General features: G+C 37.8%; 65 protein-coding genes (1 of these 65 cut by a window edge). 51 read left to right on the top strand and 14 right to left on the bottom strand.

All coding sequences use genetic code 11. The features are described 5' to 3' along the window. A protein-coding gene (gene uvrA / locus DWA31_RS05350) for an excinuclease ABC subunit UvrA (RefSeq protein WP_114325614.1) crosses the window boundary here: on the bottom strand, positions 1-889 show its beginning. The gene continues 1,943 nt to the left of window position 1, outside the view; 889 of the gene's 2,832 nt are visible here — the first part of the coding sequence; it begins with the start codon at positions 887-889; its stop codon lies beyond the left edge, outside the window. A gap of 155 nt (positions 890-1,044) precedes the next feature. Here uvrA and DWA31_RS05345 point away from each other — a divergent pair, with 155 nt between their 5' ends. Continuing rightward, positions 1,045-2,394, top strand: coding sequence for an SLC13 family permease (locus DWA31_RS05345; protein WP_210725552.1), 1,350 nt, complete (start codon positions 1,045-1,047; stop codon positions 2,392-2,394). A gap of 98 nt (positions 2,395-2,492) precedes the next feature. Further along, the gene (locus DWA31_RS05340) at positions 2,493-3,890 is read left to right on the top strand and encodes an MFS transporter (RefSeq protein ID WP_114325613.1); all 1,398 of its coding nucleotides are present in this window, start codon (positions 2,493-2,495) and stop codon (positions 3,888-3,890) included. A gap of 37 nt (positions 3,891-3,927) precedes the next feature. Here the strand turns inward: DWA31_RS05340 and DWA31_RS05335 are convergent, their stop codons facing one another. After that, complete coding sequence (locus tag DWA31_RS05335) at positions 3,928-4,425, bottom strand: hypothetical protein (RefSeq protein WP_114325631.1); 498 nt, start codon at positions 4,423-4,425, stop codon at positions 3,928-3,930. A 183-nt stretch (positions 4,426-4,608) separates the two neighbouring features. On the opposite strand from DWA31_RS05335, the gene DWA31_RS05330 reads away from it, so the two are divergent. Next, entirely contained in the window at positions 4,609-6,669 is a 2,061-nt protein-coding gene (locus DWA31_RS05330) for an oxidoreductase (protein WP_114325612.1), read from the top strand. Between the two features lie 142 nt (positions 6,670-6,811). Then, positions 6,812-8,152, top strand: a complete 1,341-nt coding sequence (pssA, locus tag DWA31_RS05325) for a CDP-diacylglycerol--serine O-phosphatidyltransferase (protein WP_114325611.1) — start codon at positions 6,812-6,814, stop codon at positions 8,150-8,152. A gap of 82 nt (positions 8,153-8,234) precedes the next feature. Here pssA and DWA31_RS05320 read toward each other — a convergent pair whose 3' ends face one another. Continuing rightward, positions 8,235-9,797 (bottom strand): BamA/TamA family outer membrane protein, encoded by a 1,563-nt coding sequence (locus tag DWA31_RS05320; RefSeq protein WP_114325610.1) that lies wholly within the window; start codon positions 9,795-9,797, stop codon positions 8,235-8,237. Positions 9,798-10,235: 438 nt separating this feature from the next. Here DWA31_RS05320 and ssb point away from each other — a divergent pair, with 438 nt between their 5' ends. Further along, complete coding sequence (gene ssb / locus DWA31_RS05315; protein ID WP_210725551.1) at positions 10,236-10,931, top strand: single-stranded DNA-binding protein; 696 nt, start codon at positions 10,236-10,238, stop codon at positions 10,929-10,931. Positions 10,932-11,211: 280 nt separating this feature from the next. Here ssb and DWA31_RS05310 read toward each other — a convergent pair whose 3' ends face one another. The 5 genes from DWA31_RS05310 to aroQ all read right to left on the bottom strand — a co-directional run bounded on the left by DWA31_RS05310 (position 11,212) and on the right by aroQ (position 14,797). Continuing rightward, positions 11,212-11,685: a hypothetical protein gene (locus DWA31_RS05310; protein ID WP_114325608.1), complete on the bottom strand. Its 474-nt coding sequence runs from the start codon at positions 11,683-11,685 to the stop codon at positions 11,212-11,214. 220 nt (positions 11,686-11,905) lie between these two features. Then, positions 11,906-12,070 carry an oxidoreductase-like domain-containing protein gene (locus DWA31_RS05305; RefSeq protein ID WP_114325607.1) on the bottom strand — a complete coding sequence of 55 codons (165 nt, stop codon included), beginning with the start codon at positions 12,068-12,070 and terminating at the stop codon, positions 11,906-11,908. A 372-nt stretch (positions 12,071-12,442) separates the two neighbouring features. Then, complete coding sequence (accC, locus tag DWA31_RS05295; protein WP_114325605.1) at positions 12,443-13,789, bottom strand: acetyl-CoA carboxylase biotin carboxylase subunit; 1,347 nt, start codon at positions 13,787-13,789, stop codon at positions 12,443-12,445. 23 nt (positions 13,790-13,812) lie between these two features. Further along, positions 13,813-14,259, bottom strand: a complete 447-nt coding sequence (gene accB / locus DWA31_RS05290; RefSeq protein WP_114325604.1) for an acetyl-CoA carboxylase biotin carboxyl carrier protein — start codon at positions 14,257-14,259, stop codon at positions 13,813-13,815. 85 nt (positions 14,260-14,344) lie between these two features. Beyond that, entirely contained in the window at positions 14,345-14,797 is a 453-nt protein-coding gene (gene aroQ / locus DWA31_RS05285) for a type II 3-dehydroquinate dehydratase (protein WP_114325603.1), read from the bottom strand. Between the two features lie 665 nt (positions 14,798-15,462). On the opposite strand from aroQ, the gene DWA31_RS05280 reads away from it, so the two are divergent. The 3 genes from DWA31_RS05280 to DWA31_RS05270 are packed head-to-tail and all read left to right on the top strand — an operon-like array spanning position 15,463 to position 19,423. Further along, the gene (locus DWA31_RS05280) at positions 15,463-15,747 is read left to right on the top strand and encodes a hypothetical protein (protein ID WP_245942496.1); all 285 of its coding nucleotides are present in this window, start codon (positions 15,463-15,465) and stop codon (positions 15,745-15,747) included. Between the two features lie 10 nt (positions 15,748-15,757). Beyond that, the gene (locus DWA31_RS05275) at positions 15,758-16,948 is read left to right on the top strand and encodes a hypothetical protein (protein WP_210725550.1); all 1,191 of its coding nucleotides are present in this window, start codon (positions 15,758-15,760) and stop codon (positions 16,946-16,948) included. Between the two features lie 15 nt (positions 16,949-16,963). Next, a complete protein-coding gene (locus DWA31_RS05270; protein ID WP_114325601.1) occupies positions 16,964-19,423 on the top strand; it encodes a putative bifunctional diguanylate cyclase/phosphodiesterase in 2,460 nt (819 codons plus the stop codon). A 59-nt stretch (positions 19,424-19,482) separates the two neighbouring features. Here DWA31_RS05270 and DWA31_RS05265 read toward each other — a convergent pair whose 3' ends face one another. Next, on the bottom strand, positions 19,483-21,327 hold the full coding sequence (locus DWA31_RS05265; RefSeq protein WP_425451861.1) for a protein-disulfide reductase DsbD: 1,845 nt from the start codon (positions 21,325-21,327) through the stop codon (positions 19,483-19,485). A gap of 26 nt (positions 21,328-21,353) precedes the next feature. Further along, entirely contained in the window at positions 21,354-21,665 is a 312-nt protein-coding gene (cutA, locus tag DWA31_RS05260) for a divalent-cation tolerance protein CutA (protein WP_114325599.1), read from the bottom strand. A gap of 468 nt (positions 21,666-22,133) precedes the next feature. On the opposite strand from cutA, the gene DWA31_RS05250 reads away from it, so the two are divergent. The 22 genes from DWA31_RS05250 (at position 22,134) to DWA31_RS05145 (ending at position 41,694) form a co-directional block, all read left to right on the top strand. Then, positions 22,134-22,643: an FxsA family protein gene (locus tag DWA31_RS05250; RefSeq protein WP_114325597.1), complete on the top strand. Its 510-nt coding sequence runs from the start codon at positions 22,134-22,136 to the stop codon at positions 22,641-22,643. Between the two features lie 107 nt (positions 22,644-22,750). Continuing rightward, a complete protein-coding gene (locus tag DWA31_RS05245) occupies positions 22,751-23,041 on the top strand; it encodes a co-chaperone GroES (protein WP_114325596.1) in 291 nt (96 codons plus the stop codon). A 182-nt stretch (positions 23,042-23,223) separates the two neighbouring features. Then, positions 23,224-24,873, top strand: a complete 1,650-nt coding sequence (gene groL / locus DWA31_RS05240) for a chaperonin GroEL (RefSeq protein WP_114325595.1) — start codon at positions 23,224-23,226, stop codon at positions 24,871-24,873. 401 nt (positions 24,874-25,274) lie between these two features. Further along, positions 25,275-26,018, top strand: coding sequence for a beta-ketoacyl synthase chain length factor (locus DWA31_RS05235; RefSeq protein WP_114325594.1), 744 nt, complete (start codon positions 25,275-25,277; stop codon positions 26,016-26,018). Beyond that, positions 26,011-26,784: a lysophospholipid acyltransferase family protein gene (locus tag DWA31_RS05230; RefSeq protein WP_114325593.1), complete on the top strand. Its 774-nt coding sequence runs from the start codon at positions 26,011-26,013 to the stop codon at positions 26,782-26,784. Before DWA31_RS05235 ends, DWA31_RS05230 begins: the two co-directional genes overlap by 8 nt. Next, on the top strand, positions 26,765-27,019 hold the full coding sequence (locus DWA31_RS05225) for a phosphopantetheine-binding protein (RefSeq protein ID WP_114325592.1): 255 nt from the start codon (positions 26,765-26,767) through the stop codon (positions 27,017-27,019). The genes DWA31_RS05230 and DWA31_RS05225 overlap by 20 nt, the downstream gene beginning before the upstream one ends. 14 nt (positions 27,020-27,033) lie before the next feature. Then, a complete protein-coding gene (locus tag DWA31_RS05220; RefSeq protein ID WP_114325630.1) occupies positions 27,034-27,282 on the top strand; it encodes an acyl carrier protein in 249 nt (82 codons plus the stop codon). Between the two features lie 40 nt (positions 27,283-27,322). Continuing rightward, entirely contained in the window at positions 27,323-27,886 is a 564-nt protein-coding gene (locus DWA31_RS05215; protein WP_114325591.1) for a COG4648 family protein, read from the top strand. After that, positions 27,879-29,267, top strand: a complete 1,389-nt coding sequence (locus DWA31_RS05210; protein ID WP_114325590.1) for an AMP-binding protein — start codon at positions 27,879-27,881, stop codon at positions 29,265-29,267. Before DWA31_RS05215 ends, DWA31_RS05210 begins: the two co-directional genes overlap by 8 nt. Continuing rightward, positions 29,260-29,652 (top strand): ApeI family dehydratase, encoded by a 393-nt coding sequence (locus DWA31_RS05205; RefSeq protein ID WP_114325589.1) that lies wholly within the window; start codon positions 29,260-29,262, stop codon positions 29,650-29,652. The genes DWA31_RS05210 and DWA31_RS05205 overlap by 8 nt, the downstream gene beginning before the upstream one ends. Beyond that, positions 29,652-30,380, top strand: a complete 729-nt coding sequence (locus DWA31_RS05200) for a glycosyltransferase family 2 protein (RefSeq protein WP_210725549.1) — start codon at positions 29,652-29,654, stop codon at positions 30,378-30,380. The genes DWA31_RS05205 and DWA31_RS05200 overlap by 1 nt, the downstream gene beginning before the upstream one ends. Further along, positions 30,380-31,372, top strand: coding sequence for a lysophospholipid acyltransferase family protein (locus tag DWA31_RS05195; RefSeq protein ID WP_114325587.1), 993 nt, complete (start codon positions 30,380-30,382; stop codon positions 31,370-31,372). Before DWA31_RS05200 ends, DWA31_RS05195 begins: the two co-directional genes overlap by 1 nt. Continuing rightward, a complete protein-coding gene (locus tag DWA31_RS05190) occupies positions 31,369-32,910 on the top strand; it encodes an HAL/PAL/TAL family ammonia-lyase (protein ID WP_114325586.1) in 1,542 nt (513 codons plus the stop codon). The genes DWA31_RS05195 and DWA31_RS05190 overlap by 4 nt, the downstream gene beginning before the upstream one ends. Further along, entirely contained in the window at positions 32,903-33,328 is a 426-nt protein-coding gene (locus tag DWA31_RS05185; RefSeq protein ID WP_114325585.1) for an acyl-CoA thioesterase, read from the top strand. Before DWA31_RS05190 ends, DWA31_RS05185 begins: the two co-directional genes overlap by 8 nt. Further along, complete coding sequence (locus DWA31_RS05180; protein WP_114325584.1) at positions 33,328-33,957, top strand: outer membrane lipoprotein carrier protein LolA; 630 nt, start codon at positions 33,328-33,330, stop codon at positions 33,955-33,957. The genes DWA31_RS05185 and DWA31_RS05180 overlap by 1 nt, the downstream gene beginning before the upstream one ends. Before the next feature lie 18 nt (positions 33,958-33,975). Beyond that, positions 33,976-36,267, top strand: a complete 2,292-nt coding sequence (locus DWA31_RS05175; protein WP_114325583.1) for an MMPL family transporter — start codon at positions 33,976-33,978, stop codon at positions 36,265-36,267. Continuing rightward, positions 36,264-37,499, top strand: a complete 1,236-nt coding sequence (locus tag DWA31_RS05170; protein WP_114325582.1) for an NAD(P)/FAD-dependent oxidoreductase — start codon at positions 36,264-36,266, stop codon at positions 37,497-37,499. Before DWA31_RS05175 ends, DWA31_RS05170 begins: the two co-directional genes overlap by 4 nt. After that, a complete protein-coding gene (locus DWA31_RS05165; protein ID WP_114325581.1) occupies positions 37,490-38,056 on the top strand; it encodes a DUF3261 domain-containing protein in 567 nt (188 codons plus the stop codon). The genes DWA31_RS05170 and DWA31_RS05165 overlap by 10 nt, the downstream gene beginning before the upstream one ends. 4 nt (positions 38,057-38,060) lie before the next feature. Beyond that, positions 38,061-39,251, top strand: a complete 1,191-nt coding sequence (locus DWA31_RS05160; RefSeq protein WP_114325580.1) for a beta-ketoacyl-ACP synthase — start codon at positions 38,061-38,063, stop codon at positions 39,249-39,251. Next, a complete protein-coding gene (locus DWA31_RS05155; RefSeq protein ID WP_114325579.1) occupies positions 39,244-39,705 on the top strand; it encodes a hotdog family protein in 462 nt (153 codons plus the stop codon). The genes DWA31_RS05160 and DWA31_RS05155 overlap by 8 nt, the downstream gene beginning before the upstream one ends. 34 nt (positions 39,706-39,739) lie before the next feature. Beyond that, the gene (gene fabG, locus DWA31_RS05150; RefSeq protein WP_114325629.1) at positions 39,740-40,465 is read left to right on the top strand and encodes a 3-oxoacyl-ACP reductase FabG; all 726 of its coding nucleotides are present in this window, start codon (positions 39,740-39,742) and stop codon (positions 40,463-40,465) included. Beyond that, a complete protein-coding gene (locus DWA31_RS05145) occupies positions 40,465-41,694 on the top strand; it encodes a beta-ketoacyl-ACP synthase (RefSeq protein ID WP_114325578.1) in 1,230 nt (409 codons plus the stop codon). Before fabG ends, DWA31_RS05145 begins: the two co-directional genes overlap by 1 nt. Positions 41,695-41,797: 103 nt before the next feature. Here DWA31_RS05145 and DWA31_RS05140 read toward each other — a convergent pair whose 3' ends face one another. Both DWA31_RS05140 and DWA31_RS05135 read right to left on the bottom strand, forming a co-directional pair. Next, positions 41,798-42,886, bottom strand: a complete 1,089-nt coding sequence (locus DWA31_RS05140) for a class I SAM-dependent methyltransferase (RefSeq protein WP_114325577.1) — start codon at positions 42,884-42,886, stop codon at positions 41,798-41,800. A 655-nt stretch (positions 42,887-43,541) separates the two neighbouring features. Then, on the bottom strand, positions 43,542-44,624 hold the full coding sequence (locus tag DWA31_RS05135) for an OmpA family protein (protein ID WP_168427287.1): 1,083 nt from the start codon (positions 44,622-44,624) through the stop codon (positions 43,542-43,544). 395 nt (positions 44,625-45,019) lie between these two features. Here DWA31_RS05135 and DWA31_RS05130 point away from each other — a divergent pair, with 395 nt between their 5' ends. From DWA31_RS05130 to DWA31_RS17130, 5 genes are all read left to right on the top strand, one after another. Next, positions 45,020-45,586 (top strand): DUF4136 domain-containing protein, encoded by a 567-nt coding sequence (locus tag DWA31_RS05130; RefSeq protein WP_114325575.1) that lies wholly within the window; start codon positions 45,020-45,022, stop codon positions 45,584-45,586. A gap of 69 nt (positions 45,587-45,655) precedes the next feature. Then, positions 45,656-46,162, top strand: coding sequence for a DUF3016 domain-containing protein (locus tag DWA31_RS05125; RefSeq protein ID WP_114325574.1), 507 nt, complete (start codon positions 45,656-45,658; stop codon positions 46,160-46,162). A gap of 228 nt (positions 46,163-46,390) precedes the next feature. Beyond that, positions 46,391-46,603, top strand: a complete 213-nt coding sequence (locus DWA31_RS05120; RefSeq protein WP_114325573.1) for a hypothetical protein — start codon at positions 46,391-46,393, stop codon at positions 46,601-46,603. Between the two features lie 120 nt (positions 46,604-46,723). Next, positions 46,724-46,969, top strand: coding sequence for a hypothetical protein (locus tag DWA31_RS17020; RefSeq protein ID WP_136037975.1), 246 nt, complete (start codon positions 46,724-46,726; stop codon positions 46,967-46,969). 97 nt (positions 46,970-47,066) lie between these two features. After that, positions 47,067-47,234 carry a hypothetical protein gene (locus DWA31_RS17130; RefSeq protein ID WP_168427286.1) on the top strand — a complete coding sequence of 56 codons (168 nt, stop codon included), beginning with the start codon at positions 47,067-47,069 and terminating at the stop codon, positions 47,232-47,234. Between the two features lie 11 nt (positions 47,235-47,245). Here DWA31_RS17130 and DWA31_RS05110 read toward each other — a convergent pair whose 3' ends face one another. Both DWA31_RS05110 and epmB read right to left on the bottom strand, forming a co-directional pair. After that, the gene (locus tag DWA31_RS05110) at positions 47,246-47,641 is read right to left on the bottom strand and encodes a hypothetical protein (protein WP_245942495.1); all 396 of its coding nucleotides are present in this window, start codon (positions 47,639-47,641) and stop codon (positions 47,246-47,248) included. Positions 47,642-47,816: 175 nt separating this feature from the next. After that, a complete protein-coding gene (gene epmB, locus DWA31_RS05105) occupies positions 47,817-48,857 on the bottom strand; it encodes an EF-P beta-lysylation protein EpmB (RefSeq protein ID WP_114325572.1) in 1,041 nt (346 codons plus the stop codon). Between the two features lie 79 nt (positions 48,858-48,936). On the opposite strand from epmB, the gene efp reads away from it, so the two are divergent. The 16 genes from efp (at position 48,937) to rpsK (ending at position 57,195) form a co-directional block, all read left to right on the top strand. Continuing rightward, positions 48,937-49,506 (top strand): elongation factor P, encoded by a 570-nt coding sequence (gene efp / locus DWA31_RS05100; protein WP_114325571.1) that lies wholly within the window; start codon positions 48,937-48,939, stop codon positions 49,504-49,506. A gap of 67 nt (positions 49,507-49,573) precedes the next feature. Further along, complete coding sequence (locus DWA31_RS05095) at positions 49,574-50,206, top strand: porin family protein (protein ID WP_245942493.1); 633 nt, start codon at positions 49,574-49,576, stop codon at positions 50,204-50,206. Positions 50,207-50,730: 524 nt separating this feature from the next. Continuing rightward, a complete protein-coding gene (gene rplN / locus DWA31_RS05090) occupies positions 50,731-51,099 on the top strand; it encodes a 50S ribosomal protein L14 (RefSeq protein WP_114325569.1) in 369 nt (122 codons plus the stop codon). Positions 51,100-51,111: 12 nt separating this feature from the next. Then, the gene (gene rplX / locus DWA31_RS05085; protein ID WP_114325568.1) at positions 51,112-51,426 is read left to right on the top strand and encodes a 50S ribosomal protein L24; all 315 of its coding nucleotides are present in this window, start codon (positions 51,112-51,114) and stop codon (positions 51,424-51,426) included. Between the two features lie 12 nt (positions 51,427-51,438). Next, entirely contained in the window at positions 51,439-51,984 is a 546-nt protein-coding gene (gene rplE / locus DWA31_RS05080; protein ID WP_114325567.1) for a 50S ribosomal protein L5, read from the top strand. A gap of 4 nt (positions 51,985-51,988) precedes the next feature. Beyond that, positions 51,989-52,294 carry a 30S ribosomal protein S14 gene (gene rpsN / locus DWA31_RS05075; protein ID WP_085331331.1) on the top strand — a complete coding sequence of 102 codons (306 nt, stop codon included), beginning with the start codon at positions 51,989-51,991 and terminating at the stop codon, positions 52,292-52,294. A gap of 19 nt (positions 52,295-52,313) precedes the next feature. Continuing rightward, positions 52,314-52,703, top strand: a complete 390-nt coding sequence (gene rpsH / locus DWA31_RS05070) for a 30S ribosomal protein S8 (protein WP_425451858.1) — start codon at positions 52,314-52,316, stop codon at positions 52,701-52,703. Positions 52,704-52,713: 10 nt separating this feature from the next. Next, positions 52,714-53,247 (top strand): 50S ribosomal protein L6, encoded by a 534-nt coding sequence (gene rplF, locus DWA31_RS05065; protein ID WP_114325565.1) that lies wholly within the window; start codon positions 52,714-52,716, stop codon positions 53,245-53,247. A 9-nt stretch (positions 53,248-53,256) separates the two neighbouring features. Then, positions 53,257-53,610, top strand: coding sequence for a 50S ribosomal protein L18 (gene rplR, locus DWA31_RS05060; protein ID WP_114325564.1), 354 nt, complete (start codon positions 53,257-53,259; stop codon positions 53,608-53,610). Between the two features lie 9 nt (positions 53,611-53,619). After that, positions 53,620-54,129 (top strand): 30S ribosomal protein S5, encoded by a 510-nt coding sequence (gene rpsE, locus DWA31_RS05055; RefSeq protein ID WP_114325563.1) that lies wholly within the window; start codon positions 53,620-53,622, stop codon positions 54,127-54,129. A 6-nt stretch (positions 54,130-54,135) separates the two neighbouring features. Then, positions 54,136-54,315 carry a 50S ribosomal protein L30 gene (rpmD, locus tag DWA31_RS05050; protein ID WP_114325562.1) on the top strand — a complete coding sequence of 60 codons (180 nt, stop codon included), beginning with the start codon at positions 54,136-54,138 and terminating at the stop codon, positions 54,313-54,315. 2 nt (positions 54,316-54,317) lie between these two features. After that, complete coding sequence (gene rplO / locus DWA31_RS05045; protein ID WP_114325561.1) at positions 54,318-54,752, top strand: 50S ribosomal protein L15; 435 nt, start codon at positions 54,318-54,320, stop codon at positions 54,750-54,752. Between the two features lie 8 nt (positions 54,753-54,760). Then, positions 54,761-56,095, top strand: a complete 1,335-nt coding sequence (secY, locus tag DWA31_RS05040; protein ID WP_114325560.1) for a preprotein translocase subunit SecY — start codon at positions 54,761-54,763, stop codon at positions 56,093-56,095. A 29-nt stretch (positions 56,096-56,124) separates the two neighbouring features. Next, positions 56,125-56,238, top strand: coding sequence for a 50S ribosomal protein L36 (gene rpmJ / locus DWA31_RS05035; protein WP_083926946.1), 114 nt, complete (start codon positions 56,125-56,127; stop codon positions 56,236-56,238). Between the two features lie 197 nt (positions 56,239-56,435). Then, a complete protein-coding gene (rpsM, locus tag DWA31_RS05030) occupies positions 56,436-56,792 on the top strand; it encodes a 30S ribosomal protein S13 (protein ID WP_114325559.1) in 357 nt (118 codons plus the stop codon). A 13-nt stretch (positions 56,793-56,805) separates the two neighbouring features. Continuing rightward, on the top strand, positions 56,806-57,195 hold the full coding sequence (rpsK, locus tag DWA31_RS05025; protein WP_114325558.1) for a 30S ribosomal protein S11: 390 nt from the start codon (positions 56,806-56,808) through the stop codon (positions 57,193-57,195). Positions 57,196-57,274 lie beyond the last annotated feature (79 nt).

The raw sequence follows: 57,274 nt of genomic DNA, 5'->3' as shown, positions 1-57,274 counted from the left end.
TAGTGATAATGCGTTTAGTATCAAAAAATTGTTCAATACCTAAGCCATCACAGGTTTTACAAGCGCCAGCAGGGCTGTTGAATGAGAACAATCGTGGCTCTAATTCTTGCATGCTATAGCCACAGCGAGTGCAAGCAAAATTAGCAGAAAAGAGTAATTCCTCTCTTTCTGGCTCGTCCATAAAAGCAACGTTTGCCGTGCCAGCAGTTAATGCCAACGTGGTCTCAAAAGACTCGGACAAACGTAATTGAATATCAGGGCGTACTTTAAGGCGATCAACCACTACTTCAATGGTATGTTTTTTATGAAGTTCTAACGTTGGAGGATCTGATAAATCGCAAACTTCGCCATCAATACGGGCGCGAATAAAGCCCTGTGCGGCAAGGTTATCAAGTAATTTTACATGTTCACCTTTGCGATTTTGTAATACTGGCGCAAGCAGCATTACTTTAGTGCCTTCTTCAAGCTCTAAAACTTTGTCAACCATTTGTGACACCGTTTGTGCGGCTAATGGTTGTTTATGTTCAGGACAACGAGGTTCGCCAACGCGGGCATAAAGCAGCCTTAAATAATCATAAATTTCGGTAATAGTACCCACGGTTGAGCGAGGGTTATGTGAGGTTGATTTTTGTTCAATAGAGATGGCTGGTGATAAGCCTTCAATGTGATCTACGTCTGGTTTTTCCATTAGTGATAAAAATTGACGCGCGTAGGCAGATAGCGACTCAACATAACGGCGCTGTCCTTCTGCATATAGCGTATCAAAAGCCAGTGATGACTTACCTGAGCCAGAAAGTCCTGTGATCACCACGAGTTTATCACGAGGGATCGTTAAACTAATATCTTTAAGGTTGTGGGTACGAGCCCCTCTGACTTCAATGTTTCTCATTTTTATCCACTAATTTATGCGCAAAAAATAACAGCCGAATATTATGGCATAAATCAAACATTTTGTTCAGTTGATAAACACTTTTATTTTTGAATTCACATGGGTATAACGATGTAATATCATTAAGGAAAGGACAAATACATAAGGTAAACTCATTGGATACGAAAAAAATCAATATGCTGTTGTCGTTTGTGTTTGCTTTTAGCATTGTAAGTACTGTTGAGGCAGCGCCGCAAGTTCAGCAGGGTTTAGCTATTTTTGTCGCTATTGCCTGGTTATGGATAACACAGGCATTGCCTATTAGTACTACCGCGTTATTAATTCCTGTTTTAGCTATCGTTAGCGGACTATTGCCAGCAACACAAGCATTTGCCAATTTTGCTAGTCCCGTTATTTTTCTGTTTATGGGGGGCTTTGCGTTAGCTGCTGGGCTGCAAAAATATTCGTTAGATAAGTTGTTTGCTGTGAAAATGCTATCTTTATCAAGTGGAAGACCCTTGTTTGCCGTATTATTGTTATTTTTGACTACGGCGTTACTTTCTATGTGGATAAGTAATACTGCTACGCTTGCTTTAATGCTACCTATCGCTTTGGGGTTGTTATCCGCTCAGAAAGCGAATAATCCGAATGAAAAAAATCAAGCTAACGTGTATGTTTTTGTTTTATTGGGGCTTGCGTATTCAGGAAACCTTGGTGGTATGGCAACACTCATTGGTAGCCCACCTAACGCAATCGCTGCTTCGGCTGCTGGTTTTAGTTTTGCGGACTGGCTCAAGTGGGGCATACCCATGTTTGCCTTGTTATTTCCTTTGATGATATTGATATTGTTTATTCTTTTTAGACCTAAATTTTCTAATCACATTGAGTTAACGTTACCTGTGGTGGAATCGAGTTGGCAACGCAATCTCGTTATTGCTATATTCTCATTAACCGCTTGTGGTTGGGTTTTTAGTGCACCATTAGCAACATTTGTGGGAGTTAGTAGTGGTTTTGATGGCATGTTAGCGGTTACAGCTATTGTGTTATTAACGGGGTCAAAGTGTTTATCATTTGATGAGTTCATTAAAAAAACCAACTGGGGAATTTTAATCTTGTTCGGTGGCGGTTTAACCTTAAGTGCTTTGTTAAAAACATCAGGGGCAAGTTTGTGGTTGGCGAATGTTATCAGTAGTAATTTACCTGCGGATAATACCTGGTTTGTTTTAGTCATTATTTGTGTTTTTGTTATCTTTTTAACTGAGCTTGTCAGCAATACTGCTAGTGCAGCCTTATTAGTTCCGCTGTTTATGACAGTCGCAATCGAGTTACATTTACCTCCTGCAGGCATTGCGGTAATGATTGCTTTATGTGCTTCATGCGCTTTTATGTTGCCAGTGGCCACACCACCTAATGCGATTGTGTTTTCATCAGGTTTAGTCCCACAAACGCAAATGATGCGCGCAGGTTTAGTACTTAATTTGGTTATAGCTTTAGTTATTGCCACCGTTGCTTTTTTCTTGTTCTGATGTAGATCATTTTTTTGTCGTGAATAGCATGGTAAACTATCGCGATTTTTAAGTTTCTGTATTTTTTAACTCTCCGTATTTTTAGGTAAAGTATTTTCATGAGTCTTTCAGGTTTAAACCGTATTGAGAAAAAAGCAGCATTTTCGCTAGCCAGTGTTTTTGGTGTACGTATGCTTGGGCTTTTTATGATATTGCCCGTGTTTGCTATATATGGCGAACAGCTAGCAGGTTATAGCCCATTATGGTTGGGGCTTGCTATTGGAGCATACGGCTTAACACAGGCCTTATTACAAATACCTATGGGTATTTTATCTGATAAATATGGTCGAAAGCCGGTGATATTAGCAGGTTTAGTGGTTTTTTTAATTGGTAGCGTTGTTGCTGCTATGTCGACAACTATATATGGTGTAGTGCTTGGCCGTGCCATTCAAGGTATGGGGGCTATTGCCAGTGCTATTTTAGCTTTAGCTGCCGATTTGACCAGAGAAGAACAACGTCCAAAAGTGATGGCGACTATTGGTATGTTTATTGGTTTATCGTTTACCTTTGCTATGATTTTAGGGCCTATAGTGGCTGATTTTTTCGGATTAAGTGGCTTGTTTTGGTTTACTGGCTTCTTAACGATTCTAGCCATGTTGATGATTCAATTTATGGTGCCTTATTCAATAAATAAAGCGCCTCGTGGCGACAGTGTTGCTTTACCTGAGCAAATAGTTAAATTAATCCGCCATCCACAATTATCCCGTTTGAATTGGGGCGTGTTTATTTTACATATGGCACTTACCGCTTGTTTTGTTACCTTGCCAAAACAATTTGTGGCGAGTGGCTTAGCATTAGAAAATCATTGGCAAATATATTTACCCACGCTATTAGGCTCTTTCTTTTTAATGGTGCCTTTTATGATTTTTGCTATGAAAAAAGAGCAAGAGAAACCAATGTTTAGTGCTGCGGTTGCACTTCTTAGTTTAGCGTTGTTTTTATTGTGGTTATTACCAACAGGTTTTTGGAGTTTAGTGTTATCTGTAGTGATGTTTTTTACCGCCTTTAACTATTTAGAAGCGACTCTGCCCTCTATTTTATCTCGCATTGCTCCTGCCGGCGTTAAAGGTAGCGCAATGGGGATTTATTCTAGTAGCCAATTTTTAGGTGCTTTTGTTGGTGGTATTGTTGGTGGCCTTGTGGCGAGTAGCTATGGTGAGCAAACTATATTTTTAGTGATGGCGATAGCCAGTTTGATTTGGTTAGTACTTAGTTTTGGTATGAAAAAATTGAAAAAATCTAAAAACTTCAGCCTTGTAACTAATATCAGTTGTGAAGACAAAGCCGATGAAATAGCTGAATTGTTAATTAACATGCCTGGCGTTATTGAAGCCACTTTAGTGCAGGATGATGTTGGAAATAGTTCAGAAAAAAGTGTTGCGGTTGCCTACTTAAAAGTAGATGATAAAATTGTCGATTTGTTAGCCATTAAAGCTTTATTACATCAGGGAGCATAAAATAAATGTTTCCGTTAAAAGTATTTTATACCTAAAGTTAATACACGCTAGCAATGTAATCTGTTAGCTTGCCATTACCTAACATAATGTCAATATTCTCACCGTTATATTCGCCCATTAATACTAACCCCATAGGTGATTTTGGCGTGATCACTGTGATGTGTTGGTCATTTAATTGGCAACGAAAACCACCTGCGGCGGGACCTATGAAAAACCAGTGTTGTTTTTTGCTATCAGCGTAAAGTTGTACCAAAGCGGATAGGGCTATGGGCTTATTCTCGTCGAATTCTACTAGCGTTAACCCTTGATAATTGAGCAGCGCTTCTTGCAGCTCTTGCACTCGTCTTGACTGTCCTTCTGCTAAATAACTGGCTTCAATGGCTAAGGTGTCATATTGCGTTTCGGCGACGCTTTGATCGTCTACTGCCGCTGCATGGGCTTCATTTGCCGCATTAATCGCTTGTGATAATTCTTGCTTCAAGTTTGTAATGATCAAGGCAACAAGTATTTTTTTATCTACTTTTTTTGACGTCATACCGCTATTCAATGAGTTATTCTTTATTGATAATTCTACTATTATTAATGAATTATCGATAATTATTTTTACGGCAAAGCACATAAAAGTTTGATTCGATCTGACAGGTGTCAAAATCAACTTGTAATATTGAACAAATATGAGTAAATTAAGTTTATCTGGTATGACCAACAGGAAAATAGCATGACATCAACAGTACTAAATAAAAGTCCATTTCCACATTTGTTAGCTCCCTTAGATCTAGGCTTTACTCAATTAGCTAACCGTATATTAATGGGCTCGATGCATACTGGCCTTGAAGAAGAAAAAGGGGGTTTTGCAAAACTAGCCGCTTTTTATGAAGCGCGTGCAAAAGGTGGTGTTGGTTTAATTGTTACAGGTGGTGTTAGCCCAAATATGCGTGGCAGAATAGCCCCTTTTGGCAGCGAACTCAGCCATTTTTGGCATGTGAATAAACATAAACAAGTGACAGAGGCGGTACATAAATATCCAACAAAAATATGTTTACAGTTATTGCATACGGGCCGATATGCTTTTCACCCCTTTAGTGTAGCGCCGAGTAAAGTTAAATCGCCTATTACCCCTTTTACCCCAAAAGCGATGTCGGTAAGACAAATAAACACCACCATCAAAGATTATGCTCATGCTGCCAATTTAGCGGCTAAAGCGGGTTACGATGGTGTAGAAATCATGGGCAGTGAAGGTTATTTAATTAATCAATTTGCTTGTGTACGAACCAATAAACGTAGCGACGAATGGGGCGGATGTATTGAAAACCGTATGCGTTTGGCCATTGAAACAATTAAAAGCGTACGAGCAAAAGTAGGGGAAAAATTTATTATTATATTCCGCTTATCTATGATCGATTTAGTTGAAGGCGGAAATAGCTGGGATGAAGTCGTTACCATGGCAAAGGCAGTAGAAAAGGCTGGCGCCACGTTAATAAATACCGGCATTGGCTGGCACGAAGCACGTGTACCCACCATAGTAACGTCTGTGCCACGCGCGGCGTTTGCTTGGGTTACCGAGAAAATGAAAAAAGAAGTGTCATTGCCTTTAATCACAACTAACCGTATTAATACGCCTGAGGTTGCTGAGAATATTTTAGCGACAGGGCAGGCTGATATGGTATCAATGGCAAGGCCATTTCTGGCTGATGCTGATTTTGTTAATAAAGCAGCAGAGGGTAAATCAGATGAAATTAATACCTGTATTGGTTGTAATCAGGCGTGTTTGGATCATGTCTTTCAACAAAAACGTGCTTCTTGTTTAGTGAATCCTTTTGCCTGTTATGAAACGGAGCTTTCGCTTAATAAACTTGATAAAAGTGAAAAAGCTAAAAAATTAGCTGTAATAGGTGCTGGCCCAGCGGGTTTAGCCTTTAGTGTTTATGCCGCCCAACGTGGTCATCAAGTCGAGTTATTTGACAAAATAAATGAAATAGGCGGGCAGTTTAATGTGGCTAAGCAAATACCGGGTAAAGAAGAGTTTTATGAAACAATACGCTATTTTAACAAACAGCTTGCTTTACTTAATGTGCCGATACATTTAAATAGTGAACAAAGTAGTGATAAATTGTTAGCTGCAGGCTTTGATGAGGTAATTTTAGCGACGGGTATTAAGCCAAGAAAATTGGATATTGAAGGAATAGATCACCCTAAGGTGTTGAGTTATATACAAGTGTTACGAGATAAAGTGTTTGTGGGCGAAAAAGTGGCGATTATTGGCGCTGGCGGTATAGGTTTTGATGTTGCTACCTACCTTGCTGAAAAAGGCGAGTCGTTGACGACAGATCTAAATGCATGGTTAAAAAACTGGGGCGTCGATAAAGCTTATCAACAATCAGGTGCTTTACTAGCAAAAAAATCAGTGAAGCCTCAGGCGCCTGAACGACAAATTACCTTATTACAACGAAAAACTACCAAGGTAGGCAAAGGTTTAGGTAAAACCTCTGGCTGGGTGCATCGCGCTAACTTAATAAAGCATGGCGTTAAAATGCTACCGGGTGTCAGTTATAAATCAATAACTGATAATGGCTTGCTCATTGAAATTGATGGTAAAGAGCAATTGTTAGCAGTTGATAATGTTATTATATGCGCAGGGCAAGAATCAAATCGAGAATTACAGCAGGCGCTTGAAAATGGCGGTATGAGTGTGCACCTTATTGGCGGTGCTAATGTTGCCGCTGAACTTGATGCAAAACGAGCTATTCGTCAAGCTGCTGAGTTAGCGATGGTGATCTAATACCAAATGAAGTAATGAATGATCAATTCATTACTTCATTTGGTATAAAGAGGTAATTTGTTGGTAAATCAGTGTAAAGCAGTATGAAACAAGACTATACTGCTGCTAACGTAATTATTGTGAAATAAGTAAGATTTTACCTGTGACTTTTGAAACGAAACATTTATTGGTTAGTAGTGGTGATATAGATATTTATTCTACACCCAAAGAATATAAAGGACAGTTGTTGTCACTTATTGCTAGTGCTCGTCAACGCATTTATATCTCAGCACTTTATGTACAAGATGATGATGCCGGAAGAGAAGTGCTGCATGCATTGTATCAAGCTAAGGCGAAAACCGCTGAACTCGATATAAAGGTTTTTGTTGATTATCATCGTGGTCAACGTGGCTTAATAGGTGAAAAAGGAAGTCTGGGAAATCGGGCTATATACCTTGCACTTGCTGAACAATATGAACAAAAAATTGCTATTTATGGTATTGCTGTTAAACCTAAAGAGCTGTTCGGTGTATTGCACTTAAAAGGTATGGTTTTTGATGATGTGCTTTTTTATACAGGCGCAAGTATTAATGATATTTATATGCAGCAGGGTACGCGGTATCGCTTAGATCGTTATTATCAAATTAATTGTGCGCCGCTAGCGAGTAGTTTTTGTCACTATTTAACCAATACTTTTGTAAAATCAAATTTGGCTCCTTTATTAAATGAGCTTAATTTACCAAATCAAGCTCAGCAAAGACGTAATATTATTGCGTTGAAATCATTGTTAAAAAAATCAGCTTACAAAATAGAATTAACTGATCACAATAAAGAATCAGGTGTTGTTAATAATCCAATATCAGTTATGCCTTTGATTGGTTACGGACGTAGAAAAAATCAGTTAAATAAAGTTATTCGCCAAACCATCAAAAATACTCAGCAAAAGCTATTAATTTTAACCCCTTACTTTAATTTACCGCCAGTACTGGCGCGTGATGTGATTAGAGCACTAAAACGTGGCGTAAAAATAACTATCATCGTGGGCGATAAAACCGCGAATGATTTTTTCATTGATGATGAAAACGAATTTACTGCTATCGGTATCGTACCTTATGTTTATGAAATGTTATTAAAACGTTTTGTCAAAAGATATCAGCACTTTATTGATAATGGGTTACTAAATATAAATGTATGGCAAAATGAAAATAATAGCTTTCATTTAAAAGGGATTATCAGTGATGAACGTTATCACCTATTAACTGGAAGTAACTTGAATCCGCGTGCTTGGTCATTGGATTTAGAAAATGGGTTGTTGCTTGATGATCCATCACAAGGGTTAATGCCTAAAGTATCTGCTGAACTCATCGATATTATGGAATACGCTAAGCCGATTCGTCATTACAGTGAAATAGAAGGCATTAGTGATTATCCTGATAAGCCCAAAAAACTACTTAAAAAGATACGCCTTACCCAAATAGATCGTGTTTTAAAACGTTTTCTCTAATTTCATCGTTTTTCGATATGTAATACCAATTGAGTTCATAAATTTAGTTGGTATAGGTCATTCTTAGAGGCTTGTCGAAGGGTTAAAATGATTGTTTTGCTTCAACTCTAATTTCAAAACTATCAATGTCAGGGGTATCACTTTGTGGAAAGGCAAAGTCAATGTGAATCACTTGATGACTTCCCGCAGAATGAGGCGAATAAAGTCTAGCGCCGATACCGACAGAGTATAACCAAGTATCTTCACTATTTTTAACGACTGAATCACCAAAAGTTTTACCGGTATCCATGAAGGCGGCACCTGCTAAATCAAATAATTTAAATAAATTGATATGTGGGTAATAGCGTATTTCGCTAGTCAGTTTTATGCTATGTTCACCATGTTGGTATTGTAGAGGAAATCCGCGTAAGCCAGTATTTCCGCCTATAGTAACAGGTTGATCAAGGTATTGGTTTGTACTGACTATATTGGTATTGCTTAAATAAAATCCCCATCTCGGATCGATATTGTAGAAGTATTCGGTATTAATACGGAGTAATAAGCGATGATCTTGTTGCTCATAAATGTCACCACTAAGGGCTACATTCATGAGTAATAGCGCCTTGTCATGAATTTCAAAGCCCTTGTCTATATTTACTTGAAACAAAGCCCAAGCATTGTTTTCTTTTGTACCATCACTAAGCCCTAAGCGAGAGCTAATTTGCCAACCATGATTAAAGTCTTCTATTTGAGTAATCAAATGGATATTGGTTAGTTTTCTAAAGTTTTTCTCTATGTAGTCAACACCGAACCAAGGGTAGAGAAAGTCTCTATCTTGCGGAAGAAACGCTGAACTAATACTACTATCCGTGTCATCTATAGGTGAAAATTTATCTTGATCTTGAGTCATTCCTATACGGTATCTTAATAATGCACTGTTGTGATTAAAATCAAGCCAAGCATACTCTGCATTTTTAAAACTAATATCATGCGCAAATATTGCTAGCTCACTATCATTTTGATAAAGGGTATCGTTACGTGACTCTTCATTAAAACCAATGTTATAGGCATCATGGGTATAAAAGCTAGCGAAGTGTTTTTGTAAAAATAAGGATTGTTGAGTACCGTCATCGTTGTCAGCAAAGCGTAACTTTATATCAATATTTTTTTTTCGAAATAAAGGAATGGTGCTTTTTAATTTGTAGCCTTTGCGCTGTGAATTTTTATATGTTTGAACTTCCGCATCAATCCCTAAACCCAGTAAATTACGCTCTTTTATGCCGAAGCTGTATGTACTTTCACCACCTTGGCGACCAAAGCTTATGGTTGGCATTAATGACCAATTGTCCCATGTAGTGACAGTGATGTTCTCTACCATTTCATCACTGGTTATTTTAGCATCACGTAAATATTTTCGGCTGCGCAAATGTCTTTCTAATTCAGCCATATCAGCAAAATTTTTATCACATTTTTCAATAAAAAAAGCCGCTTCATTTTCAAGAGTTATTTTTTTTGTATCTATATGAATAGCATTAGCCCAACGATGCACGATGGAAAAACCCTGCTCATTTTCATCAAAAATAGTTTGTGGTTTGAAAGTGACTTTTTGAAGGCCTTGAGAACAAATTTGTTCTTGCCCGTGGGCACTTGATGTCGCAAAACCCATTATTAATACGGATATCAAAATCCATTTGATAGGTGTATGAACACTTTTATTGCTTATAAATATAGTGAATCCCTAGGTAAACTGCTAAAGGTAACAACCGCTATAATTTGATTATAGCGGTTACTGAAAGTTTAAGAAATTTTTATCTGCTTTTTTCCTGTTGCTTAGTAGATTTTTATTATCAGACTCAAAAGTCTCAGAAAATACCTGACGATATTAAGGCACAATTAACATAGTATTTATATGAAGCTAAAGTAATCTAAACTTAGTAAAATCAACTAGCTAAAAATAAATAGCTTTTAAATGTAAAAAGCACTCGAATTTGATCGATTCTCCCTATAGAATTACTCTCCTAATTAAATTTTTTTTAACTCTAGTATAAGTTGTATATTTGGTATTCACCTTGTCTTAGAAGTGCACAATTAATAGGATATTTTCATGGCGGGTGTAAATAAAGTAATCATCGTAGGTAACTTAGGTAAAGATCCTGAGGTACGTTTTATGCCAAATGGTGGCGCAGTAGCGAATATTACTGTAGCAACGTCAGATACATGGAAAGATAAGCAAACTGGTGAGCAAAAAGAGAAAACTGAATGGCACCGTGTGGTGATGTTCGGTAAATTAGCCGAAATTGCTGGTGAATATTTAAAAAAAGGCTCAAAGGTATATCTTGAAGGCTCACTACAAACCCGTAAGTGGACTAACCAGCAAGGTCAAGATCAATATACGACTGAAATAGTATTACAAGGATTTAACGGTGTAATGCAAATGTTAGATGGCAAACCATCAGGCCAACAGGCTGGCTTCCAGCAACAAGGGCAGCAGCAAAGTGGCGGCTTCCAACAGCAAGCACCTCAACAGAAGAGCGGTGGCTTTGCTCCTCAACAACAATCATCGCAACAGCAATATAATAAACCGGCGCAGCAACAAGGCGGCTTCTCTCAACAAGGGCAGCAGAAAGCTCCTCAACAGCAAGGTGGTTATACTACGCAACCACAAGGTGGCTTTCAACAACAAGCTCCACAACAGCAAGGTGGCTTTGCTCAACAAGGACAACAACAGTCTCAACAGCAAGCACCTAAAGTAAACCCTCAAGAGCCATCAATTGATTTTGATGACGATATACCTTTTTAGGCTCCGGGTTGTCTTTTTTGTAAAGACGATTTAAGAAGAGTTTATCTAAAGCCTCGTTTTTACGGGGCTTTTTTATATGTAAGACATGGAAAAGTTGTAAAGAGGTTTGAGTTTGATATTTATACTCTTGAAATAAGATTGATTTAAAATATGACTGCTTTACGCCATAATATTTAAGAGATTTACTTGGTGTTGATTTTAATGCCGAAGCTTTACATGGTGATTACAACATGGTTGAGGAATATTCCGTAATTTTATAAGTTTACTTAACTAAACCTAATTACAAATCGACAGTTCTAATTAAAAAATATGTTGGCCAAATCTCTCGTACTTGGCTGTCCCAGTCAGGGTCAATTTTTTCGTCCGATAATTGTAAAAGCCAATATTTCGCCCATTTTTGCACGCTTTTACCCGATTTACTTAATTTCAATGGTGAGAACCGTCGTTGATAATTATTACCTTTATATTCAACGATAGCGTTATTCTTAACTCTCTTATGTATACTATCTAATGCTGCACTGATCAACTCGACTTCTGACAATGGCAGGATTTTTTGCTTTTTTAAACAGGCTAATATCTCAGCCTTTTTTATGCAAACCTGCATATAGGCATCTAGATGTGGGGTGTAAATCATCCCTGTTAGTCCATATATAGAGGCAAGCTCTCTGTCTGCCAATTCCTTTAAAGGAATAAGCTCAGTATTTATATCATTTAAATCACTGATTACATGAGGTTTTTTTCTCAATTTTGGCAAGTTCTATTTCCCCATATTTAAATACTAGTTTAGCATTAGCTTGGTGGATCAATATTATTAGCAATACTGTTGTTTAAGCAGGAATATAAATTACGCTTGATTTACAGTTAGTGAAACAATTGCTAGTGGATTATGTGCAAGGTTTCAACTTTAAAAAGCAATTCAAACATGTGGTTTATTTTAGTAAACCTGAAGAGATGGCTAAGGTCGTTAGTGTAGGTTATGTAACACTGCATTGTGTTTGCTGTTCTTTGATTTTTGCTTGTTCAATACGCCATTTTTGTACTTCTGCATAATAATGATCCCATACGCAAGGGTTACAAGCGCCGCCGCCACAGCAGTCATCATCGGCAGGGGGAATAGGTTTTTCTATTGGTATAGTCATGGTTTGTCTCGTTCTGATTACTGATATTATACCCGCTCCATTTGAAGATGCGCGTTTCAGGAAGTCTGAGCGATTCATAATCAAGGCGCATTTTTTTATTAAGGGTCATTCCCTTAAAAATAAATGTAACGCAGAGTATGATTTGCTCAGTCTTCCCCAAAGGGCTGGTTTAGAAGCGCTTTATACTGCGTTATTGATTTTGATAAGGGAACAACCATTCTCTTCAATCAATGCCTTGCCTAAAGACATTTCTAATTCCAGCTGAATCATGCATCTTCAAGTGGAGCGGGTATATTATACAATAAATTGTTTAGAAAACAAAAAAGCTCTGCAAATGCAGAGCTTTTATATAGTTTAATACTGGCGTATAGTCTACTCAGATGCAGCCAATTTTTTCTCTAGGTAGTGAATATTGGCACCACCATTAACGAAACCTTGATCATTTAAAATGTCTTGATGCAAAGTAATGTTGGTTTTGATGCCATCAATAACTAGTTCTGATAATGCATTGCGCATACGGGCAATCGCTACGTCACGGTTATCACCCCAAGTGATTAATTTACCAACCATTGAGTCATAATGTGGTGGTACAGAATAATCAGCATAGATGTGAGAATCCCAACGAACGCCTAAACCACCTGGCGGATGAAAGCGTGTTATTTTACCCGGTGAAGGAATAAAAGTACGTGGATCTTCAGCATTAATACGACATTCAATTGAGTGACCTGCAATTTTAATATCATCTTGGGTGTAAGATAAAGGTTGTCCTGCAGCTACACGTAGTTGTTCTTTGATTAAGTCTACACCTGTGATCATCTCTGATACGGGATGTTCAACTTGAATACGGGTGTTCATTTCAATGAAATAGAATTCACCGTTTTCATATAAGAATTCAAAAGTACCGGCACCACGATAATTAATTTCAATACAAGCATTACAACAACGTTCACCAATTTTTGCTCGCATTTCAGGCGTAATACCTGGGGCAGGTGCTTCTTCTACTACTTTTTGATGGCGACGTTGCATTGAACAATCACGCTCACCTAAGTGGATTGCTGCACCTTGTCCGTCAGCCATTATTTGAATTTCAACATGACGTGGATTTTCAAGAAATTTTTCCATGTAAACCATGTCATTTTTGAAAATAGTGCCTGCTTCTTTCTTGGTTAACGCAATAGAGTCTACTAATTCTTCTTCAGTACGCACAACGCGCATACCACGACCACCACCGCCACCTGCAGCTTTAACGATAACAGGGTAACCAATGCGTTTAGCATGGGCTTTGTTTGCTACTTCATCATCCGTTAATGGGCCGTCTGAACCTGGTACACAAGGTACGCCAGCTACTTTCATTGCTCGAATGGCAGCAACTTTGTCACCCATTATTCTTATACTTTCGGCTTTTGGACCAATAAAGGCAAAGCCTGATTTTTCTACTTGTTCAGCAAAATCAGCATTTTCGGCTAAAAAGCCATAACCAGGGTGAATAGCGACAGCATTAGTGACTTCTGCCGCTGTGATTATTGCTGGTGCATTTAAATAACTATCAAGTGCTGAAGCTTTACCAATACAGATGGTTTCATCGGCTAATAGTACATGCTTTAAGTTTTTATCGGCGGTTGAATGTACAGCAACGGTTTTGATACCAAGCTCTTTACAAGCGCGTAATATTCTTAAGGCAATTTCGCCACGGTTGGCGATAACAACTTTATCTAACATGGAATGACCCTTTTAGGTTGGGCTTATTCAATGATGAATAGCGGTTGATCAAATTCAATAGCATCTTCATTTTGCGCTAAAATTTCTTTGATAACACCGGATTTATCTGCTTCAATTTGGTTCATCATTTTCATGGCTTCAATAATACATAATGTATCACCAGCATTGACATGCTTGCCAATTTCGGTGAATGATGGTGCATCAGGAGAAGTTGAAGCGTAAAAAGTGCCTACCATTGGAGAGCGAACTATGTGACCTGTTTGTTCTGGTGCGGCCGCTTCAGTAGTTACTGGAGCAGTAAGTGGAGCAGCAGCCGTAGCAGCAATTGGCGCTGCTTGCATTATTGGCGCAGCAACCAAAGGAGCGCCACGGCAAATTCGTACAGACTCTTCACCTTCAGAAATTTCTAATTCGTTTATTCCTGACTCTTCTACTAACTCGATAAGTTTTTTTATCTTGCGAATATCCATTGTAATACCTTAATATAAATATAAATATATTTTGAGTTTCGAGTTTCACTTACATAGTTGTTTGTGGCTCGGCACTCATAACTCGTTATCTGTTTTTTTCTAAATATTCTTTTGCTGATTCAAGTGCATAGCTATAGCCTTTTGCACCTAATCCACATATAACGCCGTTTGCAACATCGGACAAATAGGAATGTTGTCTAAATTTTTCCCTTGCGTGCACATTAGATAAGTGCACCTCAATAAACGGAATATCTACGGCTAACAACGCATCTCGAAGCGCTACACTGGTGTGAGTAAAAGCCGCAGGGTTTATAATGATGAAATCTATTTTATGAAATGCTTGATGAATCGTATTAATCAATTCATGTTCAGCATTTGATTGCACATGTGATAGCTCAATTTCTTCTGTTTGTGCTTGTTGTGTTAATTGGCTAATTATCTCATCTAATGTTTGCGCGCCATAGATTTCAGGCTCACGCTTACCTAACATGTTTAAATTTGGACCATTTAACACTAAAATTTTGAACTTTGTAGTCATCTTCGTCAAAAACACCTATAAAATAAATTCACTAATAATGATTACATAAAATAATGCCAGAGTGAACTAAAAAAAGCTATTTTTCTGATTTAGGCGATTATTATCGTGTTTTCGAAGAATATAGCAGCAAAATACTGGTCTTATCTGTTTGGTGTTATGAATAATTGGTTTTTTTCTAATTGTTGATTGTACTTATTATTAGCATTTTTGTTTTTTTTAAGGTGTTGTTTTAAAAGGGTTACCTTTTTTGAATGGTTGGCAATATAATTTAAAATTAAAAAGTTTTTTGTTGTATTTCAAATGATTATCTAAGTAGATGTAATGAATGAGATTTGTTGCTTCTATTTATTGTTAGCAGCAACTAATAGTTGTAACGGGTAGGTAACTTCTGATACCTTACTGAAAATATTATTCTTTATTTAACCTTTTAGTAAGAAGGTGTTTTTAATTGTTTTAATTTTTCTTGTAGCTAATACCAATCCTATTAAATCCCCCCAAATAATAATTGGTATAGCAAGGACCGTATTATCAAAACCATTTACTCTTTATGCTTAATTGTATTTCTAGGCTGTATTAGCGTATCAGTTTTTGCTGTTGACGTTGTTGTAAATCCGTCTGTAAGTGAATCCACTTTAACAACGTCGCAATTGCGCCGTATCTATACAATGCGGCAAACACAATGGTCGGATGCTCAACGGATCACCGTTTTTGTGTTACCTAGACACCACGTACTGCATTTACAATTTAGCAAGGAGCGTTTAGAAATGTACCCTTATCAGCTTGACCGAATATGGAATAAGTTAACATATTCGGGTCTTGGTGTAGCACCAATTACGGTTACATCACCAGCAGCACTTATTGATGCAGTTAGAAGAACGCCTGGGGCAATAGGTTATGTTGAAAAACTGAAGGATAAGAAAGGTTTTTATGTTATTGAAGTTAAAAGCTAGGATGGAAAATATGCTTATAAAAAAACCACTTTTGTTGATAGCTATATTTTATTTTTTTTCTACTAATTCCATAGCATCAGAGCAAAATTTTCAGTTGCATGGTTTTATCTCTCAAGGACTTATTGATGTTGATGGGAGTAACTTTGTCAATGATGATGGAGGCCTGTCTGCCGAATTAACAGAGTTAGGCCTAAATGGCTCTTATCAGCTCAGTTCTACACTAAGATTAACCGGGCAAGTGGTTTATCTAGATGGCGGTAATCGATATGCTAAAGGTGTACGTATTGATTATGCTTTACTTGATTGGTCCGTTTACGACAGCGATAACTGGCAAGCAAATGTATATTTAGGCCGATTTAAAAATAATCATTGGTTATATTCAAGCACTAGAGATATCCCTTTTGCTCGTCCAAGTATTATTTTGCCACAATCTGTTTATTTTGACGGTTTTAGAGATATTGCCGTTGGCAGTGACGGTATTGCAATAAAAATCAGTCGGAGTGATGATGATTATGGTAATTTTGACTTTAGTTTAAGCTACGGCACCTCGCCAATATCAGATGAACAAGCCGAAATTGTTTTGAGCAAACTTGCCCAAGGAAAGTTTAAGCAAGAATATGATGCATCAGCTAGTATCTATTGGCAGCCAGCTTTTTCATCTTGGCGGTTTGGTCTATCACTCTTAGACGCTGCTTTTAGCTATAGGACAAATAATAATGTTGATTTTTTTGTCGATGGCGATTTTTATTTTCAGTTTTACACCATAAATGCGTTATATGAAGGTGAAAAATGGGAGTTTAGTGGAGAAATACACCAAAATAAGTTTAGTACTAAAGGATTCTATAATCCACAGTTCTATAGCTCACCAATTTGGCAGGGCCTGTACGTGCAGTCACGCTATAAGGTCAATAAAAAGTTAACTTTGCTGGCTCGTTATGAGCGTTTCTATAATGATAAAAATGATAAAGACGGTAAAACGTTAGAAGAATCAACCGGTGGTCTTGTTCCTGCTTATTTTGGTTATCACCGAGATACAACCGTAGGTATATCATATGATTTTTCAAGTGATATTAGTTTGAGGTTAGAATATCATTGGTTTCAAGGAGCAGCGCGTTTAACCCCTGTTGTTTTACCTAACCCACGAGTTAATGACAGTAAAAATTGGCAATTGTGGACTGCGCAATTAATGTATTGGTTTTAAATAAGGAAGTTACTGATGGCAAAAACATTCATTAGCGTGCCAATCAAGTTGTTGATGCTAATTGTTTCCGCCTTATTGTTATTAGCTATAGGGTTTTCTATTTTATCATTATCACGGCTGCAAGAAGATTATCAGCAATTTCAAGAGAGGACTTTAGATCAAGGTCAGGCTCAGTTTGCTTTACATGGCGATATTTTACGTTCTAAGTTAAATGTTTGGTTAGAGTCTTTTTCTGAGATCACACAACTTTCTCAGCAGAATGACTTCACTATTTTTGCACAGCAACTAGCTAAACAAATCGATGGATTACAGCTTAATTTGAATGTTGAGAATGTGTGGTTGGTAGATGATACTAATCAGGTACTTTTTTCTACCTCAGAAATTCCCACCGTGGCTCAAGATAATATTGCGCAAGTATTTAAACTACAACAGCCGAGTCATCAAATTTATTGTCAAAGTAGCTGTCAATTATTATTGAGCCTACCGTTACTAAATAATCAAGGTGACGAGGTTGTTATTACCGTGAGCGCCTCACTCATTGATATGCTGTATGCAATGAAAACTTCATTAAATAGTGATGTAGCCATAGTTAGCTTTGCTGTGCAAAGTGATGGAATTAACACTAATGCAAAAATCATCTCAGCATCAGATATGGCGCTTACTCAAAAACTTCTGCATCTTAATCAACAAGCTAGTTTAAGCGCCATGCTTGAGCAAGGCTTGCAAAGTGATATAGCAGAGCTTAGCTACTTAATTAACTTATTACCTTTAGCAAATAATAATCAACGAGCATTTTACTTAACCTTAATAGATGATGTTACAGCGTTTAAAAATAAGAATGTTAAGTATCGACAGCAGTTTTTAATTTCTCTTGCGGGTATATTTTTTGTTTTAGGTTTTTTTGTATATTTTGTTGCTCGCCCGTTTACCAAACGCCTGTTACGCTTGTCTGGCGCACTTCCGCTTTTATCGAACAAAAAATTTGATCAGTTTCGGCAAATAAAATTGAAAAGGCATGTTTTGTTTGCTGATGAACTTGATGTATTAACTAATTCTGCATTAGATCTAAGTTATGAGTTAGAGCAGTTAAATATAGAGGTTGAGCAAAAAACTAAAGAATTAGAAAATATAGCCATGTACGATTTGCTAACAGGCTTGCCCAATCGTAATATGCTGAATTATCAATTGCGTAAATCTCTCGCTAATATTGGTCGTCATGGATACGGCGTGGCGGTATTATTTTTAGATTTAGATGATTTTAAAAAAGTGAACGATAGTAATGGCCATGGTGAAGGAGATAAACTCTTAATTCAAGCGGCTGACCGAGTTCGCTTGAGTGTTGGCCGAATGGATTTAGCCTGTCGCTTTGGCGGTGATGAGTTTGTTGTTGTACTTGGCAATTTAACCTCGGTGAATGATGCAGTAAATGTTGCTGACATATTGCTTGCGCAATTTAAAGAGCCAATTAGGCTGGGGTCGAGTATTTTTTATGTGTCAACCAGTATTGGCATTGCTTATACTGAATTGGCTGATGAAAAAGCTGAAGATCTCATTTCTCATGCTGACATTGCTATGTATGAAGCTAAAGATAATGGCGGTGGTCAATATTATGTTTATCATCAAGAAATGTATCAACGGGTTGCACGCAGAGTTATGCTTGAAGCTGAAGTGCGCCAAGCACTTGCTAAAAAACAATTTAGTTTAAGTTTACAACCTCAGTTATGTGCAAAAGATAAAAAAGTGTATGGTTTTGAAGCATTACTTCGTTGGCACCATCCCGAGCGAGGTATGATTTCACCAGATGATTTCATTCCAATTTTAGAAAACTCTCAGCATATGATTGAGTTAGGTTATTGGATTATTAATCGTTGCTTTGAATTAGCCGTAGCGATTAAAAAGCAAGGATTAACAGACTCTAGAATGTCAATAAACTTATCAGCAGGGCAATTTATTGATGTCAACCTACCAAAATATCTACACAGTTTACTCATACAATATTCACTACCGGCACAAACATTTGAGTTAGAGTTAACAGAACAAACGTTGGTTAAAGACATTGATCGTACCATTGCCATGATGGATGAATTAAAAAGTATGGGCTTTACCTTCGCTATTGATGATTTTGGTACCGGTTATTCTTCGCTGGCTTATATAAAGAAAATGCCAATAGATGTAATTAAAATTGATCAAAGCTTTGTCTTTGGTATGTTAGAGAACCATGCTGATTACCAAATTATTATGTCAACTATTGCTATGGTGAAAAACTTAGAGTTAACTGTTATTGCTGAAGGGGTTGAAACAGCAGCACAATTACGTAGTTTATCTGAAAATGATTGCGATATTATTCAGGGTTATTATTTTTCAAAACCCATCCCTGAAGTGGAATTATTTGATTTTATTCACACTCATATTCAAGGTGGCTACTGGAAAACCCAAGTAGAAAAGCAGGCTATTACTACTGCTTCCTTCGACTAGCTCAGGACAAGTGGGCAAGCTCAGAATGAATAGAGTCATGGTAGTTAATTATCAATAAATTAGTTAAAGATAATCTTCACATGAGCACTAAATTCATTAGCCCCCATAAAGCCAGTTATACGTTGCTGGCTTAATTCTTCACCTTGTAAATTAAAGAACAAAATAGAAGGTAAACCAAAAACATTGAAATGCTCCATTAACTCAATATTTTTCTTAGTACCAGTATCTGTTAAATCTATTTGTAATAACACCGAGTTAGCTAAAGATTTTTGTACCTTACTATCAGAAAATGTATATTTTTCAAATTCTTTACAAGCTATACACCAGTCAGCATACAAATCGAGCATGACTGTTTTTCCTTGTTCATTGGCTTGAGTAATGGCCGTTTGTAATTCATCTAATGTTTTCACTTGCGTAAAATGTTGTACTTTTTGAGTGGTGTTTGATTCCACAGCAGGTAAATTGTGCTTAGGTACAATAAGTTGATACGCCATATTTGCGCCAACAAATAACATTAAGAATATAGCTAATGAACGAGCACCAAACCAGAAGCCTCTATTGTTAGCGTTAATATTAGTCACATAAAAATAACTTGCAGCACTTAATAAGAGCAGTGCCCATAATGCTTGGCTGGCCATTTCAGGGATAAAGCGTTCAAGTAAAAATATCGGCACAGCCAGTAACAGTAATCCAAAAATATTTTTGATAACATTCATCCAAGCACCAGCTTTAGGTAGTAATTTTCCGCCAGAACTTCCCAGTATTAGCAGCGGTAATCCCATACCCAAACTTAATGCGTATAATGCTGATGCGCCTAATACAACATCTCCGGTTTGAGATATATATAATAAAGCTCCAGTCAGTGGTGCTGTTGTGCAAGGAGAGGCCACTAATCCAGAAATAACACCCATCATTACTACGCCAGCAATAGAGCCACCTTTTTGTTTATTACTTATGTTATTCAATTTATTTTGCCAGCTAGTAGGTAATGCTAAATTGAAAATACCAAACATAGAAAGCGCTAGAAAGATAAATAATATGCTTAGTGCAATTAATACAAAGGGATGTTGAAAAATAGCTTGAAATTGTGCCCCCGCCAACGCGACGACAATTCCGAGCAATGTATACGTTACAGCCATCCCTTGTACATAGAAGAAAGATAAAGTGAACGCCTTTTTAGTTGTCAGCGCCTTACCTTGACCAACAATAATCCCTGTTAAAATTGGGTACATAGGGAAAACACATGGCGTAAAAGACAACAATAAGCCACCGACAAAAAAAGCGATTAACGTTAATATTAAGCTGCCTTGTTTTAACATGTCTGCGAGTTGATGTTGCTCACTACTTGATGTTACTTGCTCAATATTTTTAGATTTTTGTTCAGCCAATGTAGCACTATCATTTACTTTAGTAAGGGCTGAAAATACAGCTGTAGCATCATTAGGTGTGAGCACACTATCTAGTGCTATTACTTTTTTGGTTGGCGGATAGCAAAGGCCTTTATCTGCACATCCTTGATAACGAATAGTAATACTGGCGTCTTCGTTTGCCTGTTCAATATTTATCGTGAAATTTAGCTGTTCTTTATAGATTTGTTGAACACCAAAAAATTCATCTTCATGATCTAACCCTGTTGGCAAATCAATAGTTGAATAACTGGCATTGTTGGCGGTAAACTTAAATTGATGACGATAAAGGTAATACCCTTCACTAATGTCGAAATTGACATGTAACTGGTCGTTTTGTTGATCAAAATTAAAAGAAAAAGCTTGGTCTACTTTCAAAAATTCATCATCATTACTAAATAAAGATGAACTTGAAGTATCAAAAATAGATTGTTGGGCATGGCTGATTGTTGGCAATAAGGTTACCAAGGTCAAAAGTAGACCAACAATCAAGTTCAAAAACAAAGATAATTTTTTCATTTATTTTACTTCAACGACTCTGTTATCCAGTTTAAGTAATGCGTATCACCTTGCTGGATGTTCAAGGCAATAACTTCTACTACATCATAAGGATGTAATTCATTTATTCGCGCATTTAATCGCTTAAATTTAGCGCTATCTGTTTTAATTAACAATTGTACTTCATCATCGCACTGTAGTTCAGCCTGCCAAATGTAAACAGAAGTTACCTCGGGTATAATGTTGACACAAGCAGCTAACTTTTCTGTTACTAAGTGCTGAGCAATATTATGCGCCACATCTTTATTTGGACAAGTCGAGAGTACTAATTGAAACAATTTTTTATTCCTAATATATGCCTGCTCCACTCGAAGATGCTCGTTTCAGGAAGTCTGAGCAATTCATAATCAAGGCACATTTTTTGTTTAAGGGTTATTCAGGAGAATATGCTCCTGCATTCTCTAATAAGCTACATCCATGTAGCGTCCTTAAAAAGAAATGTAACGCAGAGTATGATTTGCTCAGCCTTCCCCAAGGGGCTGGTTTAGAAACGCTTTATGCTGCGTTATTGATTTTGAGAAGGGAATAACCATTCTCCTCAATCAATGCCTTGCCTAAAGGCGTTTCTAATTCCAGCTGAATCATGCATCTTCAAGTGGAACAGGTATTATGTAAGTTACTGGTATTCTCTTAAAAATAACTTAACAATACTAGTATTTAATAGTGCATTTTTGCTTAGGGCGATACACACCTTGAAAAAGACCCGTGAACCCCAATATAAGTTTCATAGAAAATAAGGAATCATTATGTTTCGTGTGTTATTTGTACTTTTTATTATTATCCCTATTATTGAAATTAGCGTGCTAATGCAAGTCGGTGAGTTACTCGGAATGTGGCCAACTATTGGTATTGTTATTTTGAGTGCTTGGATCGGTGCAAAATATGTTCGCCAGCAAGGTTTAGCAACACTGCAATCGGTACAAGCTAAAATGGCACAAGGTGAAATGCCGTCGAGTGAGATTGTTACTGGACTCATGCTATTAGTTGCCGGGGTATTATTAGTTACCCCTGGCTTTGTTACTGATATTTTGGGTTTGTCATTACTGATACCTAGTGTTCGTCAAGTGATTGCAGCTAGCGTACAAAAGCATATTAAAGTTAACCCCCATGTTACAGGAAATAGTGCAGGTGCAAGTTTTCACACGGGAAATACCTATGAAAATGAAGACTTTTCTCACACACCAAACCCAGATAACAAAGTTATACCTCAACATCATAGTGAAACGATTGAAGGTGAATACACCCGTAAAGAATAAAAAAATAATCAGTGGGCTTGTGAATATTAATTTCATCCCCACTTCTAGTAACAACAAATTAACTCTGTTAATTAATCTACTAATTGAACACCCTCAGGAGAAAATAAATGAGCATTCGTCCATTACATGACCGTGTAATTATAAAACGTAAAGAAGTTGAATCAAAATCAGCCGGTGGCATTGTTTTAACTGGTAGTGCAGCTGAGAAATCTACTCGTGGTGAAGTTATTGCTGTGGGTAATGGCCGCGTATTAGAAAACGGTGAAGTACGTGCTTTAGACGTTAAAGTCGGTGACCAAATTATCTTTTCAGAAGGCTACGGTTTAAAAACTGAAAAAATTGATGGTGAAGAAGTGCTTATTTTAAGTGAAGCTGACATTTTAGCAATCGTAGAATAGTCGCAGGAATTTTTATGTCGCTAGTTCACACAATAGCGGCATCAGAAGTACTCACTGACTAGCGTCAGCTCCGTGCTTCTTCTTTGCTCTTGAGCGAACTAGCATATTAAAATGCTGCTTGGATGCATAGATTTGAAATTAATTATTTTGATAAACAAATAAAAATTATAGGAATAAATAACATGGCTTCAAAAGACGTATTATTTGGTAATGACGCACGAGCAAAAATGCTACGTGGTGTAAATGTATTAGCCGACGCGGTAAAAGTAACTTTAGGTCCTAAAGGTCGCAATGTTGTAATTGATAAATCTTTTGGTGGTCCAACAATCACAAAAGATGGTGTTACCGTTGCTAAAGAAATTGAATTAGAAGACAAATTTGAAAACATGGGCGCTCAAATGGTGAAAGAAGTTGCTTCTAAAGCCAATGATGAAGCCGGTGATGGAACAACTACTGCAACCGTTTTAGCACAAGCTATTGTTAATGAAGGTTTGAAATCTATCGCTGCGGGTATGAACCCAATGGATCTTAAGCGCGGTATCGACAAAGCAGTTATTGCTGCAGTTGCAGAGTTAAAAAATCTTTCTCAAGCATGTACAGACAACAAGGCTATTGAGCAAGTTGGTACTATTTCAGCTAACTCAGATGAAACTGTTGGTCAAATCATCGCAACAGCGATGGATAAAGTAGGTGCTGAAGGTGTTATTACTGTTGAAGAAGGTCAAGCACTAACAGACGAACTAGACGTTGTTGAAGGCATGCAATTTGATCGTGGTTACTTATCACCATACTTCATCAACAACCAAGAAAACGGTAGCGTTGAATTAGAAAACCCTTTCATTCTTTTAGTTGATAAAAAAGTATCTAACATTCGTGAATTGTTAACTACCTTAGAAGGTGTTGCTAAAGCGGGTAAGCCATTATTAATTATTGCTGAAGACGTTGAAGGTGAAGCCCTTGCTACATTAGTAGTAAATAACATGCGCGGTATTGTAAAAGTTGCTGCTGTTAAAGCGCCTGGCTTTGGTGACCGTCGTAAAGCAATGCTACAAGATGTTGCGACATTAACTGCCGGTACTGTTATTTCTGAAGAAATCGGTATGGAGCTTGAAAAAGCAACGTTAGAAGATTTAGGTCAAGCTAAGCGTGTAGTTATCTCGAAAGACACTACTATCATCATTGATGGTATAGGTGACGATGCTGATATTAAAGCACGTGTTAGTCAAATTCGTGGTCAAATTGAAGAGTCATCTTCTGATTATGATAAAGAAAAGTTACAAGAGCGTTTAGCTAAGTTAGCTGGTGGTGTTGCGGTAGTTAAAATTGGCGCAGCCACTGAAATTGAAATGAAAGAGAAAAAAGCCCGTGTTGAAGATGCATTACATGCAACCCGAGCTGCTGTTGAAGAAGGCGTAGTTGCTGGTGGTGGTGTTGCCCTTGTTCGTGTCGCTGAAGCAATTAAAGATTTAGAAGGCATTAACGAAGATCAAACTCACGGTATAAACGTAGCTATTCGTGCGATGGAAGCACCACTTCGTCAAATCGTTGCTAACTGTGGTGATGAATCATCAGTAGTACTAAATGAAGTACGTAATGGCAAAGGTAACTACGGTTATAATGCCGGAAATAGCACTTACGGCGATATGTTAGAAATGGGTATTCTTGACCCGACTAAAGTAACTCGTAGCGCATTACAATTTGCCGCATCAATTGCGGGCTTAATGTTAACTACCGAAGCGATGATTACCGATGCACCACAAGATGCTTCTCCTGCTATGCCTGATATGGGCGGCATGGGCGGTGGTATGGGTGGAATGGGCGGCATGATGTAAACGTATTGCCCAAATACTAGTGCTTCCTAGAAAAGCCCGTAAGCTTATAGTTTACGGGCTTTTTTATTGACTTCACTTCCTAGCTATTTAAGTTCTGTGGCAAATAACTGCGGGTTTAGAGTGGTGTTAACATCAATTGCTGATTTATACCAATTTGCGCTAGGTGGTCGTATAAAGCTTACTGCTCACTTTATTAACAATGCAAAAGTGACATAGAAGTTAAATTGTATTTTTTCGCTGAATGGAAATGAACAGTTTGAAAGTCAACACTAACATTATTAGCGCTTAAGCTATCAGTTAGACCATTGAAATATGGGAAGCCTATTAAATTGATGTTATTCTACTGTCAATTATGACCATACCAAATAAGAATGTTGGGCGTTAGGAAAGCGGTTTCTGATATGGATTTTTGTATAAATATAAAAAAAATAGTCGCTATTGAAGCTGTAAATCCGGTCATTAACCTTGATGGCCATCAGGAAAGGTCTTTTAGTAAAGCTGAATTACCAAAATTAGCCGATTTAAAACCAATGCAGCGGAGACGTCTAAGTCCCTTTGCTAAGTTAGCCATGTATTGTGCTTTAGAAGTAACAAAACATGAAAACCAACCTTTGGTCAGTGTATTTTCATCGCGTCATGGTGATCTTCATAAAACCTCTACCATGCTCCATGACTTAGCTTTGGAGGAAGATATCTCTCCAACAGCATTTAGTTTGTCAGTGCATAATGCCGTTTCAGGCCTTTTTACAATTTTCACGCAAAACACTCAAGCATCTACTACGGTTTCCGCAGGGAAAGATACCTTTTTCATGGCATTAGTCGAAGCTTACATACGATTGAAAACGGGTAAACACGAGCAAGTACTTTTGGTACATAGTGATCAGGTTCTGCCAAGCCCTTATTCACAATATGCTGATGAGTTACAAGTAGACCATGCAGTCGCCTTAATTTTAACTAAAGATAACTTTGTTGGGCAGAGGCTTTCAATCAAGAAATATAACAATATCAGTGTTACATCAGATGACAGCCTAACTGAGCTTCCGCAGGCAGTGTCATTTTATCGATGGTTAAGTGATATGACAAAACCTCAAGAGTTAGATATGGTTGCTAATCAATGGAAAATTAACAGGTTAAACAATGAATAAGTTATGGCGTATATTTGCAACTGGCTTATGTTTTACTATATTTGCACTGGGTGGTTTAGTACTAACAATCTTAATTTTGCCACTTCAAAGAGTATTCTGCAAAGACACACTGGCAGCACAACAGCAATCAAGAAAAACAGTACAATACGCAACCAAGTTGTTTATTGGTATTATGCAATTTACAAAAACATCTCATTTTACCGTGAAAAATCGTCGAAAACTCAGTGATTTTCGAGGAACTGTAGTTATTTGTAATCACCCATCTTTAATAGATGTGGTATTATTGATTTCAGTTATACCCAATGCAGTGTGTATTGTGAAAGCAAACTTGTTTAAAAACCCTTTTATCAGAGGTGTTCTTAGTAATACAGGTTACATCAGTAATGATAATGCGGAACAATTAATTGAAGATTGTCGAGACTCATTGGCACAAGGAAATAACTTAATAATTTTTCCTGAAGGAACAAGAACAACACCCAATATGCCATTAAAATTTAAGCGAGGTGTTGCTAATATTGTTATTAGGTGTGGATCGCCTATCCAATGTTTTAAGCTAAAGATAAATCCGACCACATTAACGAAAAATGAAAAGTGGTATCGAGTACCTGTGCGAAAATTTCAAGTTGATTTGAATTTGATGCCTGCAGTCCCAATGCCTAAAGCACAAGAAGAAGCTCCAATAAGTTTACTATCTAGAATATATACACGTGAGCTTGAACAATTTTATAACAAGGAATTAGAAAGTAATGTCAGACTTAAAAGCTAAGATCAAAGCTTTAATTATTGAAACGCTTGATTTAGAAGATGTGAGTATAGAAGATATACAAGATGATGAAGCGTTGTTTGTTGATGGCCTTGGCTTAGATAGCATTGACGCACTTGAATTAGGTTTAGCAATTAAGAAAACATTCAATATAAAAATTGATGCTAATTCAGAAGAAACGAAAAAACATTTCAGCTCAATCAATAGCTTATCAGAGTTTATTGAGACAAATCAGTAGTAATGGATCTAAAAATGCAATCTAGAGAAGAAATATACAACACTTTATCGACAATATTTATCGATGATTTTGAGATTGAACCAGAAGATATCTCATTGACGGCAAATTTATATGAAGATTTAGACTTAGACAGCATTGATGCTATAGATCTCATTGTTAAACTTAAAGCGTTCACTGGTCAAAAAATAGAACCAGATGCCTTTAAAAAAGTAAGAACAGTTAACGATATAATCGACGAATTATCAAAGTTACTGAGCGTATAGCGCTTAACTAACAGAAAAAAGCAATTAAAAGCCAATACTAGTGAAAACACTTACCACAGCGTTGATCGCTCTACTGTTAATTTTTTATCCAATCATTGTCTATACGGGGCTTAACTATTTTGAGCCTCGCTATGTTGCTGTTGCGCTTATAGGTGTTTTTTCTCTGCGGTTGGCAACAAATTCTAAAAGCAAACAGCCGTGGTTGAAATTAACCTCAGTCATGGCTATTTCAGTACTGCTGTTTTCGGTAGTTTTTGACCAAGCTATCGGTGTTTTACTCTATCCTGTCGCTATGAATCTAGGGTTACTTTGCATTTTTTCCTATTCTTTGTATCAAAAGCCAAGTGTCATAGAAACTTTAGCACGACTTCAAGAGCCAGAGCTCGATGATTTTGCCGTTAAATATACTGAAAAAGTGACATGGGTATGGTGCTTGTTTTTTAGTATAAATGGCAGTATTGCGCTTTACACTGCACTGTATTCATCGATAGCTCAATGGACCTTATACAATGGCCTTATTTCTTACATCTTAATGGGCACGTTAATGTCAGTAGAGTGGTTGGTACGCTGGAAAGTAAAAGCAGGGCGGAAGAAAAGTGTTTGATTTAACGCATCTGGCCAACTCGCACAGACTATTTTTTCTTAACGGTAATGATATATCCCTCAACGAATTTATCATTGATATTAACCATTATCGAGCCAAGATTCGGAACTTTAAAAAAGCACAGAGTAGTGCGAATCAGTTAATAAATACGCCACTTAAAGTAGTCTTGTATCACAGCGATACTTACCAATTTTCAATACGGTTATTTGCCTTAAGTGCTGAGTCAATTGACGTATACTTTCCAAGTAATAGCCAAATACAAACACTTGATTCGCTCTTTGCAACGACAGATGCATTTTCTGGTGAACTTGGTCATGAAATCACTTTTCCAAGTATAGAGTCCGTTGATTTCGAAAGAAAAAGCGATAATCCGCAGCTAAATTCAACATCGGGTTTTAGTTGGCCTGACTCTGGAGACCTTTATTTCTCTACCTCTGGTTCAACAGGGGATGCAAAGATTATTCATAAGTCATGGCAACAAATTAATTTAGAACTCGCTCAGTTACAAAACGTATTTAACATAAAGCGTTACGAAAAATTGATTGCCACGGTTTCTCATCAGCATATTTACGGCCTGCTTTTTCGTTTGCTATGGCCTTTATCTAACGGTACGTTAATATCTGATACCTTTGAGTATCCTGAGCATGTAAAATCAGCATTGCAGAGTGACAAAAAGGTAGCATTAATTTCTAGTCCTGCATTTTTAAAACGCTTGATAAATGACAATGTTTTGGCTGCGTATTCTAATCACTTTAGTTATATATTTTCATCCGGCGGTTTGCTTGCCGATGACATTGCGATTCATTTAAATCAACAACTAGATTTTCCTATCACCCAAGTTTACGGCAGTACAGAAACCGGTGGTATTGCCTATCGCCAAGTTGACTCTTTGCCAGCATCGCATTGGCAGACATTTAAAGGTATTACCTTAAGCGTAGAAGCGCAAAGCAAAAGGCTAATATTACAATCACCCTGGGTGTCAGATTCATCAATGCTATTAGATGACATGGGCGAGTTAACGTCGGCTACTGAGTTCACATTACAAGGGCGTATAGACCGTAATGTAAAATTAGAAGAAAAACGGGTCAATTTATCCGCTATGGAACAAGTTGCAAATGAACACTGTTGGATAAATGAATCTCGAATTTTATTAAAAACAGGCAAGCGAGATGTGCTGTTTGCCGTGTTAAGTTTAACTGAACTTGGTTTAGTTAAACGAGATGAGCTAACCACTATCGCGTTTACCCGTGAGATTAAAAATCACTTATTAGGTAAGTTTGAGTTGGTTTGTTTACCGAAAAAATGGCGTTACTTAACCGAATTACCTTATAATTCTCAGGGAAAATTAGTACAAAGAGAATTGGAGAAACTTTTTGAATAAATTGCAAGAAACCCAGCCGTTATTTATCAAGAAAGAAATTATTGGTGAAGGGGTCAAATTGACCTTCAAAGTACAAGCGAGCTTAGATTACTTTAAAGGGCATTTTCCCAATGTTTCTATCCTTGCAGGTGTAGTGCAATTAAATTGGGCCGTTAATTTCGCCCATGAACATTTAAAATTATCGTCTACTGTAGTTAGACAAGTTGAAGTCCTTAAATTTAAAGAAATAATCCATGCAGATCAAATTGTAGACTTGTCGTTAATACGTAAATCGGACCATAAATTTTTATTTGAATATCATTCAGAAAAAGGAGTGCACGCTAGTGGCCGCATTCTTTTAGAAGAAACAATGTTAGAAGAAGCCGCACTTGAGGAAACCTTGTGATGTACTGTTTGATTATTCCTAATTACAATCATACTCATGAGTTAGAGGTGTTATTATTGCGTTTATCGGCCTATGAATTTTCTATTATTATGATTGATGATGGCAGTAAAGCATCGGCAAAAAAGCTTTTTGAATCACTTGTCGATAAAGTGCCCTTACTTACCCTGATTCACCATAGCGAAAATCAAGGCAAGGGCGCTGCGGTGCAAACAGGTTTAAAATACGCGCATAAGCTTGGCTTTGAATATGCTATCCAAGTCGATGCCGACGGCCAACATAATCTTGCCGATATTACGTCATTAATCGCGTTATCTAAACAACATCCTGATGCACTCATTTCTGGTAAACCAGTGTACGATGAATCAATTCCTAAGCACCGCTATTTTGCTCGCTTTATTACCCACTTTTGGGTATACATTGAAACCTTATCTTTTCAATTAAAAGACAGTATGTGCGGCTTTCGCGTATACCCAGTTGGTCAAAGTATTGAGTTAATGAATAAGGTTAACTTAGGTAAACGTATGGACTTTGATACTGAAATTATGGTGCGCTTATATTGGCAAGGTATTGATGTTAAGTTTTTACCAACAAAAGTTATTTATCCTGAATTTGGTATATCGCATTTTAGAGCGTTTGAAGACAATGCTCGCATAAGCTGGATGCATACACGATTGTTTTTTGGTATGTTGTTCAGAGCCCCCAAACTTATTTTTCGTCACTTCTGCTAATGTCTAAACCAACAATTAAAGAAAAAGAAGCTCAAAACCAACATTGGTCGACGCTAGAAGAACGTGGCTCTATTTTAGGTATGCGAATATTATTTGCTTTCTATCGTCTTGTTGGCAGACGTATATTGTGGCTAGTGTTATTCCCTGTTGTTTGTTATTTATATATCGTTAATAAAGTCGCTCGTCATGCTTCGCTTCAGTTCTTAGCAAGAGCCTTACATGATGAAAATGGTCAGAGAGAAAGGGCTGGTTTCTGGCATGGGTTAAAACTTCACTGCAGTTTTGCTGATTCGGTATTTGATAAACTCGATGCTTGGCTAGGTAGAGTCAGCGAAAATGATATTGATTACCTTGATAGAAACGGAATTAAAGAGCTGGTAGAACAAAAACAAGGCGGGATTTTTATAGGCTCTCATTTAGGTAACCTAGAGGTATGTCGAGCCTTAAGTACCATGAAAGATGATGTTGTTATTAATGTGTTAGTTTTTACCGATAATGCAGTTAAATTTAATAAATTATTAGAAAAAGTAAACAATAAAGTGACGGTAAATCTGATCCAAGTTGGTGATATTGGTCCAGGACTGGCTGTTGTGCTTAAAGAAAAAGTTGAACAAGGCGAAGCCATTGTTATCGTCGGTGATAGAACCAGTATCAGCATTGGTGGTAGAGTTATATATGCCCCATTTTTAGGTAAAAAGGCACCATTTGCTCAAGGTCCATTTATTCTGGCTGCTTTGTTAGAATGTCCAATCTATTGGATATTTTGTTTTAAATCAAAAGGGCGCTTTAACTTGATTTTTGAACATGTGACTGACAGGTTAGCTTTGCCCAGGAAACAACGTGCACAGGTATTACAAGAAATTGTAGAAAAATATGCACAACGGCTAAGTCATTACGCGGTAAAGTACCCCTATCAATGGTTTAATTTTTATGACTTTTGGCAGACAGACGAGCAAGTAAGCCGTATCGAATCTAATGGAGAGAATAAGTGAGTCAGCAAGTTGCCATTTTTGGCTTAAATAGGTTATCAATAGAAGACATTGTTAACATATCAAAACAAGATGTATTAGTTGAATTAACCAATGATGAACATTTTAGTAAAAAGATTAATTCAGCGCTTGAATTTTTAGACACCCTTCTAAAAGAAGATGGCGTGATATACGGCGTTACTACCGGCTATGGTGACTCGGTAACGGTAAATATCCCCCTAGATCTCGTTAAAGAATTACCATTACACTTAACACGTTTTCATGGTTGTGGCTTAGGCCAAGCTTTTAATCGAACAGAGGGTCGAGCAATACTTGCTACCCGTCTTGCCTCTTTAAGCCAAGGATTCTCAGGTGTTAGTTGGGAATTACTTAATCTACTGGTCGAATTTATTAACCAAGATATTATCCCTGTTATTCCTCAAGAAGGCTCAGTAGGCGCAAGTGGCGATTTGACGCCACTTTCATACGTTGCCGGAGCACTCATTGGCGAACGAGATGTATTGTTTAAAGGTGAAATTAAATCCAGTAATATTGTTATGGCGCAGGAAGGATTAACACCAATTACGCTTAGACCTAAAGAAGGTTTAGCGATAATGAACGGTACTGCTGTGATGACAGCACTTTCATGTTTAGCTTACGATCGCGCTGAGTATTTGGCTAAGTTGGCCAGCCGTATTACCGCACTATCTAGTCTTGCGCTGCAAGGCAATAGTCATCATTTTGATGATATTTTGTTTTCGGTGAAACCACATCCAGGGCAAGGGCAAATTGCGGCTTGGATTCGTCAAGATTTAAATCATTATGAACACCCAAGAAATTCAGATAGATTACAAGATCGCTACTCTATTCGTTGCGCTCCACACATCATAGGAGTGTTGCAAGACAGTCTGCCATTCTTTAGAAGTATGATAGAAAACGAACTTAATTCAGCGAATGATAATCCAATAATCGACGGCATTGGTGAGCATGTTTTACATGGTGGACATTTTTATGGTGGACATATTGCCATGGTTATGGATAGCATGAAAACTGTCGTTGCTAACTTAGCAGATTTAGCCGATAGGCAAATTGCCTCATTAGTTGATACCCGTTATAACAATGGTTTACCGTCAAATTTATCGGCAAGTTGTGACGAGCGTAGATTTATTAACCACGGGTTCAAAGCCGTACAAATCGGAGCCTCAGCTTATACCGCTGAAGCATTGAAATTAACGATGCCAGCAAGTGTATTCTCACGCTCAACAGAATGTCACAATCAAGATAAAGTGAGTATGGGCACCATCGCTGCAAGAGATGCTTTACGTGTAATGCAACTAACTGAGCAAGTATTAGCAAGTACCTTATTAGCTGCCGTACAAGCCCTAAGAATTCGTATTAAAAGTGGTGAGTTGGATCACGATACCTTATCGCCAAATTTGATGGAAATGTATGACGACGTAGCTGAAAACTTTGAAACCTTAGTGGAAGACAGACCATTGGAGTCTGACTTACGTTATACCATTGACGCGATACAAACACAGCGCTGGAAACTTTATGAATAGCAAAAATGCATTGTTAACCGCAGAAGTAGACATTGAAATACCGTTTCACGACTGTGATCCAATGCAAGTGGTGTGGCATGGTAATTATGCACGTTATATTGAAGTGGCACGCTGTGAATTATTAAGACAATTTGATTACGATTACCTTGCTATGGATGACTCCGGTTATCTATGGCCCATTGTTGATATGCGCATTAAGTATATTGGCTCGGCAGTCTTTACTCAAAAAATCAAGGTGACTGCCTATTTAAAAGAGTATGAAACTTGTTTGAAAATTGATTATTTAATTTTTGATAGTAAAACAGGTGAGAAACTGACTAAAGCATCAACGGTACAAGTAGCAGTCGATAGAAGTAATCAAGAAATGCAATATACGAGTCCTAAAGTATTGTTAGATAAACTAACTAAGGTACTGTAATGAATATTTCATTTGCTAAAATGGCTAGTCATTTATTTGTTCTTTTTTACTGCGTTTTTTCTCTTTTTTCGATTAATTCAGCCATTGCCGATAATACAGTAATACCTACTACCTCAGCTGATAAAGTGTCACTATCCGTTGAACAGGTTGAAAACCGGTTACAGATTAATCAAGGTGGTTTCGTCAGTCAACAAGGCGATTTTATTCAAAGAAAATATTTTAAAGTCTTAAAAAAGCCATTTTTATCGTCTGGTAACTTTGTGATATCCAATGATGAATTTATTTGGAAAACACGTAAACCTGTAGAGAGTGCCATTACCTTTAATAACGGTGAACTTTACTTTAAAGATAACTCTGGCAGTAAAAAGGCGCCTGCTCAAGCTAGTACCATTGCGCAATTATTACAACACTTAATAGCGGGTAACTTCACTGCGCTAACAAATAGTTTTGCTTTCTATGATGATAACAATACTGCTAATTGTGTGACTTTGAAGCCAAAAACATCGTCAATGACAGCCTTTATTGAACAAATAATATTATGTGGTGATAAGCAGGTTGATGAGTTTGTGTTATTTGATAAAAACATGAATAGAACCGAAATATCAATCTCTTACAATAAAGAATTATAGCGACAAATAGGGAAGTGTATGAAACGTCAACTTGGACTTATCCAAGGGTTAGTTGCAATGATTTTGCTGGTATTTGTTTTGATTACGGGCAAAGCGAAATTTCAAGCAGATATTTTGTCGCTATTACCACAAAATATACAAACAGTGGTGCAAGATGCTGAATCGCATTTTTTTGATGGCAATAAAAGACATGTATTTATTTCCTTTTCAGGTACAGACGCAAAACTTTCCCATGATCAATTCTTTTCATTATCACAAAAAAACCCATGGTTTAATGTAAAGGCCATAGAACTCGATTTAGAAAAATCTGTACAATTTTACTTGCCATACCAAGGTGTTTTACTAGCAGATAACTTTTTAAAGGCGTTGTCTAGCCCAGAAAGTTATCTGCTATTTGCTAGCCAAAAACTCACCGAGATAGTCAACCCGTTTGTCAGCGCATCAATTGCACAAGATCCCAGCCTATCGACCGCTGAATTTGTTGAACAAGCATTTGCTAAAAATGATGGCTTAGCACTTGAAGATGGCCGGTTGATAACTACATCGTCATTAAAGGGTCAGCAACAATTTATTATAATTTTTACTATTGATAATGAAGCTCTTAATGTTAACAAAGCGATAACTGTAGCCCAAGAAATTAAGCAGGTTATCCATCAGGTAGAAAAACAATACCCAGAATCAGTGGTGAAGTACTCAGGTGTGCTGTTTCATACTGCAGAGAATTCTAGCCAAGCGAAATTTGAAATGAGCTTTTTTGGCGGGCTTAGTCTGCTCGCTATGCTCGTTATGGTTTACTTTGTTTTTCGCAGTAAAACTGCCTTGTTTGCAGTTATTTTGACTATTATGAATGCGGTGATTTATGGCTTTATTGCTTTAGCGTTATTATTTGATAGTGTGCATATCATTAGTCTGGTTTTCGGCGTGACACTCATCGGTATTTCTATTGATTACTGTTTTCATGTTTTAACAGAGTTACACAATAAAAAACCATCATTAACGATGGTAAATAAATCTATTTTTCTCGGTTTTATCTCTACTGCCTTAGGTTATATATTATTGACACTTGCGCCGATGAGTTTCTTAAGTCAAGTAGCTACATTTATCATCGCTGGTTTGGTGGGGGCAATGGTCTGTGTCTTTACATTAGTACCAACTATCTCATCTTCAAAGTCAGAGCTGAACAATTCAACACTAGACAAAAAACTAGCAAATCTTATTAAGCTTATTAAGAAATTTCAAGGTCGAAGAGTAGGTCTGTTGATTGTGGTCAGTGGCCTAGTTTTTGTCAGTTATTTGTTAATACCGATAAAATTTAATGACAGTATTGCAGATCTCAATGGCAGTAGTGCGACACTCATTAGTAATGAAACTTTTCATCAAAAAACGTTATCTGGACAAGACGTTAAGCGATTATTCATACTAGGCTCGACTATTGAACAAGTTTTGCAGACAGAGGAAGCTATTCGTGCTCGGATTTTAGCGTTAAGTACCGAATTAGATGTCACACCTCAAGTAAAAGGTATTAGTGATTGGTTGCCATCGAAACAGCGACAAAATGACAATAATAAGCGACTAAAGCTTGCCCAAAGCAATGATGTGTTTTCTTCTTGGGAGGAAGCAACAGGGCTAGAGGTGACTATTAATACTTCTGCGCCACTCACTTACCAAGCGATTAAAAATTCAGTTATTGCGCCTTACGTTTTACCGTTTATATATGTTGGTTTAAATTCTGGGTTAGGTGTAGATAAAGAAAATCATAACGATGAATTTGTTTCCTTGTTACAGCTTTCAAATATTACCACAGCGCAGTTAGTTAGTATCATTGAAGGTTTCGGTGGCCAAGTAATCCCCTTTGATAAAGCAGAGAATATTTCACAGATAATGAATGATTCAAGAGAGAGTTTACTGTATTGGTTTATGCTGGCATTAATAATGTTCTCATTGGTTATATGGATTCGATTTGGTCTTAAGGCCGCATGTAATCATAGCCTGGCCCTAGTCTTATCAGTATCGATTGCATTAATGCTAAGTTATATGATTCAAGGGCCTTTAAACTTATTTAATGTATTGGCAATGATGTTGATTCTTGCCTTAGCCATTGATTATTTAATTTTTTATCAATACCGAGGCACTAATAAATTCAATGTGTTGGCAATTAGCTTATCTGCGTTGTCGTCTTTGTTTGTTTTTGGCGTATTGATCTTTAGTAAAACCCCTGCAGTTTATAGCTTTGGATTAACAGTGATGCTAGGCATAGTGAGTATTTTTATACTCGCACCATTGTCTGTGGTAAATAAGGAAGAACCGTGAATAAAGAACAATTTGATGTAGTAATTATTGGTGCGGGACCATCGGGAGCCGTTGCTTCAGCGATGCTTGCTCGTGCAGGGCGAAGTGTACTAGTTATCGAAAAGCAGTATTTTCCCCGTTTTTCAATCGGAGAAAGCCTTTTACCACAATGCATGGCGTTTCTTGCACAAGCGGGTTTAGAGCAAACAGTGCACGACAATGCAAAAGAAAATGGCTTTCAGTTTAAAAACGGCGCAGCATTTCATAAGCAAGGCCAAGATACTGAGTTTAATTTTACTCAGAAATTCTCAAAAGGACCGGGTACAACATACCAAGTGAAGCGCGCAAGTTTCGATAAAGTATTAGCTGATGGTGCTGCAGATGCCGGCGCACAAATTAGGTATGGTCATGAAGTGAAAACGGTTGATGTTGATTGTCTTTGCCCAATATTAGAAGTATTAGATGAACAAGGCAGCTTATACCAAGTCGAAAGTAAATTTTTACTTGATGCCAGTGGCTTTGCACGCGTTTTACCGCGTATGTTATCGTTAGAAAAGCCATCACACCTGCCAACCCGTACTTCATATTTTACTCACGTTGAAGACAATATTGAGTGCTGTAACTTTGATCGTGACAAGATATTGATCACAGTAAACCCTAATGATTCAGACATCTGGTATTGGCTAATCCCCTTTTCAGATGGGACTTCAAGCGTTGGCGTAGTCGGAAAACCTGAGCAGTTTTCTCAAGGTGACACTCCTGAAATGATATTGAAGCACTTTATTCATGCTGCTCCAAATTTACACAACTTATTAAAAAAGGCAAAATGGCACAATGAAGTCAATAAGTTAGCCGGATACTCAGCTGATGTAACACATTTAGCCGCTAAAAATTATGCCTTATTAGGTAATGCAGGAGAGTTTCTAGACCCTGTATTTTCTTCAGGGGTTACCATTGCGCTTTGCTCTGCAGTATTAATTGCTCCACAAGTATTACGTTACCTTGATGGTGAATCGGTTGATTTTGAACAAAGCTTTGCGGTGCCGCTCAAAAAGGGTGTAGATTGCTTTAAAACTTTTGTAAATTCATGGTATGAATCTGGTTTTCAAGATGTGATTTTTTACCAAGATCAAGATACCAAAGTAAAAGCTATGATTAGTTCAATTTTAGCGGGCTACGCTTGGGATCAAAGTAACCCTTATGTCGCACAAAGTGAAAGACGTTTTAAAACATTGGTAGCGCTATGTCAGTAAAATTAATGCTTGCCGCGCTAGTGTTCATGCTTTGTGGCTGTAGTAGCAACTCAAATGTTGGCGTTAACCAGAATAACGTTAATCAAGTGGATATTGCTGAGGCTGTGACATTGCAATTAACTGCACCACCAGGCTCATTGGTTAATCAATCAAAAAACCAGCTGTTAACCATTACCTATCAGGGTAAAGAAAATCAATTACTGACGCAGTTAGAGCTAACCGAACAAGGGCTAAATTTAGTGGCTGTTTCCCCACAAGGTTTACCTTTATTTGAGCTGGTTTTTGTAGAAGGGCAGGCACTGAAACAAAAGAAATATGTTGAGTTTGATATGTTACCTCTGCCGTATATCATTTCAGATATTCAATTAGTGTATTGGCCTTTAGCCGCATTAAATGCAGCGCTTACAGATGCGGTAATTACAGAAAACGAAAATGGTAAAGAGCGAATAATTAAATCAGATGGTAATTTAATCATAAGTATTGTCAAAGGTACTGATAGCATTAGTTACAAGCACTTTCAACGTGGTTATCAGTTAACCATTTTACCTATGGAGTAATACAATGTTAGCGGCAAGCCTTCATGATTTAGGTATTATCTGCTCACTGGGCACAGATAAAAATAGTGTACTGAAAAATTTGACCACGCAAACGGATGAAGAGTTTTTATCTTTTAATACCCGTTTATTGGTTAATGGCGAGCCTTTATATGTGGGTCAAGTAAATGGTGAACTGCCATCGATGGACAATGAAGAAAGTCACTTTAACAGTCGCAATAATCAATTAGCGCTTGCTGCATTAATTCAAATAATGCCAACAATAGAGCGGTTAAAAGCACAAAAGAATTCTGCCCGAATTGGTGTGGTAATAGGGACAAGTACTTCTGGCATTTTAGAAGGAGAGCAAGCAAGAGCGTCATTGTTAGCGACAGGTGATATGCCCCAAGCCTTTCATTACTCGAGCCAAGAAATGATTGCTCCAGCGCAATTTATTGCCAGTAAAGTAGACGCTCAAGGTCCGGTTTATAGTATTTCTACCGCTTGTAGCTCAAGTGCTAAAGCTTTACATAGCGCTAAAATGATACTCGAAAGTGACTTGGCTGATATCGTTATTTGTGGTGGTGTTGATACCTTAAGTCAATTACCAAGTAATGGCTTTAAATCACTTGAGTCTACCGCCAAATCTTATTGTAATCCGTTTGGTAGTGAGCGTGATGGTATTAATATTGGCGAAGGTGCAGCACTGTTTGTTATGAGTCAGACTAAAGATGATATTAAGCTGTTGTCTGTGGGTGAATCATCTGATGCCTATCATGTTTCAGCGCCGGAGCCTGAAGGGGTTGGTGCGTTATCTTCAATGAAACAAGCGGTTGAAAATGCAAATATTTCAGCAGAGCAGCTAAATTACCTAAATTTACATGGTACAGGCACGCCCAAAAATGATGATATGGAAGCTAAGGCTGTTTCCGCATTTTGTCAGCATGAAGTTTTGGCCGGTTCAACCAAAAGGTTTACAGGTCATACATTAGGCGCGGCAGGAGCAATTGAAGCGGGGTTAACTTGGTTGCTGTTAAGTAAAGAAAATACAAAACGACTTATTCCTGAGAATAAGAACAATGGCAATATTGACCCGACATTGAATAGCTTTAATGTAAGCTCAGGTGAATCAGTAGATAGCTTATCAATGTGTCTATCTAACTCTTTTGCTTTTGGAGGCAGTAATATCAGTCTAATATTAGGAACTAGTTTTGAATAAATACCCTATTAACGAGCTTATCTCCCATCGTGAGCCAATGATCCTCATTGGCGGTTTAGACGACTTTAATAATGAGTCGGCCACGTGTTGGCTTGATATTGACGAACACTCAGCTTTTTATCAGACAGATAAGTCTGGAGTGCCCGCTTATATCGGTATTGAATATATGGCTCAGTCAATTGCTGCTTTTGCAGGGGCTAAAGCGTTAGAGCAGGGGAAACCAGTGCAAATAGGATTTCTATTAGGCTCAAGAAAATACCAGCAGACGCAAAACTATTTTAAAAATGGTAGTCATTTAAAAGTAAAAATTGTTGAATTACACAAAGAGTCCTCAGGGCTTGGTGTATATAGTTGTGAAATTTTAAACCAAGAGTGCATGATAGCTAGCGCACAGGTGAATGTTTTTTTACCTCCAGAGCCACAAGATTTTGTTGGGATGAGTGAAAAACAGTAAAAGTTTAGTTTAGGAATGAAGCGAGATGGGTGATATGAGTAAAAGAATATTAGTGACAGGTTCAAGCCGAGGCATCGGAAAGTCGATTGCATTACGTTTAGCAAAAGATGGCTTCAATATAACTGTTCATTGCCTCAATAGTATCGAACGCGCTCAAGAAACTGCACGAGAAGTAGAAGCAATAGGTAGAACGGCAAATATTCTACAATTTGATGTTTGTGATAGAGAGCAAGTTAAAGCAATAATTGACCATGATATCACTGAAAATGGCGCTTATTATGGCGTAGTGTGTAATGCCGGTTTAACCAAGGATACTGCTTTTCCTGCTATGACAGGTGAAGATTGGGATAGTGTTATTAGAACAGGCTTAGATGGCTTTTATAATGTGGTACACCCAACGGTGATGCCAATGATTCAAACTCGAAAAGGTGGCAGGATCGTAACGCTTTCCTCTGTTTCTGGCATTATCGGTAATCGAGGACAGGTTAATTACAGTGCAGCCAAGGCGGGACTTATTGGCGCGACAAAAGCACTCTCTTTAGAGTTGGCGAAGCGAAAAATCACGGTAAATTGTGTCGCCCCTGGTTTAATCGATACTGAAATGACAGAAGAGTTACCCGTGACTGAAATATTAAAAATGATCCCACTTAAACGTATGGGAAAACCTGAAGAAGTTGCTGGTACTGTGTCGTTTTTGATGTCGGATGATGCCGCGTATATTACCCGACAAACTATTTCAGTTAATGGGGGATTAGCATAATGAAAAGAGTTGTTATCACCGGAATTTCTGCGATCACAGCCTTAGGTAATTGTTGGGACAGTTTTAAAGTCGCTCTTGAAAAAGGCGAAAATGCTGTGGTTAATATGCCAGAGTGGCGAAAGGTTTCGGGTTTAAATACTAACTTAGCAGCACCTGTTCCGCTTTACCAAACGCCAAAGCATTATAAACGTAAGCAAATACGCTCTATGGGTAAAGTGTCGATAATGGCAACTCAAGTCACTGAAGAGGCATTAACTCAAGCAGGATTATTAGGGAGTGAGCGATTAACAAGTGGTGATATAGGTATTTCTTATGGCTCTTGTATGGGATCACCTGAGCCTATTCCCGCTTTTGGCGATTTACTTAAAGATAACAATATGGATGGTCTTACTGCCACTAGTTATATCAAAATGATGGCTCATACAACACCCGTTAATGTTGGTATTTTCTTCGGCTTAAAGGGAAGAACCATTACCACAAGTTCAGCGTGTACCTCTTCATCACAAGGGCTTGGTTATGCCTATGAAGCAATTAAGTTTGGTAAGCAAAAAGCAATGGTTGCCGGTGGTGCAGAAGAATTGTGTTTATCCAGTGTCGCTGTTTTTGATACGTTATTTGCCACAAGCTTGAAAAATGAACTTCCAAACACTACGCCAAGGCCATTTGACAATAAACGTGATGGATTAGTCATTGGTGAGGGGGCCTGTACTTTTATTCTTGAAGATCTTGAGTATGCACAGGCAAGAGGCGCAACTATCTTAGCTGAACTCGTCGGCTTTGGTACCAATGCTGACGGTAAACACGTAACTCAACCAACCGCTGAAACTATGGAACGAGCTATGCGTTTGGCATTAGATGATGCCCAGCTATCACCTGAAGATATTGGTTACGTTAATGCTCATGGTACTTCTACTGAAAAAGGCGATATTGCCGAGTCACTTGCAACTCATAGCATTTTTGGTGAAATCCCTATCAGTTCACTTAAAAGCTATTTAGGTCATACCTTGGGCGCTTGTGGCGCTATTGAGGCGTGGGCAAGTATCAATATGATGACAGATAACTGGTTTGCACCAACGTTAAACCTTGAAAGCATTGATAGCGACTGTGCACCACTGGATTATATTCAAGGACAGGCAAGAACATTAAAGACAAATTATGTAATGAGTAATAATTTTGCTTTTGGTGGTATAAATACCTCATTGATTTTTAAGCGTTGGCAGGGTTTATAGAACGAACTGTTGAAGTTGGTTACCTAACTGTTTTTTGCATTTATAATTTAAGATAAATGCAAAAAACAGTAGTGTAAAATATGAAGTTCGAAAGGTAGAACGACTATTCTGTAATGCGCATATTCTTTCTGCATTTAAACAAGGTGTGCCCTAAGCCAATATCGTCAATGTCTTTCTCTACATATAGGCCCGCTTTTTGAATTAACTTGATGAAATCACCTGAATGATACATTCGGCTATCTCCATTTGCTAAGGCGGTAAAATACAGTGATGTTGCATTGATACAATATGTTGCAGCTTCAAATCTTTGTCTATCGCAATAGGTCTCCATAATAAATAAGCTAGTATCTTGCGTCATAACTTTCACCGCGCCTTTTAAAATATCAAGGATTTGCTCTTGTGAAAAGCAGTCTAAGAATTGGCTCATCCAAATCACATCAGCCCCTTGATAAAATTGAGCGTCTGCTGCAAGTAAATCCGTTGGATGAACTTCTATTCGTTCGAGCATGCCTTGCTCTGCGACGTTGCTCTGCAATACGGTTAATTGCTGTGGTAAGTCCATAATGGCCATATGAACATCAGTATCAAAATTTAGACAAGCCAACGTCCACTTACCGGTATTTCCGCCAACATCTAAAATACATTGTGGCTTATCTTCAAAAATAATAGGCATAACTTCGGGGAATGAATGGTCTGAATAAAAATGATCAAACTCAAACCAACTTTTCTTAACATTATCAGGCAGTGAAGTTAAAGCGGGATATATCGTTGGCCAATCACCAAATACTTTTAATCCGGAAGGCTTGCCTGATCTGATCGCTTCTTCTAAGTGAAACATACCTTGATAACAAACATCCTGGGTAAAATTGATGTTAGCTAAGGTTAATTTATCATTAACAATAAAGTGACCTATTTTATCTAGCCTAAACGTATCATCATTTTTAATCCAAACGACTCCCATAGAGGCCGCCATATCAAGTAATACCTTAACGCCGTATTCAGAGATTTTTGATTGCTCAGCTAACTGTTTAGACGTAGCTCCTTGCTCACCAGTATCAGATAGGTATTTCAAAATATTGGTTCTAAGCAGTGTCATTACCGCTTGAAAGGCAATGGGGGAAAATGCAATTTTTTGTGCTTCTAATTTTGCGTCTAAGGCTGAGATGTCCTTGGGTTTAGAATAATAATCCATATAAAGCTACCAGAAAATAAGTTGGTTATAATTCTGTCATGAATTGCCTCATAAAAATAGCAGTGTATATAAGGTATTTATTTGAAATTATTGTTGTTTAGTAAAAATGTTGTGATTAAATGCTCTAGACCACTAATTTATAATTTTTATCTCACTATGGGGGCGAAAGCGCCATAGAGTAAATGCCCTAATTTAATATAGCCTTGTTAAGCCTAAAGCTGATTTTTCCATGCTATGTTTGATAAAATAAAGCCAGTTATGGCTATTGAAACCTTAAAAGTTATATTGAATTTTTGGGAACAATCCAGTTATTAAAGAGCGTCAGTAGCTCAAGGGTATAATGCAGGCTACTATAATTTACTGGTGTTTATTTTTCTTTAAAATTAGTGTGTTACAGTGTTGGGGCAGCATGATGTGATTTATGCTTGTCTCAATTGTTAATTTCTTCGTTGCTTTATAGTTCGCTTAATAAGCCTAAACGTCACTATAAAGCGTCTTGAATAAACAGTTTACTCTACGCATAAATAGTCATTACCATTTACTAGCTCAAAATTGAAAAAGCCCGAATAGAAATATTCGGGCTTTTTAGTCTTTATAGTAGTGTATATCGCTAAGTATATTTACTTCAACTTACAACTAAATATTATGTGATTCTTTAGCCTTTTATCTTCATTTTTTTAACAGTCGCTTCTATGCTAGCAACTACTCGACGGTTTACTTTATGGTCGGCTTTAGTATTGCCTTTAGAAATTAACTGCGTTTCACCAAAGCCTGTTGAAGATAAGCGGCTTTCTTCAATATTAAACTGAGTAATCAATACCTTTTTAACCGCATCAGCACGCTTTTGTGAAAGTGTTAGGTTATATTTTTCATTCCCTACAGCAGAGCTATGTCCCTCAATGGCAGCACTTGTATTTTTGTATTCTGCCATAAAATCAGCCAAACGTTGAATATCAACCATTGATTCTGTTTTTAATTGTGCGCTATTCGTTTCAAACGATACGTTCAATTCAACATCTACAGCGGTATCTAAAAATAGTGGGCATCCTTTTGGATCCACTTCTACATTTTTAGGTGTATTTTTACAATTGTCGTTTTCATCACTAATGCCGTCATTATCGGTATCAGTAATGATTACTGCAACTGCAGATACAGGCACTATTTCTTTCTCTACTGATGCTGGTATTACTTCCTGTTCTACAGGCTTACTAACTACAGCTGTTTTTGTCGCTTCACCAAAGGCGTATTTCAAACCAAATTTAATACCCTGATCGGTATAGCCATAATCAACATCACGATATACAACCGCTTCACTATATAAAGAAAAACGCTCATTGATTTGATAGCTATAGCCCGCCCCTACATTAACGGCATTGTAACTTTTTACATTGTTAAAACGTTTCACACCCGCGAAAAGATATAGACCTGAATCTTTAACTTTATAAATTGCATCAATACCGAATCGTGTGCCGTAATCAGTATCATTACCATTTTGAATGTCGTAACGAGTTTTCGCTAATTCAAAACGAGCATTCCATTGATCATTGATTATTTTTTCTAAATCAATACCAATACCTCTGCCAGCTTCAATTTGTTGCCAGTCAGCTTGGTCTTCTTTATTTGTGCTTGATTTGATGTATTCACCAAACACACCCACTTCCCATGTTTTATCGATGGCTTCTGCCGCTAACGGAGAACTAATTAATGCTGCTAATAGAGTGATTTTAAAAGTTTTCATGGTTAAATCCTTGTAGAGTTTCATGTTATTTTATTTAATTTCTTATTTCATAGCGGGAGGGTACCTTCAAAAGTCACCGATTTAAATAATTATCTTAAAAATAATGTTAAAACTAGAAAAAGAGGAGTTAATTAGCGCAGAACACACGCGATTAAAAATAGGCCAATTGTGTTCACAATTCAATGGGACGGTATAACTGCAGAGGTATTAAAGAGTAAACTGATAAAACTATTGCTAGATAGCTAAAATGGAGTATCACAAGAAATTAACAAAGGTAATTACACTTTATTGCAGAATTGAATACGTTCTATATTTATACTTACTTACTGTATTTCGTTGCTATAAGTTAGTAACGAGTGTGATAGTCTAGCTTAAAACATTTCTAGGATTGAAAAATGAAAAAAAATATCAGTTTATTTATAATGCTTTTGTCTAGCTGGGTAATCACCGGTTGTGTACAAGTTCCACCTGAACAGAAACAAAATAACAATCAGCTGGCTATTTCTAGTGTTAGAGATTCACCTGTCAGTTACCCTCAGGGGAGTTTGTTTGCACTTTCACCTAAATATGTTAAAGAAACTTCTTTAAAGGCAGAACAAACTCAAGTTATTTACCATCTTTATAATAATGCTATTGTGAGTGATTTAATAAAAAATGGTTACGTTACTGGAAAAGCAATACAACAAGCTGCTTTTTATGTTGGCTTTGGTGTTGCACTTTCAAATGATTTATCGGATAAAAAAATTAGTGATAAATTTGGCATAACGCCGGGTCTATCAGAAAAATCAGGTTTAAAGAAAGGGAGTTTATTAATTTACATTGAAGATGCTGTTACTGGACAACGTGTATGGCGAGGTATAGCACAAGGCTTTGCTAATACTGATCTCACTCCTGCGCAGCGCCACCAGCGTGCCGCTAAAATCGTAGCAAACGTAATGAAACAATTTTACCAAACAAATTAACATTAATTTACAATGTTCTTCACCGAAATAGGGTCTAATTAGATATACCGTTCATAAGAGGATATGCTAATGAAAAAATTAACGATTACTATACTGGTTATGTTTACTTTTTTCTCATTACCTTATGTGGCTTATGCAGCTACATCAGAAGTGACTTGGACCGATCATGAAAAATATCGAGATATACAACCAAGTAGTGAAGGTCGCAAGAGTTTTCGCGAACGTATCTTTGAAAGCTTTGAGAAACACTTTGCTAAATTAGCAAAAAATTTGCCAGAAGGGCAAGTGTTAAAAATCAATGTTACTGATGTGGATTTAGCGGGCGATACCCATAGTGGCGGTATTAATCAATTTCGTATTGTTAAAGATATTTATTTTCCCAGAATGAATTTTTCTTACGAATTAGTTAATGCTAATGGCAGCATAGTTACGTCGGATGAAGTCGTAATTAGGGACATGAGTTTTATGATGGGGAGTAATTTAAAGTACCGTAATGAATCACTAGGTTACGAAAAGAAAATGTTGGATGAATGGTTTGCTGAAACCTTCAAAGAGTTCGTCGTTGAGAAAAAGTAACCTTATCAACAGACATTATAAGAAAAGCTGCTTCGGCGGCTTTTTTATTGCCTAAATAAAATGACTATCTTGAGGTTAATTACTTACCTGTGTAAGCTTATTATTATACCTATCTCTCGGAATCATGCATGAAAACTTCATGATCCATATTATTTTGTCTGTTTGTTTTGGTTTTCCCTAATGTTTTATATGCACAAGAACAACAAGCACCTCAAGTTTCATTAAAAGATGTTTTGGAAAAAGAAAATCAACAATCAACAAACAGCGACATCTGATGAAAACGATTCTTCTTTTGAGTACTATGTACCAGAAGATAAATATAATCGTGGGCAGCCTAGAAGTAGCTTTGAAGGCTTTTTATTGGCTGCGAAAAATCAAGACTTTGTTCGAGCAATGGAATTTATTGATTTTAGAAATGTTAAAAAAACACACTCTCTGTGAGTAAAGAAGAGCTAGCCAGACAATTATATGTGGTTTTAGGGAGAACCTTATGGATAGACACTGAAAGCATCAGCAAGTTTCTTGGGCGTGCTGCTGTGGCAATGGGTGTATTTCTTCTTCATGTTTTTTGTTTTTTTTCTTGCTGCTAAAGTATTGACTTGGTTATTGAGTAAACTACTGATACTTTTTTATCCAAAACTCTCTTTGGAAACTCAAACATTTATTAGAAAGCCACTCGCTTTATTATTGTCTGTTATTTTTTTACGCATTATTTTACCTGATGCCAATACTACATTAGCTTCAAAGGCTGTATCTGAATGGGCAACTTTACTGACTATTGCTTGGCTTTGGGTCTTGGTGGTTTAGCCATAGCCCTTGCAGCACAAAAAACGGTAGAAAATATTATTGGTGCTATTACTTTATAAGTGTTGAAGCTTTATCTACAGAGCCACAACGAGTGCATATGAAAGCATGTACTTATCAAGGGATTGAAATCAATATTTTAGTTTATGTTAAAACAACTAACTTTGATGTTTATCTAAATGAAATTAATCAGTTGAACCTAACTATTTTATCATTACTTGAAAAACACCAGTGTCAGTTGCAAGTTGTTAGCGACAGAGTGGTTTAAGCTATATAGATTTAAGCACTATGGCTTTGCTCAAAACCGGCCAATACCGTGAATAACTGTTCAATTTTTTTCACTAGAGGGATAAGTAATTGTTGTTGGGTTTTATTTTCTTGCCAATGAAGAAAATCATCAGCAATTTCTTGAATATAAGGTTGAAAGGTATTGGCGGAACAAGTAAAACCTGCCTCTTTTTTGAAAACGGCTTCAAAACTGGCTACTTTCTTCTCACGTAGATCGGCTAAAGTGGCATCTGCGGTTAATGATTTTTTTAAAATGACTGAAATGTTTTCGATTAATTGCTGTTCTATCGCTTTGGTCATGGTGTTTTCTTTATCGGTTTGAGTGGTTAATAATATTGCCGTACAGGATATATCACGTTCTGCATTGTCTAAGCATTGTCTAAGCATTGTCTAATCAGAGATATCCGTATATACCCATGTTACTTTAATATGTCGGATTCAGCACATCTTGAAGTATCATGGGTATATATAATCGAAGTACGATCTACAATATATTATGTCAGACTATTTGCACTATGGTTAGTTTTGTTGTGTATTAACTTAATTATGTTCTGTTTAAATGTCATGTCAAATTAATTGGGGTTTTATTCGCTTGTCCTGCAATTTCCCTGACGAGTTTAGGCATTAAAAATCCCGGTAATGTCGCGAGCATTTCATTCATAATGCTAACAGCGGCTTCTTGTTTTACATCAAAATGCGCAGCGCCTTGAACGGGATCAAAAAGATGTAAATAATAGGGTTGAATACCGGCATAAAACATCTTTTCGCTTAGTTCAATTAACGTGTTGGCATTATCATTAACCCCTTTAAGCAATACACTTTGATTAAATAGTGGGATCCTAGCATCACGCAATGGTTCAAGTGCTGCAGTCAAATCATCATCAATTTCGTTACCATGATTTATATGCAACACCATAGTGGCTTTTAAACGACTATTTTTGAGTAAAGACACTAAATCACTCGTGATGCGATTAGGTATTACCACGGGTAATCGTGTATGGATGCGTAACCATTTAACATGTGAAATTTGCTCTATTTGTTTGACTAGCCAAGCTAAATGTTGATCATTTGCCATCAAGGGATCGCCACCGCTAAAAATCACTTCTGATATTTCTTTATGTGCTGAGATATAGTTTAAAGCGGGCTGCCAATGTTGTTTGCTTGGGCTGTTATCTTGATAAGGAAAGTGTCGACGAAAACAATAACGGCAATTTATTGCACAAGCTGACTTTACGATCATCAACACGCGGTTTTTATATTTATGTAGTAAGCCTGTCGCGACTGTATCGTGCTCTTGTAATGGATCAGCAACAAAACCGTCAGTAACAACAAACTCACTTGATAATGGCATGACTTGCTTTAAAAGCGGATCGTCAATATCGCCTTTTTTAATCCGTTTAATAAAAGGCAGTGGTACTCGCACTGGAAATAATTGTCGCGCTTTAAAATGGTGTAAATACTGTTCAGGATTGATATTAACTAAGGAGAGTAACTTTTCTGGCTCAGTAATTACTTCTTGCAAATATTTTTGCCATGATTTTTGCTCACAAGGATGCAAATCCTTGTCTATTTGGGTTATTATCAGCGGTAATTCTAATTCCAATGGTAAATTTCTACTCAGTTATAATTTAACTATGCTGTGTAGTTTAAAGGTTATCAACAATTAATAAAAGAGCACACTTATGGCGAATTTCAGTACCAACCAGTTTAAAGCTGGACTTAAAATCATGCTTGATGGCGAACCATGTAACATTATTGAAAATGAATTGGTTAAACCAGGCAAAGGACAAGCGTTCAGCCGAGTAAAAATTCGCAAATTGGTTTCAGGTAAAGTGTTAGAAAAAACCTTTAAGTCTGGCGAATCTGTTGAAGGCGCTGATGTAATGGAAGTAGAGCTTGCTTACCTTTATGCTGACGGTGAGTTTTGGCATTTCATGAATAATGAAACATTTGAACAAATTGCGGCTGATGATAAGGCGGTTGCTGATACGGTTAAATGGTTAGTTGAAGGTGATATTTGTACCATTACTTTATGGAATAATTCCCCTATTTCAGTGACAACACCTAACTTTGTTGAAATTGATATTACTGAAACTGATCCTGGCCTTAAAGGTGACACTGCTGGTACGGGTGGAAAACCTGCTACCTTAGCAACAGGTGCGGTAGTACGTGTACCGTTGTTTGTGCAAATAGGTGAAAAAGTAAGAATTGATACGCGCTCAGGTGAGTATGTTTCTCGTGCGACCAAGTAGTTTAGTTAGTAACTAAAAAGGATACTTAAAGATGTTGGCAAAACATGGACTTGTTCTATTGAGTATAATGGCTTTATTAGTACTTAGTTATAGTATTGATTCCCAAGCTAAATACACTCAACGTGATGGTAAATGGGAAGCAAGTTTTATTACGCTTAATAGTTTGTCTTCAGATATCAGTGGTGAAAATGGTTCAGCGGTAGATATAGATAGTGATATTGGTTGGGGTTTTACTTTAGGTTATAACGTTAACCCTCACGTTTTGGTTAATTTTGAATTTTCATCAACATCGCCAAAGTATGATGCAACGCTCGTTAGCGAAGATGATAATACATACAACATAAAGCATAAAATGAATATATATAATAGCCAATTTAATGTTGTCTATAATTTTATGACTGAACAATTTACACCGTTTGTACAAGCAGGTGCTGGTTGGAGTTACCTAGATAGTAATATAGCCGATGGCCCGCCAAATACCATATGTTGGTGGGATCCGTGGTGGGGATACATTTGTGAAGGTTATCAAAATACCCATAACGATACTCGTTTTTCTTATAATGTTGCTGCGGGTTTTCGATATGAATTAGATAACAGTATATTCTTCCGTGCTAGCTACCAACAGAATTGGATTACTATGAGCAACTCTGATGATTTAAGTATGGGGATGGTTCACTTAGAAATTGGCTCTATATTCTAACCTTCCTAATGTATGAATTGACTATAAAGCCTAAGTATTTGATGAATACTTAGGCTTTTTACTGTTATAAACGCTTCAATAGTAAGACTATCCTCTTGTGAATTTGCAATTATACCACTTCAGGCCTTGTATGGCGGCGCGAAGGTTTTTATTCGAATAGAACGTACACTAGCCTTTGATACATTATTAAATTAGTGCTGATTGCATATTAAATATGATCAATAAAGTTTTTACCTTACTGGCGTTGCATTAGCGTTGTTTTATTCGTTAGGTAAAAACCTAACATACCCTTGATTGTTTTTTAGTTAATTAAACTACCACTTTATCACCGGTGGTGTTATAATCTCGCGCCCGCTTGCTTTGAGTGTTAGTTATTGAACTTTTATTCTCAGTGGTAGGGTAGTCTTTTTAAGGCAGTGACGGGTCAAATTTCTGGCCTTGAATTATAACTTATCTTTTTGTTTTACTGATTGTTTTCTTTTGGAAACATGTAGGTAAGAAGATAAAAATGGAGCAAAAAATCAATGATCCAAATGCAATCACAGCTGAATGTTGCTGATAACAGTGGCGCTAAGCGTGTTCAATGTATAAAGGTTCTTGGTGGCTCGCACCGTCGCTATGCACGCATTGGTGATATCATCAAAGTTGCCGTAAAGGAAGCAAGTCCTCGCGGTAAAGTAAAAAAAGGTGATGTTGTTACTGCGGTAGTGGTGCGCACTAAGAAAGGTATTCGTCGTACAGATGGCTCTGCTATCCGTTTTGATGAAAACGCGGCTGTAATTTTGAATGCAAACTTACAACCAATTGGTACTCGTATTTTCGGGCCTGTGACACGTGAACTTCGTAATGAAAAATTTATGAAAATCGTATCATTAGCACCTGAAGTACTATAAGGAGTCACGATAATGGCATCTAAAATTCGTCGTGATGATGAAGTAGTTATACTTGCAGGCAAAGACAAGGGCAAAACTGGTAAAGTTACCAAAGTTCTTGTTGAAAGCGGCAAAGTATTCGTAGAAGGCGTTAACTTAATCAAGAAACACACTAAGCCTGTACCTCAGTTACAGCAGCCTGGTGGAATTGTTGAAAAAGAAGCACCTTTGCAAGTTTCTAACGTAGCTATCCTTAACCCGAAATCGGGCAAGGCTGATCGCGTTGGTTTTAGAATTGAAGACGGCAAAAAAGTTCGTTTCTTCAAATCTGATAACGAATTAATTTAATTGGAGTAAACGATGGCGAAACTGCATGATTTTTACAAAGATACAGTTGTAGCTGAATTGCAAAAGCAATTCGGTTATAAAAGTGTCATGCAAGTCCCTCGGATTGAAAAGATCACCCTTAATATGGGCGTTGGTGAAGCGATTTCTGATAAGAAAGTATTAGAGCACGCCACAAATGATCTTACTGCAATCTCAGGTCAAAAGCCGCTCACGACAGTAGCACGCAAATCAGTTGCGGGCTTCAAGATTCGTGAAGGCTATCCTATTGGTACGAAAGTAACTCTTCGTGGCGAACGTATGTGGGAATTTTTAGAGCGTTTAATCTCTATTTCTATTCCTCGTATTCGCGATTTTCGTGGCTTAAATCCTAAGTCATTTGATGGTCGTGGAAACTACAGCATGGGCGTTCGTGAGCAAATCATCTTCCCGGAAATCGAATACGATAAAATCGATAAAATTCGCGGACTAGATGTCACTATTACTACTAGCGCGAAAGATAACGAAGAAGGACTAGCTTTATTGTCTGCCTTTGATTTCCCGTTCAAGAAGAAGGTGTAGAGTTATGGCTAAAACGTCAATGAAAGCTCGTGAAGCTAAAAGAACCAAGTTAGTAGCACAATATGCTGAAAAGCGTGCTGCGTTAAAAGCAATCATCTCTGGTGTAGATTCTTCTGAAGAAGAACGCTGGGATGCTGTATTGAAACTTCAAAGTTTACCTCGTGATTCGAGCAGTAGTCGTCAACGTAACCGTTGTAACATTACTGGACGTCCACATGGTTTCTTACGTAAATTTGGTTTAAGCCGTATTAAATTACGCGAAACTATGATGCGTGGTGAAGTTCCAGGTCTTAAGAAAGCTAGTTGGTAATTCACGGGAGTAAATGGTTATGATGACTGATCCTATCGCGGACATGTTTACACGCATCCGCAACGGTCAATCTGCAACAAAAGTTGCAGTAACAATGCCATCTTCTAAAGTTAAAGTTGCAATTGCCAACTTGCTTAAAGAAGAAGGTTATATTTCAGATTTTTCAGTAGCAGGCGAAGTAAAGCCAGAGCTATCTGTAGAGTTGAAATATTTTGAAGGTAAAGAAGTAATTGAAGTGATCAAACGTGTTTCACGTCCTGGTCTTCGTATATACAAAAGCTGTGATGAACTTCCTAAAGTTCTTGCAGGTATGGGTATTGCGATCATTTCTACTTCTAAAGGTTTGATGACTGATCGCGCCGCTCGCTCTGCGGGTATTGGCGGTGAAGTTCTTGGTTTCGTAGAGTAAGGAGAATAATATGTCTCGTGTTGCAAAAGCACCTGTCGTTGTTCCTGCTGGCGTTACCATTACGTTATCAGGTCAAGACATTACAGTTAAAGGTCCAGTAGGCGAATTATCTCGCACGATCCATAGTGACGTTGTTGTTTCTCAAGAAGAAAACAACATCATTACTAATATCGTTGCTGATGTTAAAGGCGCTTGGGCTCAAGCCGGTACTACACGTGCTTTAATCAATAATATGGTTGAAGGTGTTAGTAAAGGTTTTGAAAAGAAATTAGTTTTACAAGGTGTTGGTTACCGTGCCAAAGCTGCGGGTAAGTCTCTTGATTTATCTTTAGGTTTTTCACACCCAATTAAACATACAATTCCTGCAGGAATTACTTGTGAAACTCCTAGCCAAACTGAAGTTGTACTGAAAGGTGCAGATAAGCATTTAGTTGGTCAAACCGCTGCGAACATTCGCGCATACCGTAAACCTGAGCCTTATAAAGGTAAAGGTGTTCGTTACGCTGATGAACATGTTCGTCGTAAAGAAGCTAAAAAGAAGTAGGGTAATACTATGGATAAGAAAACATCTCGTTTGCGCAGGGCTAAACGCTCTCGTGCAAAAATTAGCGAGTTGGGTGCGAATCGTTTAGTTGTATTCCGTACTCCTCGTCACATTTACGCACAATTGATTGCGCCAACTGGTTCTGAGGTTATCGCATCTGCGTCTACTTTAGACAAAGAAGTAGCAGCACAATTGGAAAAAACCGGTAATGTTGCAGCAGCAACAGCAGTAGGTACAGCAATTGCTGAACGTGCTGTAGCTAAGGGCATCACAAGCATCGCTTTTGATCGTTCTGGGTTTCGTTACCATGGCCGCGTGAAAGCGTTAGCAGAAGCAGCTCGTGAAGCTGGTCTTCAATTCTAGGGGTTGATAATGGCTAATCATAATCAAGAAAACTCACAGCAAAGTGATATGGCTGAAAAGCTAATCGCCGTTAACCGCGTTTCAAAAGTGGTTAAAGGTGGTCGTATTTTCAGCTTTACTGCACTAACAGTAGTTGGTGACGGTAATGGTCGTGTTGGTTTTGGCTACGGTAAAGCACGTGAAGTGCCTGCTGCAATCCAAAAAGCAATGGAAAAAGCACACCGTAACATCGTAAACGTTGACCTGAAGGGTACTACTCTTCAACATGTCATTATTGGCAAGCACTCTGGTTCTAAAGTTTACATGCAACCAGCTTCTGAAGGTACAGGTATCATCGCCGGTGGCGCTATGCGTGCAGTACTTGAAGTAGCAGGCGTTCAGAACGTATTGTCAAAAGCATACGGTTCTACTAACCCAATCAACGTAGTTCGCGCTACTGTTTCTGCCCTAGTGAATATGCATTCACCAGAAGGCATGGCAGCTAAACGTGGCAAAAGCGTTGAAGACATTTTGGGGTAATTAAGCATGTCTAAAACAGTTAAAGTAACTCAGTTGAAAAGTTCTATTGGTCGTTTACCGAAACATAGAGCTACATTAAGAGGCCTTGGTCTACGTCGTATCAATCATACAGTTGAGTTAGAAGATACTCCATCTGTACGTGGTATGATTAACAAGGTTTACTATATGATTAAGGTGGAGGATTAATTATGCATTTAAATACTTTATCCCCTGCACCAGGTTCTCACAAAGCTAGAAAGCGCTGTGGTCGTGGTATTGGTTCAGGCATCGGTAAAACTGGTGGTCGTGGTCACAAAGGTCAGAAGTCTCGTTCTGGCGGTAGTGTACGTCCTGGTTTTGAAGGTGGTCAAATGCCATTGAAACAACGTTTACCTAAATTTGGTTTTACATCACGTAAATCTTTAGTTCGCGCTGAAGTACGTTTACATGAATTAAACCTTATTAAAGGTGATGTTGTTGATATTCACGCGTTGAAAGATGCTGGTCTAATCACCCGTAACGTTATCGCTGTAAAAATCATGCTTTCGGGCGAGATTACACGCAAGATAACTGTTCGTGGTCTAGGCGTAACTAAAGGTGCTCGTGCAGCTATTGAAGCTGCCGGTGGTAACATCGAGGAATAATACAGATCATGGCTACACCAGGAATGGCTTCTCAAAAGGGAAGTAAAGGCGCAGGCGGTTTGTCTGAGCTAAAACAAAGATTGTGGTTCGTATTCGTTGCGCTTGTAGTGCTTCGTTTAGGATCATTTGTACCAATCCCTGGTATTGACGCCGCTGTATTAGCTCAGTTCTTTGAACAACAAAAGGGCACCATTGTAGAAATGTTTAACATGTTCTCCGGTGGTGCTTTAGAACGAGCCTCAGTATTGGCGCTTGGTATTATGCCGTACATCTCAGCTTCAATTATTATGCAACTGCTTACGGTTATGACACCGAAATTTGCAGAGCTTAAGAAAGAAGGTGAAGCTGGACGTCGTAAAATCAGCCAATACACACGCTACGGCACACTTGTTCTAGCAACAGTACAATCGATAGCGATTGCCAGAAGTTTACCGGAAATGATGCAAGGCTTAGTTATTAACGCTGGCTTTGGATTCTATTTCACCGCGGTGATTAGTTTGGTTACTGGTACCATGTTTTTAATGTGGTTAGGTGAGCAAATTACTGAACGTGGAATCGGTAATGGTATTTCGATTATTATTTTCGCTGGTATTGTTGCGGGCATGCCATCAGCAGTTGGTCAAACAGCTGAAATGGCGCGTCAAGGTGAATTGCACTTATTAGTATTATTGCTAATTGGCGTTGTGGTATTTGCAATCACTTTTTTGGTAGTATTTGTAGAACGTGGTCAACGACGTATTGTTGTTAACTACGCTAAGCGCCAACAAGGCCGCAAGGTCTTTGCCGCGCAAAGTACACATTTACCTTTAAAAGTGAATATGGCGGGTGTAATCCCTCCAATCTTTGCCTCAAGTATTATTTTGTTCCCAGGCACGCTTGCGAGCTGGTTTGGACAAGGTGATGGCCCGGTAGCTGATTTCTTACAAGGTGTTTCTCAGGCGATGTCGCCAGGACAACCTTTGTATGTATTTATGCTAGCAGCTGCAATAATATTTTTCTGTTTCTTTTACACGGCTCTTGTTTTCAATCCGCGTGAAACAGCAGATAACTTGAAAAAGTCAGGTGCGTTCATTCCAGGGATTCGTCCGGGTGAACAAACATCCAAATACATAGATAAAGTAATGACCCGCTTAACCTTAGCTGGTGCGATGTATATTACCTTTGTCTGTTTGGTTCCACAGTTTATGATCATGGCATGGGACGTACAGTTCTATTTCGGTGGTACATCTTTATTGATTATCGTCGTAGTGATTATGGATTTTATGGCACAAGTACAAACGCATATGATGTCTCATCAATATGACAATGTACTTAAAAAAGCTAACTTAAAAGGCGGTCGTTAGACCGAGCTGATTAGGTAACGGAGTATAAAATGAAAGTACGTGCATCCGTAAAAAAGATTTGTCGTAATTGTAAAGTGGTTAAGCGTAAAGGCGTTATTCGCGTTCTTTGCACAGAGCCAAAGCACAAACAAAGACAGGGCTAATTGCCCAAGCAACGAGTTACGAATTAAAAGCGCAAGCTATAGATTAGTAACGAGTTAACGCTTAGATCTTTTTGAACTGGCATTATGCAGAGTTTTCTGTATAATGCCGCTTCGATTTGCGAAAAAAGAGAATGGTTGGGTATCCTAACGGGCTTTCCAACCAAAGTAATTTTAAATAACTATAGGAGATGTGTTTAGTGGCCCGTATCGCTGGCATTAACATCCCTGATCGTAAGCATGCAGTAATCGCCATTACTGCGATTTACGGTATTGGTGCAACACGTGCGAAAGCAATTTGTGTAGCAGCAGGTATCGATGAATCAACGAAGATCAGTGAATTAGACGAAGCAAAAATTGATTTGCTCCGTGCTGAAGTGGACAAATTTACCGTCGAAGGTGATTTGCGCCGTGAAGTTTCAATGAATATTAAACGTCTTATGGATTTAGGTTGTTACCGTGGTATACGCCACCGTCGCAGTCTTCCTCTACGTGGTCAACGCACTAAAACAAATGCGCGTACCCGTAAAGGTCCTCGTAAGCCAATTAAGAAGTAAGAGGAACTAGACAATGGCTAAAACACCCGTTCGTTCGCGTAAACGCGTAAAAAAACAAGTTGCTGATGGCATGGCTCATATACATGCTTCTTTCAACAACACAATCGTGACTCTTACAGACCGTCAAGGTAATGCATTATCTTGGGCGACTGCAGGTGGTTCAGGTTTCCGTGGTTCACGTAAATCTACCCCTTTTGCTGCGCAAGTAGCTGCAGACCGCGCAGGCGCTACTGCAAAAGAGTTTGGCTTGAAGAATATTGAAGTGTTCGTTAAAGGTCCAGGTCCAGGTCGTGAATCTGCTATCCGTGCCTTAAATGCTGCTGGTTTTAAAATCACCAACATTACTGACGTTACGCCTATTCCTCATAATGGTTGTCGTCCTCCTAAGAAACGTCGCGTTTAATTGCACTTTTTAGGATAGTTGGAGAAAGAAAATGGCTAGATATTTAGGTCCTAAGTTAAAGCTTAGTCGCCGCGAAGGT

It is taken from the genome of Candidatus Colwellia aromaticivorans (genome assembly GCF_003333305.1).
GTDB classification, from domain to species: Bacteria; Pseudomonadota; Gammaproteobacteria; order Enterobacterales; family Alteromonadaceae; genus Colwellia; species Colwellia aromaticivorans.
Note: the sequence above shows the minus strand (reverse complement) of the source record. Positions and strands in the feature narration are given on the sequence as shown.

Coding starts and splice junctions, on each gene's coding strand:
- DWA31_RS05250 (WP_114325597.1), top strand. CDS start 22,134: ATGTTTCGTGTGTTATTTGTACTTTTTATTATTATCCCTATTATTGAA.
- DWA31_RS05245 (WP_114325596.1), top strand. CDS start 22,751: ATGAGCATTCGTCCATTACATGACCGTGTAATTATAAAACGTAAAGAA.
- rplO (WP_114325561.1), top strand. CDS start 54,318: ATGCATTTAAATACTTTATCCCCTGCACCAGGTTCTCACAAAGCTAGA.
- DWA31_RS05195 (WP_114325587.1), top strand. CDS start 30,380: ATGTCTAAACCAACAATTAAAGAAAAAGAAGCTCAAAACCAACATTGG.
- DWA31_RS05230 (WP_114325593.1), top strand. CDS start 26,011: ATGAATAAGTTATGGCGTATATTTGCAACTGGCTTATGTTTTACTATA.
- DWA31_RS05235 (WP_114325594.1), top strand. CDS start 25,275: ATGGATTTTTGTATAAATATAAAAAAAATAGTCGCTATTGAAGCTGTA.
- accB (WP_114325604.1), bottom strand. CDS start 14,259: ATGGATATTCGCAAGATAAAAAAACTTATCGAGTTAGTAGAAGAGTCA.
- rpmJ (WP_083926946.1), top strand. CDS start 56,125: ATGAAAGTACGTGCATCCGTAAAAAAGATTTGTCGTAATTGTAAAGTG.
- DWA31_RS05275 (WP_210725550.1), top strand. CDS start 15,758: ATGCTTATAAAAAAACCACTTTTGTTGATAGCTATATTTTATTTTTTT.
- DWA31_RS05185 (WP_114325585.1), top strand. CDS start 32,903: ATGAATAGCAAAAATGCATTGTTAACCGCAGAAGTAGACATTGAAATA.
- DWA31_RS05120 (WP_114325573.1), top strand. CDS start 46,391: ATGTTTTGGAAAAAGAAAATCAACAATCAACAAACAGCGACATCTGAT.
- DWA31_RS17130 (WP_168427286.1), top strand. CDS start 47,067: ATGAAAGCATGTACTTATCAAGGGATTGAAATCAATATTTTAGTTTAT.
- DWA31_RS05135 (WP_168427287.1), bottom strand. CDS start 44,624: ATGAAAACTTTTAAAATCACTCTATTAGCAGCATTAATTAGTTCTCCG.
- DWA31_RS17020 (WP_136037975.1), top strand. CDS start 46,724: ATGTTTTTTGTTTTTTTTCTTGCTGCTAAAGTATTGACTTGGTTATTG.
- rplN (WP_114325569.1), top strand. CDS start 50,731: ATGATCCAAATGCAATCACAGCTGAATGTTGCTGATAACAGTGGCGCT.
- rpsE (WP_114325563.1), top strand. CDS start 53,620: ATGGCTAATCATAATCAAGAAAACTCACAGCAAAGTGATATGGCTGAA.
- DWA31_RS05165 (WP_114325581.1), top strand. CDS start 37,490: ATGTCAGTAAAATTAATGCTTGCCGCGCTAGTGTTCATGCTTTGTGGC.
- DWA31_RS05180 (WP_114325584.1), top strand. CDS start 33,328: ATGAATATTTCATTTGCTAAAATGGCTAGTCATTTATTTGTTCTTTTT.
- rpsH (WP_425451858.1), top strand. CDS start 52,314: ATGATGACTGATCCTATCGCGGACATGTTTACACGCATCCGCAACGGT.
- DWA31_RS05130 (WP_114325575.1), top strand. CDS start 45,020: ATGAAAAAAAATATCAGTTTATTTATAATGCTTTTGTCTAGCTGGGTA.
- accC (WP_114325605.1), bottom strand. CDS start 13,789: ATGTTAGATAAAGTTGTTATCGCCAACCGTGGCGAAATTGCCTTAAGA.
- DWA31_RS05110 (WP_245942495.1), bottom strand. CDS start 47,641: ATGCTTAGACAATGCTTAGACAATGCAGAACGTGATATATCCTGTACG.
- rplX (WP_114325568.1), top strand. CDS start 51,112: ATGGCATCTAAAATTCGTCGTGATGATGAAGTAGTTATACTTGCAGGC.
- DWA31_RS05095 (WP_245942493.1), top strand. CDS start 49,574: ATGGCTTTATTAGTACTTAGTTATAGTATTGATTCCCAAGCTAAATAC.
- DWA31_RS05270 (WP_114325601.1), top strand. CDS start 16,964: ATGGCAAAAACATTCATTAGCGTGCCAATCAAGTTGTTGATGCTAATT.
- fabG (WP_114325629.1), top strand. CDS start 39,740: ATGAGTAAAAGAATATTAGTGACAGGTTCAAGCCGAGGCATCGGAAAG.
- efp (WP_114325571.1), top strand. CDS start 48,937: ATGGCGAATTTCAGTACCAACCAGTTTAAAGCTGGACTTAAAATCATG.
- rplR (WP_114325564.1), top strand. CDS start 53,257: ATGGATAAGAAAACATCTCGTTTGCGCAGGGCTAAACGCTCTCGTGCA.
- secY (WP_114325560.1), top strand. CDS start 54,761: ATGGCTACACCAGGAATGGCTTCTCAAAAGGGAAGTAAAGGCGCAGGC.
- DWA31_RS05125 (WP_114325574.1), top strand. CDS start 45,656: ATGAAAAAATTAACGATTACTATACTGGTTATGTTTACTTTTTTCTCA.
- rpsN (WP_085331331.1), top strand. CDS start 51,989: ATGGCTAAAACGTCAATGAAAGCTCGTGAAGCTAAAAGAACCAAGTTA.
- DWA31_RS05160 (WP_114325580.1), top strand. CDS start 38,061: ATGTTAGCGGCAAGCCTTCATGATTTAGGTATTATCTGCTCACTGGGC.
- DWA31_RS05320 (WP_114325610.1), bottom strand. CDS start 9,797: ATGGGTTTTGCGACATCAAGTGCCCACGGGCAAGAACAAATTTGTTCT.
- DWA31_RS05335 (WP_114325631.1), bottom strand. CDS start 4,425: ATGACGTCAAAAAAAGTAGATAAAAAAATACTTGTTGCCTTGATCATT.
- DWA31_RS05225 (WP_114325592.1), top strand. CDS start 26,765: ATGTCAGACTTAAAAGCTAAGATCAAAGCTTTAATTATTGAAACGCTT.
- DWA31_RS05145 (WP_114325578.1), top strand. CDS start 40,465: ATGAAAAGAGTTGTTATCACCGGAATTTCTGCGATCACAGCCTTAGGT.
- DWA31_RS05220 (WP_114325630.1), top strand. CDS start 27,034: ATGCAATCTAGAGAAGAAATATACAACACTTTATCGACAATATTTATC.
- DWA31_RS05280 (WP_245942496.1), top strand. CDS start 15,463: ATGCGGCAAACACAATGGTCGGATGCTCAACGGATCACCGTTTTTGTG.
- DWA31_RS05305 (WP_114325607.1), bottom strand. CDS start 12,070: ATGACTATACCAATAGAAAAACCTATTCCCCCTGCCGATGATGACTGC.
- rpmD (WP_114325562.1), top strand. CDS start 54,136: ATGTCTAAAACAGTTAAAGTAACTCAGTTGAAAAGTTCTATTGGTCGT.
- DWA31_RS05330 (WP_114325612.1), top strand. CDS start 4,609: ATGACATCAACAGTACTAAATAAAAGTCCATTTCCACATTTGTTAGCT.
- DWA31_RS05140 (WP_114325577.1), bottom strand. CDS start 42,886: ATGGATTATTATTCTAAACCCAAGGACATCTCAGCCTTAGACGCAAAA.
- rpsK (WP_114325558.1), top strand. CDS start 56,806: ATGGCTAAAACACCCGTTCGTTCGCGTAAACGCGTAAAAAAACAAGTT.
- rplE (WP_114325567.1), top strand. CDS start 51,439: ATGGCGAAACTGCATGATTTTTACAAAGATACAGTTGTAGCTGAATTG.
- aroQ (WP_114325603.1), bottom strand. CDS start 14,797: ATGACTACAAAGTTCAAAATTTTAGTGTTAAATGGTCCAAATTTAAAC.
- DWA31_RS05200 (WP_210725549.1), top strand. CDS start 29,652: ATGTACTGTTTGATTATTCCTAATTACAATCATACTCATGAGTTAGAG.
- DWA31_RS05175 (WP_114325583.1), top strand. CDS start 33,976: ATGAAACGTCAACTTGGACTTATCCAAGGGTTAGTTGCAATGATTTTG.
- DWA31_RS05340 (WP_114325613.1), top strand. CDS start 2,493: ATGAGTCTTTCAGGTTTAAACCGTATTGAGAAAAAAGCAGCATTTTCG.
- groL (WP_114325595.1), top strand. CDS start 23,224: ATGGCTTCAAAAGACGTATTATTTGGTAATGACGCACGAGCAAAAATG.
- ssb (WP_210725551.1), top strand. CDS start 10,236: ATGGCGGGTGTAAATAAAGTAATCATCGTAGGTAACTTAGGTAAAGAT.
- rplF (WP_114325565.1), top strand. CDS start 52,714: ATGTCTCGTGTTGCAAAAGCACCTGTCGTTGTTCCTGCTGGCGTTACC.